At 45.4% G+C, this 57,671-nt stretch carries 60 protein-coding genes (1 of these 60 running past the window's edge); 25 read left to right on the top strand and 35 right to left on the bottom strand.

Annotation, left to right across the window (positions count from 1 at the left end; translation table 11 throughout):
• The 7 genes from leuB to QFZ80_RS01530 form a co-directional block, all read right to left on the bottom strand.
• A protein-coding gene (gene leuB, locus QFZ80_RS01560; RefSeq protein WP_307549475.1) for a 3-isopropylmalate dehydrogenase crosses the window boundary here: on the bottom strand, window positions 1-1,019 show its 5' portion. The gene continues 61 nt to the left of window position 1, outside the view; 1,019 of the gene's 1,080 nt are visible here — the first part of the coding sequence; it begins with the start codon at window positions 1,017-1,019; its stop codon lies off the left edge, out of view.
• 151 nt (window positions 1,020-1,170) lie between these two features.
• On the bottom strand, window positions 1,171-2,289 hold the full coding sequence (locus tag QFZ80_RS01555; RefSeq protein WP_307549476.1) for a Ger(x)C family spore germination protein: 1,119 nt from the start codon (window positions 2,287-2,289) through the stop codon (window positions 1,171-1,173).
• Entirely contained in the window at window positions 2,286-3,386 is a 1,101-nt protein-coding gene (locus QFZ80_RS01550; protein WP_307549478.1) for a GerAB/ArcD/ProY family transporter, read from the bottom strand. The genes QFZ80_RS01555 and QFZ80_RS01550 overlap by 4 nt, the downstream gene beginning before the upstream one ends.
• 32 nt (window positions 3,387-3,418) lie before the next feature.
• Window positions 3,419-4,537, bottom strand: a complete 1,119-nt coding sequence (locus QFZ80_RS01545; RefSeq protein ID WP_307556876.1) for a Ger(x)C family spore germination protein — start codon at window positions 4,535-4,537, stop codon at window positions 3,419-3,421.
• Complete coding sequence (locus QFZ80_RS01540; RefSeq protein WP_307556874.1) at window positions 4,534-5,634, bottom strand: GerAB/ArcD/ProY family transporter; 1,101 nt, start codon at window positions 5,632-5,634, stop codon at window positions 4,534-4,536. The genes QFZ80_RS01545 and QFZ80_RS01540 overlap by 4 nt, the downstream gene beginning before the upstream one ends.
• Window positions 5,631-7,166, bottom strand: coding sequence for a spore germination protein (locus QFZ80_RS01535; RefSeq protein WP_307549482.1), 1,536 nt, complete (start codon window positions 7,164-7,166; stop codon window positions 5,631-5,633). Before QFZ80_RS01535 ends, QFZ80_RS01540 begins: the two co-directional genes overlap by 4 nt.
• Window positions 7,167-7,314: 148 nt before the next feature.
• Window positions 7,315-8,139, bottom strand: a complete 825-nt coding sequence (locus QFZ80_RS01530; protein WP_307556872.1) for a VanW family protein — start codon at window positions 8,137-8,139, stop codon at window positions 7,315-7,317.
• Window positions 8,140-8,665: 526 nt separating this feature from the next.
• Between QFZ80_RS01530 and QFZ80_RS01525 the strand changes: the two genes are divergently transcribed.
• From QFZ80_RS01525 to QFZ80_RS01500, 6 genes are all read left to right on the top strand, one after another.
• Window positions 8,666-9,997 (top strand): extracellular solute-binding protein, encoded by a 1,332-nt coding sequence (locus tag QFZ80_RS01525; protein ID WP_307549486.1) that lies wholly within the window; start codon window positions 8,666-8,668, stop codon window positions 9,995-9,997.
• 80 nt (window positions 9,998-10,077) lie between these two features.
• A complete protein-coding gene (locus QFZ80_RS01520; RefSeq protein WP_307549487.1) occupies window positions 10,078-10,953 on the top strand; it encodes a carbohydrate ABC transporter permease in 876 nt (291 codons plus the stop codon).
• 18 nt (window positions 10,954-10,971) lie between these two features.
• Window positions 10,972-11,850 (top strand): carbohydrate ABC transporter permease, encoded by an 879-nt coding sequence (locus tag QFZ80_RS01515; protein WP_307549489.1) that lies wholly within the window; start codon window positions 10,972-10,974, stop codon window positions 11,848-11,850.
• Window positions 11,851-11,888: 38 nt separating this feature from the next.
• Window positions 11,889-13,655, top strand: coding sequence for a sensor histidine kinase (locus QFZ80_RS01510; protein ID WP_307556869.1), 1,767 nt, complete (start codon window positions 11,889-11,891; stop codon window positions 13,653-13,655).
• On the top strand, window positions 13,636-15,216 hold the full coding sequence (locus tag QFZ80_RS01505) for a response regulator (RefSeq protein WP_307549492.1): 1,581 nt from the start codon (window positions 13,636-13,638) through the stop codon (window positions 15,214-15,216). The genes QFZ80_RS01510 and QFZ80_RS01505 overlap by 20 nt, the downstream gene beginning before the upstream one ends.
• A 28-nt stretch (window positions 15,217-15,244) precedes the next feature.
• On the top strand, window positions 15,245-17,767 hold the full coding sequence (locus QFZ80_RS01500) for a beta-mannosidase (protein WP_307556867.1): 2,523 nt from the start codon (window positions 15,245-15,247) through the stop codon (window positions 17,765-17,767).
• Window positions 17,768-18,097: 330 nt separating this feature from the next.
• Here QFZ80_RS01500 and QFZ80_RS01495 read toward each other — a convergent pair whose 3' ends face one another.
• The 5 genes from QFZ80_RS01495 to ilvB form a co-directional block, all read right to left on the bottom strand.
• On the bottom strand, window positions 18,098-19,294 hold the full coding sequence (locus QFZ80_RS01495) for an aminotransferase-like domain-containing protein (protein WP_307549496.1): 1,197 nt from the start codon (window positions 19,292-19,294) through the stop codon (window positions 18,098-18,100).
• A gap of 96 nt (window positions 19,295-19,390) precedes the next feature.
• Window positions 19,391-20,938, bottom strand: coding sequence for a 2-isopropylmalate synthase (locus tag QFZ80_RS01490; RefSeq protein WP_307555759.1), 1,548 nt, complete (start codon window positions 20,936-20,938; stop codon window positions 19,391-19,393).
• Between the two features lie 324 nt (window positions 20,939-21,262).
• Window positions 21,263-22,255: a ketol-acid reductoisomerase gene (gene ilvC, locus QFZ80_RS01485; protein WP_307549497.1), complete on the bottom strand. Its 993-nt coding sequence runs from the start codon at window positions 22,253-22,255 to the stop codon at window positions 21,263-21,265.
• A 151-nt stretch (window positions 22,256-22,406) separates the two neighbouring features.
• Window positions 22,407-22,895, bottom strand: coding sequence for an acetolactate synthase small subunit (gene ilvN, locus QFZ80_RS01480; protein ID WP_057305082.1), 489 nt, complete (start codon window positions 22,893-22,895; stop codon window positions 22,407-22,409).
• On the bottom strand, window positions 22,892-24,637 hold the full coding sequence (ilvB, locus tag QFZ80_RS01475) for a biosynthetic-type acetolactate synthase large subunit (protein WP_307549498.1): 1,746 nt from the start codon (window positions 24,635-24,637) through the stop codon (window positions 22,892-22,894). Before ilvB ends, ilvN begins: the two co-directional genes overlap by 4 nt.
• A gap of 542 nt (window positions 24,638-25,179) precedes the next feature.
• Between ilvB and QFZ80_RS01470 the strand changes: the two genes are divergently transcribed.
• Complete coding sequence (locus QFZ80_RS01470) at window positions 25,180-25,674, top strand: spore germination protein (RefSeq protein ID WP_373459991.1); 495 nt, start codon at window positions 25,180-25,182, stop codon at window positions 25,672-25,674.
• Entirely contained in the window at window positions 25,659-25,847 is a 189-nt protein-coding gene (locus QFZ80_RS38780) for a spore germination protein (RefSeq protein WP_373460355.1), read from the top strand. Before QFZ80_RS01470 ends, QFZ80_RS38780 begins: the two co-directional genes overlap by 16 nt.
• Before the next feature lie 261 nt (window positions 25,848-26,108).
• Here the strand turns inward: QFZ80_RS38780 and rplT are convergent, their stop codons facing one another.
• From rplT to QFZ80_RS01445, 5 genes are all read right to left on the bottom strand, one after another.
• A complete protein-coding gene (gene rplT / locus QFZ80_RS01465) occupies window positions 26,109-26,468 on the bottom strand; it encodes a 50S ribosomal protein L20 (protein ID WP_028553998.1) in 360 nt (119 codons plus the stop codon).
• Window positions 26,469-26,508: 40 nt separating this feature from the next.
• Entirely contained in the window at window positions 26,509-26,712 is a 204-nt protein-coding gene (gene rpmI, locus QFZ80_RS01460; protein ID WP_029199203.1) for a 50S ribosomal protein L35, read from the bottom strand.
• Between the two features lie 32 nt (window positions 26,713-26,744).
• Window positions 26,745-27,245, bottom strand: coding sequence for a translation initiation factor IF-3 (gene infC / locus QFZ80_RS01455; protein ID WP_047681158.1), 501 nt, complete (start codon window positions 27,243-27,245; stop codon window positions 26,745-26,747).
• 226 nt (window positions 27,246-27,471) lie between these two features.
• On the bottom strand, window positions 27,472-28,707 hold the full coding sequence (locus tag QFZ80_RS01450; protein ID WP_307549501.1) for a glycosyltransferase family 2 protein: 1,236 nt from the start codon (window positions 28,705-28,707) through the stop codon (window positions 27,472-27,474).
• 355 nt (window positions 28,708-29,062) lie between these two features.
• Window positions 29,063-30,241: a glycosyltransferase family 4 protein gene (locus QFZ80_RS01445; protein WP_307549503.1), complete on the bottom strand. Its 1,179-nt coding sequence runs from the start codon at window positions 30,239-30,241 to the stop codon at window positions 29,063-29,065.
• A 197-nt stretch (window positions 30,242-30,438) separates the two neighbouring features.
• Between QFZ80_RS01445 and QFZ80_RS01440 the strand changes: the two genes are divergently transcribed.
• Together QFZ80_RS01440 and QFZ80_RS01435 are read left to right on the top strand one after the other, a co-directional pair.
• Window positions 30,439-30,966 (top strand): phosphatase PAP2 family protein, encoded by a 528-nt coding sequence (locus QFZ80_RS01440; RefSeq protein WP_307556863.1) that lies wholly within the window; start codon window positions 30,439-30,441, stop codon window positions 30,964-30,966.
• Window positions 30,967-30,970: 4 nt separating this feature from the next.
• On the top strand, window positions 30,971-32,101 hold the full coding sequence (locus QFZ80_RS01435; RefSeq protein ID WP_307549505.1) for an MGDG synthase family glycosyltransferase: 1,131 nt from the start codon (window positions 30,971-30,973) through the stop codon (window positions 32,099-32,101).
• Window positions 32,102-32,171: 70 nt separating this feature from the next.
• Here the strand turns inward: QFZ80_RS01435 and trmB are convergent, their stop codons facing one another.
• The 3 genes from trmB to QFZ80_RS01420 all read right to left on the bottom strand — a co-directional run bounded on the left by trmB (window position 32,172) and on the right by QFZ80_RS01420 (window position 33,766).
• A complete protein-coding gene (gene trmB, locus QFZ80_RS01430; protein WP_307549507.1) occupies window positions 32,172-32,903 on the bottom strand; it encodes a tRNA (guanosine(46)-N7)-methyltransferase TrmB in 732 nt (243 codons plus the stop codon).
• 75 nt (window positions 32,904-32,978) lie between these two features.
• Window positions 32,979-33,179 carry a hypothetical protein gene (locus QFZ80_RS01425; RefSeq protein ID WP_373459990.1) on the bottom strand — a complete coding sequence of 67 codons (201 nt, stop codon included), beginning with the start codon at window positions 33,177-33,179 and terminating at the stop codon, window positions 32,979-32,981.
• Window positions 33,180-33,313: 134 nt separating this feature from the next.
• Window positions 33,314-33,766 carry a WGxxGxxG family protein gene (locus QFZ80_RS01420; protein ID WP_307549509.1) on the bottom strand — a complete coding sequence of 151 codons (453 nt, stop codon included), beginning with the start codon at window positions 33,764-33,766 and terminating at the stop codon, window positions 33,314-33,316.
• A 149-nt stretch (window positions 33,767-33,915) separates the two neighbouring features.
• Between QFZ80_RS01420 and mnmL the strand changes: the two genes are divergently transcribed.
• From mnmL to QFZ80_RS01400, 4 genes are all read left to right on the top strand, one after another.
• Complete coding sequence (gene mnmL, locus QFZ80_RS01415; protein WP_307556861.1) at window positions 33,916-34,881, top strand: tRNA modification radical SAM protein MnmL/YtqA; 966 nt, start codon at window positions 33,916-33,918, stop codon at window positions 34,879-34,881.
• Between the two features lie 105 nt (window positions 34,882-34,986).
• Window positions 34,987-35,568 (top strand): c-type cytochrome, encoded by a 582-nt coding sequence (locus tag QFZ80_RS01410; RefSeq protein ID WP_307556859.1) that lies wholly within the window; start codon window positions 34,987-34,989, stop codon window positions 35,566-35,568.
• A gap of 31 nt (window positions 35,569-35,599) precedes the next feature.
• Complete coding sequence (gene mnmM, locus QFZ80_RS01405; RefSeq protein WP_307556856.1) at window positions 35,600-36,178, top strand: tRNA 5-(aminomethyl)-2-thiouridylate-methyltransferase MnmM; 579 nt, start codon at window positions 35,600-35,602, stop codon at window positions 36,176-36,178.
• A 75-nt stretch (window positions 36,179-36,253) separates the two neighbouring features.
• On the top strand, window positions 36,254-37,219 hold the full coding sequence (locus QFZ80_RS01400) for a type I phosphomannose isomerase catalytic subunit (protein WP_307549517.1): 966 nt from the start codon (window positions 36,254-36,256) through the stop codon (window positions 37,217-37,219).
• A gap of 718 nt (window positions 37,220-37,937) precedes the next feature.
• On the opposite strand, the gene QFZ80_RS01395 is transcribed toward QFZ80_RS01400, so the two are convergent.
• The 5 genes from QFZ80_RS01395 to QFZ80_RS01375 all read right to left on the bottom strand — a co-directional run bounded on the left by QFZ80_RS01395 (window position 37,938) and on the right by QFZ80_RS01375 (window position 43,739).
• Window positions 37,938-39,440, bottom strand: a complete 1,503-nt coding sequence (locus QFZ80_RS01395; RefSeq protein ID WP_307549519.1) for an IMP dehydrogenase — start codon at window positions 39,438-39,440, stop codon at window positions 37,938-37,940.
• 157 nt (window positions 39,441-39,597) lie between these two features.
• Window positions 39,598-40,023, bottom strand: a complete 426-nt coding sequence (locus QFZ80_RS01390) for a pyridoxamine 5'-phosphate oxidase family protein (RefSeq protein ID WP_307556854.1) — start codon at window positions 40,021-40,023, stop codon at window positions 39,598-39,600.
• Window positions 40,024-40,161: 138 nt separating this feature from the next.
• Entirely contained in the window at window positions 40,162-41,925 is a 1,764-nt protein-coding gene (locus QFZ80_RS01385) for a B12-binding domain-containing radical SAM protein (protein ID WP_307556852.1), read from the bottom strand.
• A gap of 91 nt (window positions 41,926-42,016) precedes the next feature.
• Window positions 42,017-42,241 carry a hypothetical protein gene (locus QFZ80_RS01380; protein WP_307549526.1) on the bottom strand — a complete coding sequence of 75 codons (225 nt, stop codon included), beginning with the start codon at window positions 42,239-42,241 and terminating at the stop codon, window positions 42,017-42,019.
• 154 nt (window positions 42,242-42,395) lie between these two features.
• Window positions 42,396-43,739 carry an FAD-dependent oxidoreductase gene (locus QFZ80_RS01375; protein ID WP_307556850.1) on the bottom strand — a complete coding sequence of 448 codons (1,344 nt, stop codon included), beginning with the start codon at window positions 43,737-43,739 and terminating at the stop codon, window positions 42,396-42,398.
• Between the two features lie 141 nt (window positions 43,740-43,880).
• On the opposite strand from QFZ80_RS01375, the gene QFZ80_RS01370 reads away from it, so the two are divergent.
• The 3 genes from QFZ80_RS01370 (at window position 43,881) to QFZ80_RS01360 (ending at window position 47,058) form a co-directional block, all read left to right on the top strand.
• Window positions 43,881-44,927, top strand: coding sequence for a LacI family DNA-binding transcriptional regulator (locus QFZ80_RS01370; protein ID WP_307556848.1), 1,047 nt, complete (start codon window positions 43,881-43,883; stop codon window positions 44,925-44,927).
• A 141-nt stretch (window positions 44,928-45,068) separates the two neighbouring features.
• Window positions 45,069-46,079 carry an RluA family pseudouridine synthase gene (locus QFZ80_RS01365; protein ID WP_373459989.1) on the top strand — a complete coding sequence of 337 codons (1,011 nt, stop codon included), beginning with the start codon at window positions 45,069-45,071 and terminating at the stop codon, window positions 46,077-46,079.
• A 22-nt stretch (window positions 46,080-46,101) separates the two neighbouring features.
• Window positions 46,102-47,058, top strand: coding sequence for a D-2-hydroxyacid dehydrogenase (locus tag QFZ80_RS01360; RefSeq protein WP_307549532.1), 957 nt, complete (start codon window positions 46,102-46,104; stop codon window positions 47,056-47,058).
• A gap of 221 nt (window positions 47,059-47,279) precedes the next feature.
• Here the strand turns inward: QFZ80_RS01360 and QFZ80_RS01355 are convergent, their stop codons facing one another.
• Both QFZ80_RS01355 and QFZ80_RS01350 read right to left on the bottom strand, forming a co-directional pair.
• On the bottom strand, window positions 47,280-48,155 hold the full coding sequence (locus QFZ80_RS01355) for a 1,4-dihydroxy-6-naphtoate synthase (RefSeq protein WP_307549533.1): 876 nt from the start codon (window positions 48,153-48,155) through the stop codon (window positions 47,280-47,282).
• A gap of 1 nt (window position 48,156) precedes the next feature.
• The gene (locus tag QFZ80_RS01350; protein WP_307549535.1) at window positions 48,157-48,795 is read right to left on the bottom strand and encodes a futalosine hydrolase; all 639 of its coding nucleotides are present in this window, start codon (window positions 48,793-48,795) and stop codon (window positions 48,157-48,159) included.
• A gap of 199 nt (window positions 48,796-48,994) precedes the next feature.
• Here QFZ80_RS01350 and QFZ80_RS01345 point away from each other — a divergent pair, with 199 nt between their 5' ends.
• Window positions 48,995-49,600, top strand: a complete 606-nt coding sequence (locus QFZ80_RS01345) for a DUF2087 domain-containing protein (protein WP_307549537.1) — start codon at window positions 48,995-48,997, stop codon at window positions 49,598-49,600.
• Window positions 49,601-49,677: 77 nt separating this feature from the next.
• On the opposite strand, the gene QFZ80_RS01340 is transcribed toward QFZ80_RS01345, so the two are convergent.
• The 3 genes from QFZ80_RS01340 to QFZ80_RS01330 all read right to left on the bottom strand — a co-directional run bounded on the left by QFZ80_RS01340 (window position 49,678) and on the right by QFZ80_RS01330 (window position 51,597).
• Window positions 49,678-50,040: a VOC family protein gene (locus QFZ80_RS01340; protein WP_307549539.1), complete on the bottom strand. Its 363-nt coding sequence runs from the start codon at window positions 50,038-50,040 to the stop codon at window positions 49,678-49,680.
• A gap of 71 nt (window positions 50,041-50,111) precedes the next feature.
• Window positions 50,112-50,342: a helix-turn-helix domain-containing protein gene (locus QFZ80_RS01335; RefSeq protein ID WP_307549542.1), complete on the bottom strand. Its 231-nt coding sequence runs from the start codon at window positions 50,340-50,342 to the stop codon at window positions 50,112-50,114.
• On the bottom strand, window positions 50,332-51,597 hold the full coding sequence (locus QFZ80_RS01330; RefSeq protein WP_307549543.1) for a mannosyltransferase family protein: 1,266 nt from the start codon (window positions 51,595-51,597) through the stop codon (window positions 50,332-50,334). Before QFZ80_RS01330 ends, QFZ80_RS01335 begins: the two co-directional genes overlap by 11 nt.
• 205 nt (window positions 51,598-51,802) lie before the next feature.
• Here QFZ80_RS01330 and QFZ80_RS01325 point away from each other — a divergent pair, with 205 nt between their 5' ends.
• The 7 genes from QFZ80_RS01325 (at window position 51,803) to QFZ80_RS01295 (ending at window position 55,518) form a co-directional block, all read left to right on the top strand.
• Window positions 51,803-52,825: a glycosyltransferase family 2 protein gene (locus tag QFZ80_RS01325; RefSeq protein WP_307549545.1), complete on the top strand. Its 1,023-nt coding sequence runs from the start codon at window positions 51,803-51,805 to the stop codon at window positions 52,823-52,825.
• 7 nt (window positions 52,826-52,832) lie between these two features.
• Complete coding sequence (locus QFZ80_RS01320) at window positions 52,833-53,279, top strand: GtrA family protein (protein WP_307556846.1); 447 nt, start codon at window positions 52,833-52,835, stop codon at window positions 53,277-53,279.
• Between the two features lie 20 nt (window positions 53,280-53,299).
• The gene (locus QFZ80_RS01315) at window positions 53,300-53,593 is read left to right on the top strand and encodes an alpha/beta-type small acid-soluble spore protein (RefSeq protein ID WP_029199178.1); all 294 of its coding nucleotides are present in this window, start codon (window positions 53,300-53,302) and stop codon (window positions 53,591-53,593) included.
• A gap of 100 nt (window positions 53,594-53,693) precedes the next feature.
• Entirely contained in the window at window positions 53,694-54,137 is a 444-nt protein-coding gene (locus tag QFZ80_RS01310; RefSeq protein WP_307549549.1) for an Hsp20/alpha crystallin family protein, read from the top strand.
• 246 nt (window positions 54,138-54,383) lie between these two features.
• A complete protein-coding gene (locus QFZ80_RS01305) occupies window positions 54,384-54,602 on the top strand; it encodes a hypothetical protein (protein ID WP_307549550.1) in 219 nt (72 codons plus the stop codon).
• A gap of 8 nt (window positions 54,603-54,610) precedes the next feature.
• Window positions 54,611-55,156, top strand: a complete 546-nt coding sequence (locus tag QFZ80_RS01300; protein WP_307549551.1) for a hypothetical protein — start codon at window positions 54,611-54,613, stop codon at window positions 55,154-55,156.
• Window positions 55,157-55,182: 26 nt separating this feature from the next.
• Window positions 55,183-55,518, top strand: coding sequence for a hypothetical protein (locus QFZ80_RS01295; protein WP_307549552.1), 336 nt, complete (start codon window positions 55,183-55,185; stop codon window positions 55,516-55,518).
• 22 nt (window positions 55,519-55,540) lie between these two features.
• On the opposite strand, the gene QFZ80_RS01290 is transcribed toward QFZ80_RS01295, so the two are convergent.
• From QFZ80_RS01290 to QFZ80_RS01270, 5 genes are all read right to left on the bottom strand, one after another.
• Entirely contained in the window at window positions 55,541-55,801 is a 261-nt protein-coding gene (locus QFZ80_RS01290) for a hypothetical protein (protein WP_307549554.1), read from the bottom strand.
• A gap of 20 nt (window positions 55,802-55,821) precedes the next feature.
• Window positions 55,822-56,064 carry a spore germination protein gene (locus QFZ80_RS01285; RefSeq protein ID WP_307549555.1) on the bottom strand — a complete coding sequence of 81 codons (243 nt, stop codon included), beginning with the start codon at window positions 56,062-56,064 and terminating at the stop codon, window positions 55,822-55,824.
• Window positions 56,065-56,215: 151 nt separating this feature from the next.
• Window positions 56,216-56,530: a hypothetical protein gene (locus tag QFZ80_RS01280; protein ID WP_307549556.1), complete on the bottom strand. Its 315-nt coding sequence runs from the start codon at window positions 56,528-56,530 to the stop codon at window positions 56,216-56,218.
• A 191-nt stretch (window positions 56,531-56,721) separates the two neighbouring features.
• Window positions 56,722-56,946, bottom strand: a complete 225-nt coding sequence (locus QFZ80_RS01275) for a DUF1128 domain-containing protein (protein WP_307549558.1) — start codon at window positions 56,944-56,946, stop codon at window positions 56,722-56,724.
• A gap of 130 nt (window positions 56,947-57,076) precedes the next feature.
• A partial coding sequence (locus QFZ80_RS01270; protein ID WP_307556844.1) for a TetR/AcrR family transcriptional regulator occupies window positions 57,077-57,671 on the bottom strand: 595 nt, incomplete at its 5' end.

Here is a 57,671-nt window from a genome sequence, read left to right as displayed (position 1 = left end):
TTATCAACCGCGATGTCGCCTGTACGGTGACCCGCATCCAGCACTTCTTTCACAGCACGCTCGATGGAATCCGCTGCTTCGTGGTAACCGAATGTCAAACGGAACATCAACGCTACCGAAAGAATGGTTGCGATTGGGTTGGAGATACCTTGTCCTGCAATATCCGGAGCGGAGCCATGTACCGGCTCGTACAAGCCGAAGGCACCTTCGCCAAGAGAAGCGGATGCCAACATACCGATGGAACCTGTCAGCATGGCTGCTTCATCACTCAGGATGTCGCCAAACATGTTTTCAGTCACGATGACGTCGAAGCTGGATGGGCGGCGCAGCAATTGCATCGCACAGTTATCAACAAGCACGTGCTCTAGCTCAACATCCGGATAATCAACCGCAATACGGTTCACGGTTTCACGCCATAGACGGGAAGTTTCTAGAACGTTAGCTTTGTCTACAGAAGCAAGCTTCTTGCGACGCGTCTGTGCGATTTCAAACGCTTGACGAGCAATACGCTCGATTTCTGTTACGTTATATGCACAAGTATCAACAGCTTCTTGACCGTTAGGTGTTTCGCGACGGAATTTCTCACCAAAGTAGATCCCGCCAGTCAATTCACGAACAACGATCAAATCCGTTCCTTCCAGCACTTCAGGCTTCAACGTGGAAGCTTCTTTCAAGCAGTCGAAGATGAAAGCTGGACGAATGTTCGAGAAAAGTCCAAGCGCTTTACGAATACCGAGCAAGCCCGTTTCAGGACGAAGCTCTTTGGAGTTGTTATCCCATTTCGGCCCGCCAACAGCTCCAAGAAGGACAGCGTCTGCCGATTGGCAAACTTTCAACGTTTCTTCCGGAAGCGGCGTTCCTTTCTCATCAATCGCAATCCCGCCGAATAAGGCGTGCTCTGTTTCAAATTGATAACCGAATAATTCTTCGGTACGTTTCAATACTTTTTCCGCTTCTGCAACGACTTCTGGACCAATTCCGTCTCCAGCGATTACAGCGATTTTCTTCACATCTGCCATGACTGCCATTCACTCCTTAGATTAGTAAACCTGCTATTGAAAGCATTTACTATCGTTATATACTGCTAACATTGTATCATAAGTAGCCCCTCTTCTTTAGATATAAAAGCTATCGCATTTATAGGTATCACCTATCAATACTTCTCAACGACTATTCAGAAACCCCAATACTTTGGATGAGAACTTTAGAAGAAACATTTACAGTTGCTTCAGATAGCGCTTTTCCCCAGTTATCCTGTACCTTCTTCCAGTCTTTATAATTGTGTGCCCGCACATGAACACCAAACTGAAAGGGATCTACTTGATTTTTTTGAGCCTTCTTGATTAAAGCCTCGCATTCTTTTTTCAACTCATTTTCAACTGCTTTTTCCAGCTGTTTTTTTTGCTCTTCCAAGTCTAAGGTAAACATGAGCTCCCTTAATTCGATCTGAACATTCATCTCGATATTGATTGTTAAATGGTCATCTTCGAACTTCGACTTGATCTTCCGATTTGCTTTTCTTATATTGATACTCAGAAAGGACATGTCTTCATCCGTATGGAACATTTCAGGAGGAAAGTGAAACATTAACGGTATCTTATTTTCCGTATCGCCCTGCAATAAGACGAGCAGAGAACTTTCTTGATGATTCAAAGAAGCCGCGTAGGTACCGTCTTTATGTAAAAGAGCAATACCCGAAATGAAGAGTTCATTTTTTTCGGGTCTCATTTCAGTTAATGCAGGCGTCATACCTTTATCCTTCATTTGCTGATGAAATTCTTGTAGTGTAGTTTGCACGGTAACCCTGGTCTTATAAGTGCTTTCTGCTAGTTGTTTGATCACACTGGCAATTCGGCCTTTATCACTCATATTCGTATACATCACATCTTTAACGCTCCCATCAATCACAATCACGTTCGCATTAATCTCATTTCGGGAATCGCGGAATAGAACATCCAAATAAGGAAATGAGTTTCTTTGCTGCAGCAGTTTTTTTCCTATGAGAATATTTTGCGATTTTCCGTAAGCTAAGTTGCCGCTCGTCTTACTATTAATTTCCCCTTTTGATTCACGCATCGTTTTAGCCCTTGAGAATGTGATTTTATATTTATCTCTGGCTACTTTATTGAATACTGGACCTGACGTGTACACGATAAACTTATTATTCTCATCAAAATCAATACCCTCTGTAAGTACAAACTGTTGATCCTCTATATATTCGGCTTTACCGCACCCAGTTACGAACATGAGAGCTGCCAATATGAAAGAAATCGTATTGAATTTCTTCATTGTTTCGGTTCCTTTCTAGCGAAATGAAAAATCCATCCGTATATCCAAAGAAAAATAGGAAATACGAAAGCACTATATAGGCCTGCTTTCCCCCACGAATTAGCCATTTGAGTTATTTGGAAAGTAGTAGGGATAAAAAAGAATGACAACAGGATCCATAAGACTAAGATTATTCGTAAAGCATTTCGATGATCCTGCTTGCCTATTAATTGACTTGTTCCTAATACGGCTGCGTAGAGGTAAGGAATAATCGTCATAAATATGATAAACAAATAAAAGGTCAGGCAGATGATCTCCAGCCGTTCCAAAAAAGGCAATTGGATAACCTTCAACAAGTTAAGCACGGGGTAAACGACTTCTGTGACCTCAGTTGGAGAGAATCTAATAAAACAAATGATTGTCGTCGTTAAATAGATAATCATCGATAATAAATTTGCAATCACAATTCCCTTTGATGCTGATTTCTTGTCCTTTAGAAAAGGATACAGAATAAAGGCCAGCTCAAATCCAAGAAGAGAATATATCGTTGATTTTACGGCAGACAGAATGGGAAGCACTCCACTTTTTCCAACAGGAAGAAGATACATCCATTGGGCATCCTTTAGTGCTAAAAACAATAAGACTGGCATCCACAAAGTGACAATAAAAACAAGCTCAGCGAAGAGACCGATCACCCTTATTCCCTGCTTGGTAATCATATAGATGGGAATGGTAAACAGGATCATTAAAATGAAGTTCCGTATATCCTGAATGATCCATATTTTTATGATATGAATCGTTGAAAACATAGCTGTACTTGCGGCATAGACCGCGAGCAGAATCCACGCTGCCGCTAAAGCCTTACCCACCCACTTGCCAAAATATTTGGATAAAAGTTCGAACAACGTGTATTCTGGGTTTTTTTCCATAATTCGTATAATGACTAAGCTTAGCAGTGTAGTACCAATCGCCCCCAATATAATGGATATCCATCCGTCGCTACCTGCAGCATTAGCTACATCACGGGGAAGGGAAAGGACACCGATTCCCACTTGGGTTTCAAATATAATAAAGATATATTGTATCAAGGAGATTTGATTAAACGAATATTTGTTCATGGTTAATCCTCCCCCATTCTGTTTACTTAGCTTTATTCAGAAACTCCCATACTTTTGATGACAACCTTAGGAGAAACATTTACAGTGGCTTCAGATAGAGCTTTCTCCCAGTTACCCTCTACCTTCTTCCAATTTTTGTGATCGTGAGCTCTCACGTATAACCCAAAACCAAAGGGGCTGACATGATGCTTTTGAGCTTTCTTGATCAAATCCTGGCATTCTTTTTTCAGTTCTTGTTCAATCGCTTGTTCCAACTGTTTGCTCTGTTTCTCCATGTCTAAGGTAAACATGCGTTCCGTTAAATCGATCTGAACCTTCATTTGGATGTCAATTATAAAATGATTTTCTTCGAACTTTGACTTGAATTTAACTTTTACCTTATTAATACTGAAACTCACATAAGATACTTCTTTATCCGTTTGAAACATCTCAGGAGGAAGGGGAAGTGTTAACGGTATCGGCTTGTTCGTATTGCGCTGCAGTAATAGCAGTAGAGAACTTTCTTGATTATTCAAAGAAGTAGCATAAGTACCATCTCTATGTAAAAGCGCTGTCCCTGAAATAACAAGATCATCCTGCTCTACTCTCATTTCGGTTATGCTTGGCGTTAATGCACTATCCATCATTTGTTGATGGAATTTCTGCAGTGTAGTTTGCACTGTAATTCTGCTTTTATATGTGCTTTCTACCAATTGTTTGATCACCGGACCCAAATGGCCTTTATCACTCATATTTGTGTACATAACCTCTTTCAAAGGTCCATCAACTACAATCAAATTTGCATTAATTTCATTTTTAGGATCTCGAAAGAAGACATCCAAGTAGGGTAATACATTGGTTTGCTTCAGCATTTTTTTTCCTATAAGCATACTTTGCAATTTTCCAGTCCCAAAACTACCGTTTAGTTGCGCTTCGATTTTTTTCTTGCCTTCACGCATCGTATCCGCAGTTGTGGTTGTGATTTTAAATTTATCCTTAGCTTCTCTACTGAAGACAGGACTTGATGAGTAGATGACCAACTTCTTTTCTTCATCAAAATCAACACCCTCAGCAATAATAAATCGTTGATCTTCTATATAAATGGCCTTGCCGCACCCGGTTATCAATAGTAAAGCTGCACATGCTAAGAAAATGCTCTTCCATTTCTTCATTGCCTTTGTTCCTTTCTAGCGTGATGAAAGAGCTGTCCGTAGAGCCAAAGTAACATGGGAATCACATAAGCGAAATATGTACCTGCCATCCCCCACGATTTGCCCATTTGATTGATTTGAGTAGCAGAAGGGAGGAAAAAGAATGACGATAGGAACCATAGGCACATCCATATACGTAAAATAGGTCGATGATCCTGCTTACCGCATAATTGACTTGCTCCGAGCACAGCTGCATACAGGTAGGGAACGATCGTCATAAATAGCATAAGCAAATAAAAGGAAAGAAAAATGATTTCTAATCGTTCTAAGAACGGCAATTTGATGAGCTTCAGTAAGTTGAGCGTGGGATAGGTGTAATCTTTGATCTCATCTGGAGAAAACCTAACAAAACTAATTATCGTCACCATGAGAAAAATAATCAAAGATAAAGAGTTTGCAATAATAATTCCTTTAGTTGCGGTTTTCTTGTCCTTTAGAAACGGATATAGAATGAAAGCCAGTTCAAACCCAAGGAAAGAAAGGATGGTTGATTTTACGGTAGATAGAATGGGGAACAAGCCTTCTTTACCGATTGGAAGAAGGAATGGCCAATGGGTATCTTTTAATGCAAACAACAATAAGATAGGCATCCACATGGAAATAAGAAAAACGAATTCAGCAAAAAGTCCGATTACCCTTATTCCATGCTTGGTAACTATATAGATGGGAATGATAAACAGAATCATCAAAATGAAGTTCGACATTTCCGGCAAGATCCATATTTGTATGATATGGATCGTTGAAAACATGACCACACTTGCTGCAAAAACCGCGTACAGTATCCAAAGAACATATAAACCTTTACCTACCCATTTACCAAAGTATTTAGATAATAGCTCAAATAACGTTTTTTCGGGGTTTTTCTCCATAATCTTTATAATGACTAAGCTAAGAAGAATAGATACAATCCAACCTAATAATAGAGATATCCATCCATCGGTCCCCCCCGTTTGAGCTAAATCTCGGGGAAGGGATAGTACACCGATCCCCACTTGAGTTTTATAGATAATTAAAATGTATTGTTTCAAAGAAATTTGATTAAACGTATATTTTATCATACTTGATCTTCACCTTCTCTGTTTGCTCCCTGTCTTTTCAGTTGAGTTGGATCGGTTGAAAGTGGACGTTTCTTCATTTTCCACATTGGGAGTCGAACCCATACGTCCTTCCAATCAGACAGGCGGATGGGAGCAACAGGACTTCCATAGGATATTCCAAACGATTCCATGGATATCATGTGAGCTCCAATAATCATCAGCCCAATCACAATGCCTACCATACCGAACACAGCAGCGAGAAGCATCATTGGAAAGCGAAGCAACCGCAGCGAGGAGGACATATCATAATCAGGGATAATAAAAGAGGAAATTGCCGTGATGGCAACGATAATAACCATAATGTTACTCACAATTCCTGCTTGCACGGCCGCCTGGCCGATGACAATACCCCCTACGACACCTATTGTTTGTCCAATAGGACCGGGAAGACGTAAACCGGCTTCCCTTAACATCTCTAGGGCTATCTCCATTAGAAATGCCTCTACGATCGGGGGAAACGGTACCTTTTCTCTGGATTCCCCAATCGATACCAATAAATCCAAAGGAAGTACTTCATAATGAAACGAAACAATAGCTATATATACAGCCGATAAAGAGATCGTCGTAATTAAGGCTAGATAGCGTAATAATCGTAGAAAAGTGGCTATGATCCAGCGATTGCTGTAATCATCCACACTCTGAAAGAATGCCGAAAAGGTTACAGGTGCAACAATCACACTGGGAGAATGGTCGACAACGACGACGATTCTCCCTTGCAATATATGGGCTGCAGCAGAATCCGGACGTTCCGTCATGATTAACTGTGGAAACAGACTTATTGGATGATCTTCAATAAACTCTGCCAATTCTCCCGTGTTTAAAATGGCATCCACATTAATTTGCAGCAGTCGGTCTTCCATTTCTTTCACGAAATCTGGATTTATAACGTCATCGAGATACATGATAGAAACCCTCGTATTTCCCCGAGAGCCGACGTTAAATTCTTTTATTTTCAGTTCACGATTAGGAAGATAGCGCCTGATCAAGGCAATATTTTGCCCCGATGTCTCGACAAATCCTTGATGTGATCCCTTTAGCGTCGATTCGATTTGCGGCTCTTTAATCGCCCTCTGAGGCCAGCCTTGCGTACATAAAACAAGCGAACGATCTTGCCCATCAATAAACAGGATGCTTTGGCCTTGGAAAATTGCTTTTTCAATATGGGACCATAAGGTTACAACTTCTGTTTTTGCAATCGTCGTAGAAGAGTCCCAAAAATCGTTAACCGAATTGATTTCATACATGAGCGGTTTTAAGATGTTATTATTAATCGCTGATTTATCAATGAGCCCTTCCAAATACACAAGTACAGCATTGTCCCCTGTTCTTAATTGAAAATGACGAATAACAAGATCTGGAGCGTGGCTGAATATTGAGTTTAGAGTAATTAAGTTATTATTCAGGGTCCTTGAAATCGGTTGATTAAGTTCATCAGATAAATCCTTGATTGGCGCTGATCTTATGCCATTTAACCATCTCCGGATCGTCCCCATCCCTGCACCACCGTTCCTAAATCATGTAATCAAAAGTTTCCCACATTTAGGTAAAATTATTCGCAAAGCAACGTCATTCAATCAAATGAAAAAAAGCCATCTGGATCTATCATCCAGATGGCTACATAGGGCCTACTCCAAGTTCTCATCAAATTTTTCCTTCTACAGTAGTTCCTTCTGTCAACAATGGCTCATACATCATAATCGCATGATTCTCTGTCACCCATTCATCACGCAATACTTCCCGTTCCGCGTTCAGCACCCTTCGGTAAATTTCATTATGTCTGACATAGCCGCCCCAGTATTCACGCGTAATCCAATGCTTCTTTTCATAGATCTCAAAGGTGTGGATTGCTGGCCTCACGGATCGCCATTCCCCTACCAGATGAGTATCCGTGACGCGAATAATGAGCTGATATTCCTCGTTGTTCTCATTAAGAATTTGCAAGTCTAAATAATTGTAGAAACAAGTTGCACCGCTTCCAAAAGGCTGACTTCTACCTGCATCCGGAAATACGTCATAGCTGTGGCGATATCTTTCCGTTACGGAAAGTGGTGTATGCAGTGTCATCCAGTAGATTAAATTCGAAAGCTGACATAACCCGCCTCCGACGCCCGCCTGTACTTGCCCATGAAAAAGCACCATGCCGTCCAGATAGCCCTTACGCCGTGTCGTGCTGCCAATTAACCGCCAATAGGAGAAAGTTTCTCCTGGTTTCACAATGACACCGTTTAACTGTTTGGCTGCGATCCTTAGATTAATCACTTTATTATGCTGAAGCCACATATCTACATCCTTCAGCTGTCTAAGGAGTGGGGTTTTATGTGAAAATAAGAGGTAAGGGAGAGGCTCCGCTTGCTTCGCCGTGGCATATGTCTTAGCATCCAAATACCACTGAAGATACCTTTTAAGTCGATACACTTTTTTACCAAGGAATATTCTTGCTCGGCTTCGGTGGATTGGTTTAAGCAAAGAAAAGCCTCCTTCAACAACAGACAGTTTCTTCGATCATTTTAAGCAATAAGCCGCCAATGCCAGTAGTAGCTCACTGACTTGGCGGCTTTTTATAATCTTAGAGCTTTGAAATAACCATGGAAATGATAATACCAGAAACTGAAATCCAAAAGAAATAAGACTTTACGATCCTGCCAATCAATGAATCTTGAAATTGAAAATGCTTCTTTTGATTATGTTCCATATTCAAATCAGTGACTGATCCGCTATTGCCACCCAAACCAGTTACACTAGTAAATCCCTGGCTCAATGCACCTTTTGCAATACAAGTTACAATATAATAAAGAACCCATGAACAAATAATTGGAAATCTGTATCAACATGAAGTCACCAATCCTTTCATTGTCCTCCTTTTATCATAATTTGAAATATATTCCACGTCAATGATCCGATGATTTTCTACCCTGTTCCTTATCCTGTTCACCTTACTAAATCAATCAAAATCCGTAAAATATATAATAGATACACAATCAGGAGGTCTATCATGAAAAAATTCACTCAAATTTCTACTGTATTATTAGCAAGTACAGTGCTGCTAGCCGGATGTGGCGGTGGTGAAAAACCAGCAGATAAGCCAGATGCAACAGCAGCAAACGGCTCCAAGGAAAAAGTTAAGCTCGCTATCTGGCACAACTGGTCAGGACAAGACGCTAAAGCACTAGCTATGCGTAAAATTCTCGATGATTTCAAAGCACAAAACGCTGATATCGAGCTTGAAATTGAAGGGCTTCCAACAGACGGCCTCAAAACACGGTTGAAGACCGTAGCCGCGGCCAATGAAATGCCGGATTTGTTCGTCATGTGGCCAGATGCGATGACGAAGGAATTTGTTAGCGGCGACCTTTTGCAACCGATCAATGAATTTCTAGACAGCAAGCCTGAGTGGAAAGGCAATTTCATTCCGAACGCGCTCGATGGCTATACAGTTGACGGAAAAATCTATTCCGTACCTATGAACTTATCGCCGACTTCCTTCATTTATTACAACAAGGCTCTTTTTGATCAACATAACGTACAAGTTCCCAAAACGTGGGACGAGCTGAACGCGGCGATCAAAACGTTTAACGATAATAAAATCATCCCCATTGCTCTCGGTAATAAAGCAAACTGGGCTGTACAGTCCACCATGTTCAGTGCGATTGCTGATCGGACAACAGGGAGCGAATGGTTCCTCAAGGCTGCGAGTCAAAATGGAGCGAAGTTCACAGATCCTGAATTTATTCAATCTTTGAAAACATTAAAGGCTCTTGGTGATGCCAAAGCTTTCCAAGATGGATTTAACAGCATTGATCAAAACCAAATGAGACAGCTCTATTTCCAAGGTAAAGCAGCGATGTTTATTGACGGCGGTTGGGCGATGGCTGACGTTGTTCAAAATACACCAAAAGACGTCTTGGCTAACACGCACGTAACGCTGCTGCCTCCCGTTGCAGGCGGTAAAGGCGAAGCTCAATCCACATCCGGCGTTGTTGGAACCGGCCTTGGCGTTAGCAAAAAAGTAACAGGTGCGAAGAAAGAAGCTGCACTCAAATTATTGTACGCTTTATCCGGACCTGAAGGTCAACAAGCAACGCTTAACAGTTCTACATTAGTTAGTTACAAAATTGATCTCGATCCAAGCAAAGCGCATCCGCTCTTCGTTGAATTGAATGATTTGATGAAGAAAACGAAAATCACGCCAGTGTACGATGCCAAATTAAGCTCCGCAGCTGTAGAGGTTATTAACAACGGCCTGCAAGAACTGCTCATGGGCGGAAATCCAGAGGCTATTGCCAAAAAGCTTCAAGATGCACAAGCAGCCTCACTCGGCAAATAAGACATCCTACAATACCTGTATCCAGCCCTCCACATGTGTGGCAGGGCTAGATACTTTCACTAGTAAAGGAAGTGAGAATAATGAATGCATCTTATGTCCGCAGGTTCGTTGTACTAAGTCTTCTGCCTGCTATTCTGGTCTATGCTTTATTTGTTTTTGTACCTGTCATCTGGTCTACGTACTACAGTTTCTTTGATTGGAAAGGGATCGGCGCAGCAAAATATATTGGTCTGAAAAATTATGTGGAGATTATCCATGACACCATCTTTTGGAGAGCCATGAAGAACAACCTTATTTTCTTGGTTGTTTCCGTATTCGGTCAACTACCAATCGCTCTCGTGCTCGCCATCCTGCTTCATAAAAGTAATGCGCTTCAACGATTCATCCGCTCAGCCGTGTTTGTTCCTATGGTGCTGTCTTCCGTCGTCATCGGGATGATCTGGCAATATATTTATCATCCGCAGATCGGGATTCTTAATTTCCTACTCGATAAGCTTGGTCTAGAAAGCTGGAAACTGCAATGGTTATCCGATACGAAAATTGCCATCTTCGCACTTGCGCCTCCACTGATCTGGAGCTTCGTAGGTCTGTATCTCATTATTTTCATTTCAGCCTTTCAAAATATTCCCGGCGAGATTCACGATGCCGCCCAGATTGATGGCGCAGAAGGTACGCGTAAGCTCATCTCCATTACACTTCCGATGATCTGGACGACGGTGCAAATCGCGATCATTTTATGTATTTCCGGCAGCTTGAAATCCTTTGATTTGGTCTATGTCATGACGAAAGGCGGCCCGGCGCATGGAACCGAATTACTCGCTACGTATATGTATAACTCGACCTTCTCCTCTTACCGTTACGGATTCGGGAGTGCCATTTCGACTTCCATCGTCCTGATCAGTCTCATCTTTATTGGTTTAAGCCAGTGGATCACCAGTCGTAAAACGAAAGCATAAGAAGGGAGGAATGTGAGCATGCAACCCCTTGCTGCACAACCGACACAAGCAAGATCATCTAGACGAAACTTTTCATTTGGAGCATGGAAACAAGGCGTACTTTGGACGTTCTTGACACTTTATGCTATTTTAACGTTATATCCGCTGTTCTGGTTGGTGTTATCCTCATTCAAAACGAACGCTGAATTCTTCAACAGCCCGTTCGGACTGCCAGCTTCTTGGCAATTCTCAAACTACGTTACCGCTTGGAAATCTTCCAAAATGGGGACTGCCTTCCTTAACTCTGTTATCGTTTCCTTGGTTTCACTCGCTCTTACGCTATTCGTTAGCTCACTAGCCGCCTATGTGCTGGCCAGAATTAAGTTTCGTTTCAAAGCTATTATATTAACGTTCTTCGTCATCGGCATGCTGATCCCTATCCACAGCACTTTGGTTCCCCTATTCATACTTATGAAGCAAGTGGGCCTACTGAACTCGTATTGGGCACTCATTCTGCCTTACACAGCCTTTGCTTTGCCGACGGCCATTTTCGTACTGACAGCCTACTTGGCTTCTGTACCCAAAGAAATTGAGGAAGCTGCTTATATAGATGGTACACGGCTTTGGGGTGTGTTTTGGCGTATTATGCTGCCAATTTCCTTACCCGCCTTATCGACCGTCATTATTCTAAGCTTTCTGCACTTCTGGAACGATTTCTCGTTCGCCCTTGTTTTTATTAGCAAAAGCAGCTTAAAAACATTGCCTCTCAGTATCGCGAACTTTGCTGACGGCTATCAAACGGATTACGGTTTAACCTTAGCTGCCATGACCATTGCCGTTATCCCTACCATTGCTGTGTACTTGGCCTTCCAAGAACAAGTTATGAAGGGCATGACAGCCGGAGCTGTGAAAGGTTAATTTACGACTAAGAAGACAACGAAGGGGGAGATCTTGAGATGATCAAATGGTTTGGCTACTCATTAAGGCGCAAGCTATCTGTGATTATGCTCGTTACGACATTAATCCCCTTGTTGTTTCTTGGTACGTTCGCCTTCACCATTTCTTCCAACATTACGGAAGAGAAAGCCCAACAGGCAGGTCTGGACACACTCGCTCAGATGGATGCCAAATTCCGTTTTATTTTGAGAGACGTTGAGAATATCTCCCTCTTTTTAATTGGGCAAAGTGATGTTCAAGCTTATATGAAGAAACCCGATGAGACACGAGCCCAAATTCTCGGCCTCATGACCAATCTTGTTTACTCCAAAGATTACATTTCCAATATTACGATATTTCCAAAAAATGCGAGTGCCAGCGAACCTCTGGCCACATCAACCATCTATAAAACGGATTTCAGCCAGCAAATAGATATTGAACAGATTACGGATAAAATGTGGACAAACCTCTATCACATCGAAACTTATTTGGGTGATCGGCAAGTCTTTTCCTTCATACGCCCTTTGCGAAGCTACAATAACTATCAGACACTCGGCTGGCTTTCGATTACATTAGATGAACAAGTACTTTCCCGAATATGGTCCGAACCGCAGCTAGCCGAGGGACATGGACAAGTTGCCCTGTTGAATAGTCGGAATGAGATTATGTCAGCCACGGATAAAAGCTGGCTCAATGGGCCTATTGAAACGTTGTTTCCAAGCGTGAATGAGCACATCAAAACCGGAACTTCTGGCGAATGGACCTTTGGTAAGGGGAACGATAAGCAGAATATTCTTTACTATCGGGAGCCTTCGACCGGCTGGACCTTAATCGGTGTTATCCCCTCGGAATTATATAGTGCTCAGAATCGGTACATTCTGCAATTAACTGGCGTAGCTGTTGTACTAGCTGTGCTAACTAACATTGTACTTACCTTGTTTGTGATCCAAAGGGTTACCAATCCGCTTCGTGCTTTAGCCCGTCTGCTAACCAAAATCAATCCAAGTGAGCCCTTGCCGCAATATCCGGCTGATTCTAGGGATGAAATTGGTCGACTGGCTCAAAGCTACAACATGTTGGGCACGCATATCGAGGCACTCAAAACACAGCTCATTCATGATGAAACACGTAAGAAAGAAGCCGACATGCGGGCGCTGCAAGCTCAAATTAATCCACATTTCCTGTACAACACACTTTCATCCATTCATTGGATTGCACTTCTGACCGAAGAAAATCGCATCGCCGAAATGGTCGGTGCCCTGAGTGATTTCCTTCGTTTCAGTTTAAACAAAGGCAAGGAATATTGCACCGTCTCTCAAGAACTCGCGCATATCCGTAACTATGTGCAGGTCCAAGCCATTCGTTTCCCCGATGAATTCGAAGTCGACTTTACGATCGATGAAAGGTTGAATGACACGTATATGCTGAAGCTATTACTCCAACCCCTTGTTGAGAATGCGATGATTCATGGCATACAGAAAAAAGAAGCGAAAGGCATCATCTCTATCTATGCCGAGCAAAAAGGCAGTTTAATGAGCTTCAAGGTCATGGATGATGGAATCGGCATGTCCGAGGATCAACTAAAAACGGTGAGGGAAAGTTTAAATCCTCAGAAGGGCCTACCTGCCTCCGATGCCAGCTACGGCATGCGCAATGTACATGAACGGCTGCAGCTGCATTACGGACCGGAATCTGGGCTTATCATCGAGAGCCGGTTATATGCTGGCACTTGTGTTTCTTTTTCCATTCCAATATTGGAGGATTTCCATGAGAATCATGATCGTTGACGATGAAGTCATTATTCGTACGGGTTTGGCGAAAGTCATCAAGTGGAAAGAAATTGGCATCGAACTTCTTCAACCGGCAGCTTCTGCGGAAGAAGCACTTCGGCGTTTACCGGAAGAGCATCCTCATATTTTGTTGACGGACATTCGCATGAAGCATATGAACGGCCTGCAGCTTGCGGAGAAGGCCAAAGAAATCATACCTGAAATCGAAACCATCATTCTCTCGGGATATGATGATTTCGTCTTTATGCAGCAGGCGATCCGACAAGGGGTCCGTGATTATTTGTTGAAAACAAGCCGTCCCGAAGAAATTATGAAGACAGTCCTGCAGGTCAAGCAAAGAATCGAAGAAAAGTGGAAACATCACAATCAAGATCAGTACAAAAATAAAGAGATTCGCAACCGTCTATTTGAACAATGGATTATTGAAGGTGAAACCACCGCCGTTGATTCTGCCTTACTGACCGAGTACTTGCCTCTCTTGTTTCCTCCAAAGAATGCTGGTGAAATTAAGCTTCAAATTTACGTTATCGCCGCTGAAGGTTGGGGTGAATCAACTTCTACGACGTCTCTTCTTTTATTCGCTGTGGATAACATGCTTCATGAACTCCTAAAGTGTGAGACATTGATTTATAAACAACGAATTGTCGTTGCTACACGCAAAGAACAAGGTGCCGAGCTCGACATATATCCTTCCACAGCTCTAAACAAAATTGAACAATTACTGAAATGCAAAGTTTGGTTGTCCCTCGGAGAGCTTGTTCATCAGGGAGAAGACTTGCATAAATCGTATGCCACAGCTGATTATGCCTTTAGCTATAAACCTATATTGGAGCAATCGATACTTCATTACTCGGATATCGCCCTACGCAAAGGCGGCAAAACGGTTTGTACGCATGAAGAAGAACGAGAGCTCTCTGCTATCTTACTCGAGGATGATTCTATTGCGTTGAAAGGCTGGGTTCAAAGATATATGCAGCCTGAGCTCGATGATCCCCAGATGACGATTGAATCGTTGGAGTCAATGATTCGCTCGGCCGCGCTCTCTGCCCATCGATGGCTGGAACGCGTGTTAACCGCTACAGGCCGTGCCGGAAATATCGACGAACAGCTCAGTCCGCTGGTCATCAACCGCGGCGCTGTACTTAAGGATGTGTTGTTTCAGCATTTGCTTGCCCTCATGGAACTTTACCACCATCGCCTTGCGGGAGGCCAAGCTACACATACCCAGAAAGCCATGGCTTATATTCAGCAAAATCTAGGCAATGACGTGGGCTTGCAGCAAGTGGCGAAATTCGTCCACCTGCATCCTAATCATTTAAGTGAAGTATTTAAAAAAGAAGCCGGTATGACATTCGGTGATTATGTGACGAGACAGAAAATAGGCCGTGCCATGGAAATCCTCACCGTTTCCCCTGCCAAAATTGCTGAAATCGCAGGTGTAGTCGGTTTTGAGGATATTAAATATTTCAGTCAAGTATTCAAGAAATTCACAGGAAAAACACCAAGCGAGTTCAGAGAAGAAGCTGCCCAGCATCTGGGACAGATACCGAAACCGTAAGGTGCATGAAGCCAAGGGAGAGAATTAAATGGAACTATCAGGTTTATGGAGACTTCAACAATTCGAGGTTGGGCAGGCCAGACCGCTGGAAGTAGCGGCTGCTGGACTTGACGACCGATTCTGGATTACTGCACAAGTGCCTGGTGACGTGCATTCAGCTTTAATAGAGCGAGGCCTCATCGATAATCCCTATTTCGGTCATAATGACGCGAAAAGCCGCTGGATCGAGCAGAAGGAATGGTGGTATCGCTACGCGTTCAATTATGCTCTGGATGAAGAACCTGAAGTGAAGCATGAGTTGACCTTTGATGGCCTCGATACATTCGCCACCATCTATGTCAATGGTAAGGAAATTGGCACCACCAACAATATGCTAATGGGCCACACGTTCGATATCACCCGAGTCCTTGTCGATGGGAAAAATACGATAGCGGTCAAATTTGATCCGCTTTATTTGCACAATCGGGATAAAGAGCTGTTCCAATGGTCTTCCTATACCAAGGAGCGCCCTTGGTTGCGTAAAGCCGCAATGAATTTTGGCTGGGACTGGGGCCCACGGATGGTTACGGTTGGCATCTGGGGAAAGGTTTATATTGAGCGTAAGCGCCTCGCTAAGCTGGATAGTGTCTTTGCAAGGACGGCAGCTGTTAATGAGACTGCTGCTTCCATTAAGCTCGATGTCGATGTCATTGCTTTCCGAAAAAATGTAGAGCTTGGGTGCGAAGTACGTTTAAAAGCGGAAGATGGCCTTGTCGTTACTTCCTTACATGGGATGGTAAATGAGCAAACAGGCAGATCGACAACAAGCATATTTACAATGGATGTAGCGAACCCTCAACTATGGTGGACGCATGACTTGGGCAAGCCTTATTTGTACGAATTAGAAGTGCTTCTGTATGCGGATGGAGAGCTTGTCGATCTCTATAAGAAGCCATTTGGCATAAGGACGATTGAGCTCGAACTCAAAGATGAACACGGTCAACATGCGTTTGCTTTTATTCTAAATGGCGTCAAAATATTTGCCAAAGGTGCCAACTGGATTCCGGCCGATCACTTCATCGGAAGCATTCCTGATCAGCGATATCGCGATCTGATTGATCTCTCCGTCAACTCGAATATGAACATGCTGCGCATTTGGGCTGGCGGTATTTATGAGAAAGATGTGTTTTTCGAGGAATGCGACAAGCGCGGTGTGCTCGTCTGGCAGGACTTTGCCTTCGCCAATGCACTCTTCCCTGATTTTAACCGAGATTTTATGGATAATGTTCGCAAGGAAGTCATTTATAACATTAAGCGTTTACGGAATTATACATCCCTTTCCTTGTGGTGCGGAAACAACGAAATCGACTGGCTGTATGATATGAAATCCGCCGGTGGCGATATTACATGCCCGTTCTACGGTGAAGTCATCTACCATGAACTCATTCCAGAAGCACTTGAGCTCCTCGACGACAGTCGAGCTTACTGGCCTTCTTCCCCCTTCGGCGGCAGTGACGCGAACGATCCGGATGTCGGTGACCGCCATAACTGGCAGGTGTGGCACGGCTCCGTGTACCCTCGCCAATTCGGCGATAAGCCTTTGTTAGATTACAGCATCGAAGGCGTCACATTCAAAAATTACAAAAAAGACTTCACCCTGTTCAGCAGCGAATTCGGTATGCATGCTTCGGCCAATCGCTATACACTCGAGAAAAATATCCCTGACGGCCAATTTTACTGGAATAGTGTAGAGATGGCATACCGCAATAAGGATACGAACCATCAGAAGGGCATCCTGCTCATGGAAGGCTATACCGGCATTCCGGCCAACATTGAAGAGTACATGAACTTCTCTATGCTGACCCAAGCCGAGGGCTTGAAGTATGGTATTGAGCATTATCGCCGCAATAAGCACCGCACAAGCGGATCGCTCGTTTGGCAGCTCAATGATAGCTGGCCAGGAACCAGTTGGTCACTGATCGACTATGAACTGCTTCCGAAAGCATCCTTTTACTATGCGAAAAAGTTCTATCATCCGCTGCTGCTTTCCATCGATCATGAACCGGGCCAGCCGCTGCATGTCTGGGCAGTGAACGATACGCTGAGCTCTCTGCAAGGGCAAGTATTGCTGTCTGTGTTTAACTTCTCAGGTGAGCTGCTGTTCAGCCATGCTTTCGATGCTCAGGTGAGGCCGAATGCAGCATTGCTTCTTGGAAGCTTGGATGAAACGAATATTTTGCAGGGCGCTTCGCCGAATCAGGTCGTTGTGAAGCTTAGCACAACCGACTGGGGGGCACCGGATAACCTAATCTACCTGCGCGACCAAAAGGATCTCAAGCTCCCTACTACCACGTTAAGTGTGAATGTGGATGAAGCTGCTCAAACCGTTCAAATCACTGCAAACGGTGCCCACGCGCGAATGGTGAAGATCGATCTACCACAAGGAAATATCCGCTTCAGCGATAATTTCTTCGACTTGCTGGCTGGTGAACAAGTCACCGTGCACATTAGTGATTCCGCTGGAAGTAAAGTATCATTGAAAGAGCTGAACGTGAGTGCAATGAACTTGTAGGCTGGTAGGTGCCACTTCTATGGAACTCTACTCTGTGCTACTACTTCTATGGAACTCCTGTGGTGCCACTCTAAGAAGCTCTATCCTGTGGCGTGTGATGTGATACAACATTTAACAAATTATAGGAAAAACCTAAATAAAATCTTGCATTTTATACAACAACATTACCTTCCATACTTGTTAAACAAATAAGATAAGCCGCCAAATACCAGTTGAAGATCCTGGGGTTAGGCGGCTCTTTCTATTCTGTATTTCCAATATGGCACTCAAAAAAAGCACCCTCATGCTGATGGTCTTGGACGACCAATTTGCATGAGGGTGCGCTATCTTCTATGCATTTTGTAGATATGATTCCATAGCCTTAGCTAATTTCTGCATACCGAGAATCGTGTTCGCACGATCCGTATGTGTGTAATTCAGGCGCATCGTGTTGTATTGTGGATTTTCGGCGTAAAATGTGGATCCTGGAACAAAGGCTACGCCTTCTTTTACCGCGATTTTCAGCAGATCCTCTGCACGAATATGCGCTGGCAGCTCCACCCAGATGAACATGCCGCCCTTCGGTTCTTCCCACTTCAGTCCAGGCCAGTTTAAATCTTTCAATAGGCCTGACATGAATTTCATCCGATCCAGATATTGCTCACGAATTAAGGAGATATGTGCGTCGAGATCAAAGTGCTCAAGCAAATGATACAGCGTTTGCTGATCAATCGTGCTGGAGTGCAGATCCGCAGATTGCTTAAAACGGGCAATTTGGCGAATAATGGTTTCGTCGCCCATTACCCATCCTGCTCGGAAGGCAGGCGCGACGGTTTTGGAGAAGGTGCTGGTGTAAACAACATTCCCTCCTTCGGCTTTCCCTCCCAAAGAGAAGATGGATGGGTAGGTTTCGCTTTCGTCAAATTGGATTTCTCCATACGGATCATCTTCCAGAATAAGCACTTCCGCGCCGCGGCAAATATCCAGTAAGCCTTGACGGCGTTCCAAGCTCCATGCACGGCCTGCCGGGTTGGAGAAGGTCGGAATGACATAAACCATCTTCGGATTGTGCTTCGCAATTTTGGCCGATAGATCTTCAAGAATCATACCGTTATTATCGCTATCAACCGAATAAATCTTAGCGCCTTTGGCTTGAAATACTTGAATCGCCGCCAAATACGTTGGGCTTTCAACAAGAATGACATCGCCTTCATCAATATAAACACGCGTAAGAAGATCAATCGCTTGCTGAGAACCCGTCGTCAGCAGCATCTCATCAGGTGTTACTTGCATATTCTTAGCAGCCATCCGTTTGCATAAGGATTCACGAAGTGGCTTGTAGCCCTCGGTCAAACCATATTGCAGCGCTGACTTCCCGCCGCCGATCACTCTTTGAAACGCATCAGCAACCGCGTCCAAAGGAAAAAACTCTTCAGCAGGCAATCCGCCGGCAAAAGAAATAATCGAACTGCCTTGTGTCAGCTTGAGAATTTCTCTTACCGCCGAGGATGAGAAACCTTCAAGCGATTTAGAAAATCGATATTTCATAAATGGACGCATCCTTTCGCATTTGTAGAAAGCACCCCTCCTCGCGATGCTTGGAGGTGAGGTGCTTATCTGGGTGGTGCCGTGGACTCAAGGTTCTTAAATCAACGTGACGTTGCTTCTGTTGCTTGTTGGGGTTTTGCGTTTTTCAATGAGCCTGTTCACAGCGTCCAAATACGCTTTGGCGCTTGCTTCCAGAATATCCGTAGAAATACCGCGGCCTTGAACGGATACATCGTTCTGTTTAAGAACAACGTGAACTTCGCCTAATGCATCTTTTCCGTGGGATACGGATTTGATGGAGTAGTCGTCAAGTTCGACATCTTCCTTCGTTGCTTTATCAATCGCATTATATATCGCATCAACCGAGCCGTTCCCGACTGCGCTTTCCGCCACTTCGGTGCCGTCCTGGAAGCGAACATGAACCGTTGCCGTTGGTGTCATCTGGTTGCCATAAGCAACCTGAAGCGTGCCTAGCGCAAAAATTTCCGGCGTCTCGATCAGTTTCTCTTCGATCAGTGCACGGATATCTTCGTCTTCAACCTGCTTCTTGCGATCTGCCAAATCTTTGAACTTGGCGAAAGCCGTATTCACTTGCTCGTCTCCGAGGTCATACCCAAGATCAATGAGCTTCTCACGGAACGCATGGCGTCCGGAGTGTTTACCCATCACGAGCTTACTTTCCTTGACCCCGATGGTCTCAGGGGAAATAATCTCGTACGTCGTTTTTTCTTTGAGCATCCCATCCTGATGGATGCCGGACTCATGGGCGAACGCGTTAGCCCCGACGATCGCCTTATTGCCTGGCACCACCATGCCGGTCAGCTTGCTGACCAAACGGCTGGTGCGATAAATCTCTTTCAGCACAAGCGAAGTTTTCGCTTGGTAGAAGTCCTGGCGCGTCTCGAGCGCCATCACAACTTCCTCGATCGAGGTGTTGCCTGCTCGCTCGCCGATCCCGTTGATGGTGCCTTCGATTTGATCAGCACCATTTAGTACAGCAGCTAGCGCGTTAGCCGTAGCCATTCCGAGGTCGTCATGGCAGTGCGCGCTCAGTTGAATCTTCTCAATGCCTGGCACGGTCTCCTTCAGCATTTTGAAAATATTGCCGTAGTCGTACGGTGTCATAAAGCCGACTGTATCCGGAATATTCACGACGGAAGCGCCAGCGCGAATAGCCATTGCTGTTACTTCCGCGATGAAATCCAGCTCAGTACGCCCTGCATCTTCGAGTGAAAACTCGATTTTGCTGAAATACTTCTTCGCATATTTAATCGCTGCTTCGGCTGTTTCCAGCACTTGATGCTTCTCCATCCGCAGCTTATGCTGCCGATGAATCGGGGACGTCGCTAGGAATAGATGAATACACGGGTCCTGAGCGCCCTGGAGCGCTTCACGGACAGCCTCGATATCATTCTCCCTCGAACGGGACAAACCGATGACAGAGGCATTCTTGACGGCTCTAGCTACGGCATTCACGCCGGCTAAGTCACCAGGCGATGCAGCTGGGAAACCAGCCTCCATACGATCAACGCCAAGCTTCTCTAGCTGCAGCGCGATCTCGACTTTCTCCTGCGTGTTCAGGTTCACACCTGGTGATTGCTCTCCGTCTCTAAGCGTTGTATCAAAGATGTAGATTTTGCGCACCATGTCACCTCCTAAGAGATTTCTATTAAATTGATTAAACCTAATTCTAACTGCTGACCGTTCCGTTCTTCAGCATTTGTCTCCGATCGTTTCTTGAAAAACGTGTCCCCCTCATCTGAATAAACAAAAGGTAGGGACACGTTTTTAAATACGAACGCTACGCTTCTCCGACAAACACTGAGCCCTCCACTGGGCATTTCGAAGAAGGATTTAAAGATTTAGATATAAATTTTTACTCGTCTTTATAGTATTCACAGGGAGTGATTGGGAAATTCTCCTCAATCACTCCCTGTGGAAGGTATTGCTATAAATTAGTACTTATAATTACTTTTTGATCCAGTGCATCATTTCGCGCAGTTCTTTACCAACCACTTCAATTGGGTGCTGTGCTTCATTGCGGCGAGTTGCGTTCATGAAAGCAAAGTTGGATTGGTTTTCCAAGATGAAGTCGCGAGCGAATTTACCTTGTTGAATATCAGTAAGAACAGCTTTCATTGCTTTTTTCGTTTCAGCTGTGATAATACGAGGTCCAGTTACATAGTCACCGTATTCAGCTGTGTTGGAGATGGAGCTGCGCATGGAAGCAAGTCCGCCTTCATACATCATATCAACGATCAACTTCAGCTCGTGCAGACACTCGAAGTAAGCCATTTCTGGTGCATAACCAGCTTCAACCAATGTTTCGAAACCTGCTTTAACCAATTCAGAAGCACCGCCACAAAGAACAGCTTGCTCACCGAACAAATCAGTTTCTGTTTCTTCACGGAAAGAAGTTTCGATAACGCCCGCACGTGTACAGCCGATACCTTTTGCATAAGCAAGACCGATTGCTTTTGCGTTGCCAGTAGCGTCCTTCTCGATTGCGATCAAGCCAGGAACGCCAAAGCCTTCAACATAAGTACGACGTACCATGTGGCCTGGGGATTTAGGAGCTACTAAGAATACATCTGTACCTTCAGGAGCTACGATTTGTCCGAAATGGATGTTGAAACCATGGGAGAACATGATTGCTGCGCCTTTTTTCATGTTCGGTTGAATGGACTCACGGTAAACGCGAGCTTGTGTTTCATCCGGCATCAAGATTTGGATCACGTCAGCGCGTCTTGCTGCTTCTTCAACGGATACAACTTCGAAACCATCATTTTTTGCAGAGTTCCATGAACGACCTTCACGAAGTCCGATAATAACGTTCAATCCGCTGTCACGCAAGTTTTGTGCTTGTGCGTGCCCTTGGGAACCATAACCAACAACTGCAATCGTTTTACCTTTAAGTACCGCTAAGTCTGCATCTTTTTCATAGTAAGTAGTAACTGCCATTCGAATAAATCCTCCTTTGATATGATGAATCCGTATTGTCTACCCCTTGAGTGGGTGTTTCAACGATTTACCCTTTTCAAGCGCTAAAGAGTACACCGCTGAAAGCCCCACTCAAGGAGGCTTTACCTCTTTACCCAAACTGCCTTATTACTTATTTAACTGAACCGCGAATCATCGCTGTGACTCCCGTGCGGGAAAGCTCACGGATGCCATAAGGACGAAGTAATTCGACCATAGCATCTATTTTATCTGAATCTCCAACAACTTGCACGATAATTGAGGCTGGCCCAATATCTACAACTGCGGCGCGGAATGTCTCTACAATACCGAGTATTTCCGGACGCATAATCGGTTCTGCATTTACTTTAATGAGTGCCAGTTCTCTGGCAACCATTGGATTCGAGCTTAGGTCGATGACTTTAATAACATCAATCAACTTGTACAATTGCTTGGAAATTTGCTCAAGCGTGTTGTCGTCCCCTGTGGTAACGATAACCATTCGGGAAAGTCCGAGTTCTTCGGACTCCCCTACGGTGATGCTTTCAATATTGAAGCCTCTGCGTCCGAACAAACCGGATACACGCTGCAGGACACCAGGCTGATTGTTTACGAGTACGGAAACTGTATGTTTTGTTGTCATTCCGAATCCCCCATTAACATGTCACTAATTGTATCGCCTGCTTTAACCATTGGGAACACATTCTCTCCTTTTGGCACGACGAAATCAATAACGACAGGACCCGGTGTATCGAGTGCTTCCTGCCATGCTCTTCTTGCTTCTTCTTTCGTCGTGGCACGCAAGCCTTTTACGCCGTAAGCTTCTGCCAGTTTCACGAAATCAGGGCTGCCAGCCAGGTCAATGTGGCTATAGCGGTTATCATAAATGATCTCCTGCCATTGACGAACCATGCCAAGCACTTGGTTGTTAATAATAACAACCTTCACCGGAATGTTGTTAATCGCACAGATCGCAAGCTCTTGCGCACACATTTGAACGCCGCCGTCACCATTAATGGATACAACGAGTTTATCCGGGTTACCCATTTGAGCACCAATCGCTGATGGGAATCCGAAGCCCATCGTGCCAAGACCACCGGATGTAACCAAGGAACGCGGGTTTTTGAAGCGATAGAATTGAGCAGCCCACATCTGATGCTGTCCAACGTCTGTCGTTATGATCGCTTCGCCTTTCGTCGTCTCACTAATCATTTCGATAACGAATTGTGGTTTCAATTCCGTCTCGGTATTGCCGTATTTCAGAGGGAACTTCTCTTTGCTTTCCTGAAGCTCAGCAATCCACGCTCCGCTCTTCGCAGGCTTTGCTTTGGTGTTCGCATATTCCAGAACAGCTTTCACATCGCCAACACATGGGATATCGGTCTTCACGTTCTTGCCGATTTCTGCAGGATCAACGTCAATGTGAGCGATTTTCTTCACTTTTGGAGCAAAACCGTTCAAATTCATCGTTACGCGGTCATCGAATCGGGAACCGATAGAAATCAAAAGATCCGCATTCTGAATGGCTGTGTTCGCTGTAAACGTCCCGTGCATCCCAGGCATTCCGAGCCATAGCTCATGCGCGCTTGGGAAGCCGCTTAATCCGAGCAAGGTCGTTGCAACCGGAATCTGTGTTTTATTAACAAACTCGATTAATTCATTGGATGCGTCTGCGTATACAACACCGCCGCCTGCAATAATGACTGGACGTTCTGCTTCTTCGATAGCTTTGATCAGCTTATCCACTTGCAGTTTGTTCGGTTGCACCGTTGGGTTATAACCGCGGATGCTTACATCCGACACGGGTTTAAATATCGCTTTATGAGCGGAGACATCCTTTGGTATGTCAATGAGAACCGGACCTTTACGACCTGAGTTCGCAATATGGAACGCTTCATGAATGATGCGTGGTAGATCGTTTACGTCTCTAACCAAGTAGCTGTGCTTCGTAATCGGCATTGTAATACCGGTAATATCAGCCTCTTGGAAAGCATCCGTACCAATGAAGTTTGTAGCCACGTTTCCTGTAATGACGACTAACGGAACGGAATCCATATATGCTGTAGCAATTCCTGTGACGAGGTTCGTTGCCCCCGGTCCGGAAGTTGCGATACATACGCCAACTTTACCTGTGGAACGTGCGTATCCATCAGCTGCGTGAATGGCGCCTTGCTCATGTCTAGTCAATAAGTGGTTAAAATCATCAAAACCATGCATCGCATCGTAGATGTACAAAACAGCGCCGCCCGGATATCCAAAGACGCAGTCCACACCCTCCAGCAATAAGCTTCTTAGCAGAATTTCGGAGCCTGTAATCAGGTCCGGCTTCATAAGCTTCTCAATTAATTCTTCTTTTGACCTCTTTGGTTCAGTTTGAACATTCATTGTGATCCTCCTCTCAAAAAGTAAGTTCATTTGAATCATCGAGCTTTCTTAGACAATAAGAAAAACCCCTATTCATCCCATACACGCACGTAACGTGTAAACGGGACGAAAGGGGTTCAAGCTTCCGTGGTACCACCCAAGTTTGCTACGCGCCTCACAGCACATAGCCTTAGCAGGTATGCTCATGAAGAACAATACCCTCAGCACGATAACGTGTGCTCTTCCGATTTCCCCTATTGCCTACGGCTGTGCCGCAAGTTTCAGGAAAACAGCTCCGAGGTGACTTCGTACGTAAGGGATTAAGGCGATGGTTTCAGCAAGTCCAACGCTCTCTGCGCATAAGTGCCCTTATTACTTCTTCCTCTTCATAGCCGATTCGTTAGTGTAGATCACCATATATAATATGATTTAGAGATTATTATATGCATCCCCTGAAGAATAGTCAATAGTCAAACTGAATAAAACAAAATCAAGCGAGAGAAGATAATACCAATCCAGGAAATTTAGGGGGCTAGTAATGAAATCGTCCCTGCCGAGCTCTCTTGGACGGTAACACTGCCATTCTTGCTAACGGCTACCATGAAGCATTAATTGCCGGTACAACATGGTGGGACAAGCGTGCCATAGAGGAGCCTCAAACACAAACGGTTGTAAGAGGTCCGAAAGAAAGCTTTACAGAAGACTTGCGAACGAATACCTCCCTGCTGCGGAGGAAAATTAAATCACCCGATCTTCGGTTTATTAGCCTGCGAATAGGTCGATATACGCAAACCGAAGTCGTCATCACCTATTTGGATGGGATTGCTGAGGATCACGTCGTTCAAGAAGTCAAGAGTCGCCTAGACAGGATTGACGTCGACAGCATCCTAGAGAGCGGGTACATTGAAGAATTCATCGAAGATAGAACCTATACCCCATTTCCTACCATTATGAACTCAGAGAGGCCAGATGCCGTAGCAGCCGGCCTTCTTGAAGGACAAGTTGGCATAATCGTCGATGGAACGATGGAACTCCTTTCGCACTGCTTGCTCCAGTAACCTTTTTTAGATTTCTACAATCGAGTGAAGATTATTATCAACGCTTTGATATTGCTACTTTCGTCCGACGTGATGGTCACCTTGCTTTTATTTCTGGGTTTATTTGTGAAAATGACTGCTTTCTTCTGGGGAGCCGTCTATGCATGTACCCAATTATCGCGTGCAACAAGTAGACACCTGTGGATTTTCTATGTGGGTTTTATTATATTCACGACATCTTTTATAGAACCGAACTATACCTATCACGTGTGGCTTGGCTTGAATGTAGTTTGAAGTTTTTCCCAATCTTTCAAGTCGTTATTCCCCTGTTGATGTACTTGGTTGTACTTTTTCGAAACCATCATCGATCAGAAACACCATCCAACGTTTAAACTTCGTCCATTTTATGCAAAAAAAGCCTGCTCCCTTAAGGGAACAGGCTTCTAAGAACGCTATTACGCGTTTACTTTTGCTTTTGCAGCTGTTGCCAAATCGTTGAACGCTTTGGAATCATTCACAGCTAGATCAGCCAAGATTTTACGGTTAACTTCGATACCAGCCAATTTCAGGCCATGCATCAATTTGCTGTAGCTAAGGCCGTTTTGACGAGCGCCTGCATTGATACGTGTAATCCACAGTCTGCGGAAGTTACGTTTCGTTTGACGACGGTCACGGTATGCATACACTAAAGATTTCATTACTTGTTCTTTAGCTGTTTTAAATAAGCGATGTTTGGAACCGAAATAACCTTTTGCTAGTTTCAAAATTTTCTTACGACGGTGAGCGCGAATAAATCCGCCCTTGACTCTTGCCATTGTTAACTACCTCCTGGGATGTATAAATAATGTTCGAATATTAACCTTTAATGTTAGAAAGTTGTTGTTTCAGACGACGTACATCGCCTGGAGCCATAACTGGGTTTGTTGCAAGAACACGTTTAGTACGTGAAGATTTACCGGAAAGCAAGTGATTTTTACCTTGTTTGTATCTCATCACTTTGCCTGTGCCAGTAATTTTGAAACGGCCTTTCAAGCTGCTGTGTGTTTTCATTTTCGGCATGGTGTTTTGTTCCTCCTAATTTAGTATAACGCCTAGGTAGTGACTTTCGGCGTTAAGATCATGATCATGCTTCTTCCCTCAAGCTTAGGAGCGCGCTCCTGTGAGGAAATGTCAGCTGTTTCAGTAGCTAAACGTTCAAGTACTCTACGGCCAATCTCCGAGTGCGCTATTTCACGACCACGGAATCGGACGCTGGCTTTCACTTTATCGCCTTCGCCAAGAAACTTAACGGCATTGCGAAGCTTTGTTTGGAAGTCGTGTTCATCGATTGTCGCGCTTAAGCGAATTTCTTTGATGTCCACAATCTTCTGGTTCTTACGAGCTTCTTTTTCTTTCTTCTGTGTTTCATAACGGAATTTACCGTAATCCATAATGCGGCATACTGGCGGCTTAGCCGTCGGTGCCACATTTACCAAATCCAAATTCGCGTCAAGTGCGATTTGAAGAGCTTCGCGAATCGGCGTGATGCCGAGTTGTTCTCCGTCCGCCCCAATCAGGCGTACTTCCTTCACACGAATCTCGTCATTAATCATATGGTCTTTGCTAATAGTATTCCACCTCCAAAAAGTATGTAACGCTCTCTCTAACAATATAAAAAAGATGCGGGCGCAGTGGCCCACATCTTCATCAATAACAGGTTCATGCAAACCTATTGTACATTCATGACGATTCATTCAAACCAGCCAACTGTGTCGGTCAGGTGAGAAGCGGGCGCTTCTGCTTTTACTTGAAATATAATATCATCTCAGTCAGAGAAAGTCAACTCACTTGTTTACTTTTCATTTCGTCTAGACGAATAACACGTGTATGCTCCGTATGGCTCCATTGTTTGTTGTTTTGCGTGAAGAACGCATAGAACGTAATCGGCCACCAAGAAAGCATAAATATCGGATATAGAATTAAATATTTATATACTTTGCCAGGAGCCTTCTCAATGAACATGGAGATTGGCAGAAGCACGTAAATGGCTAAGCTGACTGAGTTAAAGAATACGGGATTGATATCAGCAAGCATTGGCGCGTCCGACCAACCCGGAGTGAAGGATTTAATCCATAGCAATACGGTGATAATCGCGCCGAAAAAGAAGTTATATACGTTAGCCGAGTAGATAGCCGCGTCAATCTTCGTCCAGCTGCCCTCTTTGATACCTTGCCACAATAGGGGGAAGAAATAACGCTTGGCCACATCAAAGTGTCCTTGCATCCAGCGCAAGCGCTGTTTGGCGGATACTTTAAACGTCAGTGGCTTCTCATCATAAACAATCGCCTCGTAGTTGTAAGTAGGTCGAATACCGAGCTTAATGCAGCGCATGGAGAACTCCAAATCTTCAACAAGGCTGGTTGCTCCCCATCCGATCTGTTTAAGCAGCTTGGATTCAAAGCACATTCCTGTACCTCCCAAGTAGTTAGCAAGCCCTAAGTTTGTACGGGGCATTTGCCAGAAGCGGTTTGCAAAGTAATACGAGATTGCGTAGGAGCCAGTAACCCAGGAATCGTTTGGGTTCTTGCTGTCTAGGTAGGCTTGAATAACTCTGGAACCGGAGCAAAGATCATTGTTCATGTGTATTAAGTAATCCGGACTGGAAAGATTGTCGGCATCAAACATGACAACGGCGTCGTACTGACGCTCCCGCTTCCAAAGCTCTTTCAGCATCCATTCGATCGCGTAACCTTTCCCTCTCAGGTTCGGGTTATGGCGTTCCATGGCGTTAACACCATGACTGCGTGCAATATCCGCTGTATTGTCTGTACAGTTATCACAAATCACGAAGATGTCATAGAGCTCTTTGGGGTAATCCAAGGCCTTCAGATTCTCGATCAATGCGCCAACGACTTGCTCCTCATTATGAGCAGCAACCAAAACAGCAAACGATTTCTGCGGAGCAAATTTCTGTTTGTTTCTGGGACGGTACCATCCGAAGAAAGTTAAAAATAACTGATACGCACCGACCAAGGCTAAGCCAATTTGAAAGGTAAGCATAATCTTGTCTAGCATGAAGCAAAGTCCCCCTTTTTTTGTTTATGCACACAAGCTATCTTTTTATACGCGTATGCGCAGTTTTATGTACCATGTGAATAACCGTTCTTGATTTTCCTCTCTTTCCACTCATTTGTCAAAGTTCACAATGACGTATATAAGCCATTTCTCTGAGATTTGAGCGGAACGCGCACAGTCTATGCAGCATGTGCTTGAAATCAGATCGTTAAAGTCCTGTTTTCAACGTTTTTCATTTTATTGTGTACCAAAAGTTCACCATTTAGACGAACACGATCAAGCCGCCCCCATGTGATACGGGGTTTATTATAATTCACCTAAGCTCTCCCTGACAACTTTTGCTTGGCTGCCCCTATTATTGAATCATACGTTTTGAATGTAAGTGGGACTGATTTACAGCTGTCCTATAGGCCACTTCCTCATAGCTGGCCAACAATTGGTTAAAGATGTGATCCCAAGATTGGCGCAGGGCAAACTCCCTACCCGCAATGGCAAGTCTGTGACGAGTCTCTTGTGATTCATACAATCTTATGATTGCTTGTGTGAAAGCAGCAACCTCGCCAGATGGACAGAGTAAACCCGTTACTTCATGCTCAATATTATCCTGTACCCCGCCAGCAGCAGCTCCAATCACCGTTGTCCCAGAAGCCATGGACTCCAGAACAACATTGCCGAAAGTCTCTGTAGCTGAAGGAAAAAGAAACACATCTGCAGCTGCATAAAGCTCAGCGAGCTGTGTCCCCTGAACGAATCCGGTAAAAGTAACTCCTGGAGCCCCTCCATAACATTCGCGCAACACTGCGGCAGACGGTCCGTCACCAGCAATAATTAGATGACTATCATCTCTGATCGCAGCAGGCAGTGCAGTAAAACTGTCTAGTGCGACCTCTACACTTTTCTCAGGGGCTAAACGCCCGACATAAAGCATAACGAACTTTGCAGGATCTACGCCATATGTCCCGAGTACTGACTTTCGGTCGACAATCGGCTGGAAACGTTCCGCATCGACACCGCGGCTCCAAATCTCTAAATGACTTAACCCTTTGGCTTGCAGATGCTGCAAGGTAGACATCGAAGGCACATACACCTTCTGACAGCTTTGGTGAAACCATTGCATGTATTTCCACAGCGTAGTCTCCACCCAAGGTATTTTATAATGACTCAAGTATTGGTCGAAGTGAGTATGGTAGGACGCAACTAATGGCGTTTTGTGTTTGCGAGCATGGTGCAAGCCAAAAAGTCCCAAATTGAAAGGGGTTGCACAATGAATGAGTGTAGGCTGAAAGGCATGGAGGGATTTGCGAACATTGAGAGGATTTGGGATAGCTAAGCGACATTCGGGGTACAATAAAAAGGGAATACTGTAAAAACGTTCTACACGGAACGGATCGTTGTCACCTTCTGTCATACTAGTAGGAGCAAACACTTTGCAAGCCACATCTTTGGATTCCAAAAACCGCGTCCATCTGCCAAGTGTCTTGGCAACTCCATTTACATCTGGCAGGAATGTATCTGTAAATAAGGCAACTCTCAACCTCATCAGCCCCTTTTTACTATTTACCTTCAATCCCCTTATTTCACATCATGCTAGCACAGGATTGTTTTCGGGAGATCAGATGAACGTTAAATTGAATTTCTTAAAATTTATTACTGCGTTAATCTTCCTTTAATAAATGTTCTTTACAATAAGACTTAAGAAAGTAACCCCAGCAGCGAAGGAGGCTACTACTCATGAGCAGGGTCGTACACTGGCTTCAGCATCATGAAACACGCATATTCCACTTTGTGAATCAACGTATCCAGCACTTCTTCCTTGATCATTTCTTTAATAAAATCACACATTTAGGCGGGGCCACAGCCTCCATTGCGATATCCTTATGCTTTGCATTGTTCGGTCAAGGCCCACTGCGTACAGCAGGCATTCAAGCTCTTCTTGCCTTAACCATCAGTCATATCCCAGTTGCTTTTATCAAAAAGAAATACCCAAGACTTAGACCTTACCTGGTACACCCTCAAACCATTACTTATAAAAACCCGCTGACGGATCATTCCTTTCCTTCCGGGCATACAACCGCTATCTTCTCAATCATTTTCCCTTTTGTTACAGCCGTGCCTATACTTGGACTTATTCTCATACCGCTCGCATTAATCGTTGGTCTATCACGTATCTACCTAGGGCTGCACTATCCTTCCGATTGTATCGTTGGATGTTTAATTGGAACGACGGCTTCTCTAGTGACAGTAGCTTTCTGGGGGTAAACGAATGGATGTCTTGCATGGTAAAAAACGGGTTCTCATTCTTTCTGAAGGCTTCGGAGCCGGACATACGCAAGCGGCTTATGCACTTGCCGTAAACTTAGAACAGCGTTGTTCTACAATCGAGACACGTGTATTAGAATTAGGCTCATTCCTGCACCCGACCTTAGCACCTTGGATCATCCATGCTTACAAAAAGACACTAACCTCTCAGCCCAAGCTGTACGGCCGATTGTACCGCTCTCAATACAAGAAATCGCTCAACCGCTTGACGCAATTAGCCTTACATCGCATTTTTTATGCACAGACAGCGGCGATTATCCAGCAGTGGGCTCCTCAAGCTATTGTCTGCACACACCCTTTTCCCAGTGTTGTCGTATCTAGACTGAAAAGAGCTGGATTAGACATCCCGCTATGTACGGTCATTACAGACTACGATGTCCATGGGACTTGGGTCAGTAGAGAAGTAAATAAATATATGGTTTCGACAGAAGACGTCAAAAATAAACTGCTGGGCCGCGGTATCACGGCAGCCCAAGTCGAAATCACAGGAATTCCCGTTCATCCAAGCTTTCGTGTTGCCCACGATAAAGCCCTGATTCGACAGCAATTCCAGCTGGCATCTCTGCCTACCGTACTAGTTATGGGAGGTGGCTGGGGATTAATCGGCGGCGATTCACTCAGTGAGCACTTGATAACATGGAGAGATCGAATCCAATTCATATTTTGCTTAGGCAATAATGAGAAAGCATTAGCAAAGCTGGCGATGGACGCCCGATATCAGCATCCCAATATCCATTTGCTTGGGTTTACCCAAGAAATCGGCAAGTTAATGGAAGCTTCCGATTTGCTTGTAACGAAGCCCGGGGGTATGACCTGCTCAGAAGGGCTTGCAAAGTCGATCCCCATGCTTTTTTATGATCCGATACCGGGTCAGGAAGAAGAGAATGTCCACTATTTTACACAGCTTGGCTTTGGCGAACCGATCCGATCTGCAGATACAATTGCGAACTGGTTATCGATGTTGGCTAGCAGGTATACGGATGTAGAGGCTAAGCGCGCTTCTAATTATCATAAAAAGAAGATGTATCTTCCCTCAACTGATTGTTCAGAGGTCATTATGCAATTGCTTGGGTGATTCAAGTAAAAAAAGCTAATCTCTTACCGCAGTTTATGCAGTAGAAGATTAGCTTTTTTTGTGTATAAACCTATTCCGATTTGGCTTTGTTCAACTGCTCCAGATGAGAAGCAAGCACTTTTTCGCCAATAACCACTTCACAGCGATGAATGTTCATACCTTGCCCGGCGAACTTCGTTTCGTATTCAGTCATAACATGGTTAGGATGAATCCCATCCACATGCAGGTTTAAGGAAATATTTCGCATTCTCAGTCCCATATCTGCAAAAGAATTGAGGGAGAATTCGAACAATGATTGCGAATCGGTTTTCAAGTGAATCTCGCCGTTCGCATTTAATATTTGCTGATATTTCTCAACAAAGCCCGGATGCGTTAAACGTCTACGAGCATGCTTTTTCTTCGGCCATGGATCACTGAAATTCAAATAAACCCGCTCTAATTCACCTTCAGCAAAAGCTTCCTCAATATGTTCGATATTGAAAAGCATTAGCTTCAAGTTCGGTATGCTTAGCGCAGACTCCGCCTCATCATCCGTCTTGATTTCATGAGCATTCTTTGCTTTCTCACTTGCTTTGCGAATCAATTCGTCATACATATCAACACCAATGAAATTAATGTTCGGATATTTCTTACTCATTTCACTAATGAAGCGCCCTTTGCCCATCCCAAGCTCGGCATGAATCGGGTTGTTGTTACCGAATAACTCGGCCCATTTGCCTTTATATTCCTTGGCATTTAAAACAACGAGTTCCTTTTGACGTTCTATATCTTCTCGAATTCCTTTTCTTCCCCGTAAACGCATCTACTTTTTGCCTCCTACACGTACAAGCTATCGAATACAAATCATAGACGATTCGAGGAAAAAAATCAAAGGGAATTACACTTCCAGGGCATGATAATCAATGGTATTCGATGTGGCTGGAAACAGTTTTTGATCCAAAGACCGCAGTATTTTTCGTCTTGCGTCCTTCGATATGCTCGGGTCTGCAGCGTATTTCACGCCACTGCTCAAAGCGAATGCTTCTTTAATGGTCAACTCGACGGATAACGTATCGATAGCTGGGGGCATCTTAACCAACTCATTCACCTGCTTTCCTTTTGTTTCATTAATGATAGCTTTCGTTATGATGATGTTCTTTATGAATGGCAGATCATTCTAACGACATAGAAAAACGCCCTCCAATTGGAGGGCGCATTCTAGATAGTATCTATTTACCTAATTTCATCTCTTCGTTTATCTCTTCCTCTAAGACCAACTAAGCCCAACAAACCTACCAGACCAAGCCATCCCCAGTCCATATCATCGTCTGCCCCAGTAGTCGCAGTGGCACGATAGGACGAAGTGTCATAATTATTGTTCATACCTGTAGTATTCATTCGGTCCATCATATTTGTGCCGTAACCATTGATTTGACCCATAACGTCGGTGCCAGTACCACCAGTAGTAGTACCTGTAGTACCTGTAGTTGTAGTACCTGTAGTACCAGTACCTACAGTAGCGTCATAATTACTTCCTGTATATCCCGATGTTGTCGTAGTTCCTGTCCCCGTTGTTCCAGTAGTTCCAGTAGTTCCTGTAGTTCCAGTAGCCAGTGCACCAGTTGCCCCAAAACTTAATGCCGTTGTCAAAGCTACCGCCAAAGTAATTGTACGAAACTTTTTCACTTGTTCAAATCCCCTTTCGGCATGTAATAGTTATGCAAAGTTAGCATGCTCCGTATCGCTCCTTTTTAACGGGGAACATCTTGGAAAGGCAGGGGTCGCTTTCATGCTTCAATTTCGCTACAATAGGTTGGAAAGAAAGGAGCAACCATATGTCTATAATTACTCAGGAGTCGCCTCAACTATGGGGGGACAAACGTTTCCATACATGGAATTATGAAATGCGTGAAGCTTTCGGCGGGAAGGTTTTTAAAGTCATGCTGGATGCAGGTTTTACTTGTCCCAATCGTGATGGCAATATTGCAACTGGCGGCTGCACATTTTGCAGCGCACGGGGATCAGGTGATTTTGCGGGAAGCCGCCGCGATGATCTGGTTACCCAATTTAATAAGATTCGTGATCTCCAACATCAGAAATGGCCGGATGCCCAATACATCGGCTACTTTCAGGCCTATACGAATACGTATGCACCCGTTGAGGAGCTGCGGGAATATTATGAAGTTATTTTAAAGCAGCCAGGCGTCGTTGGTTTATCCATTGCGACCAGACCGGATTGTTTACCAGATGATGTGATCGAATACTTGGCGGAGTTGAATGAACGAACCTACCTATGGGTCGAAATGGGTCTTCAAACCGTACACGAATCAACCTCTGAACTCATCAATCGTGCTCACGACACACAATGCTATTTGGATGCGGTTGCCAAGCTTCGAAAGCATAATATCCGTACCTGTGCACACATTATTTATGGATTACCTGGGGAGACCCACGAAATGATGCTGGACACCGGACGAGCCGTCGCTCAGATGGATGTTCAGGGCATTAAAATCCATTTACTTCATTTAATGCGTAAAACGCCTATGGTGAAACAATACGAAGCTGGCTTGCTTCAGTTCCTGGAAAAAGACGAGTATGTGAAGCTTATCGTAGATACGCTCGAATTTCTGCCACCGGAAATGATAGTCCATCGCCTTACTGGAGATGCGCCCCGCGATCTACTGATTGGCCCGATGTGGAGCCTTAAAAAGTGGGAAGTGCTGAATGCTTTTGATACCCTTTTAAAAGAAAGAAATACTTGGCAGGGTAAACTTTGGAAGGGTAAAGTCGACCAAGGATAAATCTAACGAAAACATAAACACATAAACATATAAACACATAAAACCAAAATAGATTATTATCCGTTTCCTTTATATAGGTAGAATGACTAAAGGAGATGGATAATCATGATGATGAAACGGGCTCAAGCAGCCATTGTTGGGATGATGCTAGTTGTCGCTGGATGTGGAAGTGAGCCGGCGACACCAGTGAGTACCGTGGCGCCGTCAACGTCACCGACGGCGGTAGTAAGTGCGTCGCCGGTTGCTGTAGCGACGGCAGCACCCGCAGCCGCTACGGTGCAGCCAGCGGCAAGCAGTACTCCGCAGCCGAGCGCAGCAGCGACAGCGAAGCCGACTGCTGCGGCCGCGACGCCAGCAGTGAAAGAAGCGGCTGCGGCTAAGCCGACGCCGACTGCAACGCCAGCGCCTGCAAGCGCGGCGCCATCCCCATCCGCAAAGCCTGCGGATGGCGGCACGAGTACCGCAGCGCAGGCGCAGGTGCTGTACAAGGACAACTGCATGTCCTGCCACGGGGCAGGGCTTGCAGGCGACTTCGGTCCGAACCTGACGAAGGTCGGTTCGCACAAAACCAAGGATGAGATCGCTGCGCAAATCCTCGGAGGTAAAGGCGATATGCCACCTTTCAAAAGCGCACTGAAATCCGAAGAAATCGAAGTGCTAGCCGCATGGCTAGCAGACAAAAAATAATCGTATAAGCAGCATGGAGGGCTTTCATCGCATGGGTTTTGTTTCGGTACTTAGTTTTGCTCATCAACTAATTAATCAGCGGGCTCAGCCGGGCGATACCGTCATCGACGGGACCCTTGGCAATGGCGTGGATGCTGTGTTCTTAGCGAAGCTGGTTGGCACCCGCGGCAGCGTTTATGGCTTCGATATCCAGCAGCAAGCGCTGGATCAAACAAAGATGCGTCTGGAGAAAGAACTTCCAGACGCATCTTCATGTGTACACATGAGCCTATGCAGCCATGCGCTCATGGAGGCGGCTGTGCCGCAGGACCGCCACGGCAAGGTCGCTGCGGTCACGTTCAATCTCGGCTACCTGCCCGGCGCCGATCCGGCAACGATTACGAAGCAGGAATCCACGATTCCTGCTCTCGAGGCTGCCCTCCGCCTTCTCCGCAAAGGCGGTATCGTGACCATCGTGCTCTATAGCGGGCACGATGGAGGCTCGGAAGAAGCTGCAGCCGTCGAAAGCTGGGCCCAGCGCCTTCCGCTCGCAGCCTTTCAGGTGCTGCGTTACCAATTCATGAATACCAGCCCGCATGCTCCCTATCTCCTAGCTCTAGAAAAAAGATAGACGCATGATATAATGCTAGAGAGTGCAATAGCATTCTTTTGTAGGAGAAATTAGAGAAGAAAGTAGGGATAGCTTGTGAAATCATACCCGCTTCAATTTCAACCTGAAATGAAAGAACGTGTCTGGGGTGGAAGAGCCCTAGAAAAGTTTGGTTTTCAGCTTCCAGAAGGCGCCATTGGCGAAGGCTGGATGATTGGCGATCACCCGAATGGAACGACGAAGGTTATTAATGGCGAATTAGCAGGCCTTGGTCTAGACGAAATTCGCGAGAATTACGGCAAAACATTATTCGGCACCAAAGGATTTTCCGAGAAAAACGGCCGTTTCCCACTACTCATCAAGTTATTGGATTGCGAAGACGACCTTTCCGTACAAGTACATCCGAACGATCATTACAAGAATTTGGCTGCCGGCGAGCTCGGCAAAACAGAGATGTGGTACATCCTTGATGCCAAGCCCGGCGCCAAAATTATATATGGCATGCAAGAAGGCGTTACACGTGAAAGCTTAGCTCAAGCCATAGCAGAGAACCGCATTTTGGACTGCTTGCAGGAAGTGCCTGTTGAAGCCGGTGATTCCTTCTACATCCCAGCAGGAACGGTCCATGCCCTTGGTGCTGGCGTTCTAGTTGCCGAGATTCAGCAAAATTCCGATACGACCTATCGTTTGTACGATTATAATCGTCCTGGATTGGATGGTAAACCACGTGATCTTCATATAGAAGATTCTCTCAACGTTATCGCGTATGAAGGCTCCGGTTCCACTCGGATGAAAACAGATTTGAATGAAGCCGGTACTTGGTTAACGCTTGCCGAGTCCCCTTTCTTCACCGTAGAAAAAGGCCTAGTAGGACCGAAATGGGAGCTAAGCACTTCTCCTGAAAGCTTCGTCATCCTCGTTATTGCAGACGGGAACGGAACCCTCCAGTGGGCAGATGGCAGCATCTCCACGAAGCCAGGCGACTGCTTCCTGCTTCCTGCCAATCTTGGCAGCTATGCACTAGAAGGCAGCATGACGGTTATTCGCAGCTACTTGCCTTAATTGTAATTATTGCGATAATCACTATTGCTCATAAGCAATGCACTTTTGAGTTTGATTTTGAGTTTGCCTTTTTTACCTTTACCTACTTTTACTTTTACTTTTACTTTTACTTTTACTTTTACTTTTACTTTTACTTTTACTTTTTACTTTTACTTTTACTTTGACTTTGCTCTGACTCTGCTTTGCTTTTGCTTTGACTTTAACTTTGCTTTGACTCTGACTCCGCTTTAACTTTGCCCCTCCCTTGCCCTTGCCCTCGCCCCTTTAGCTCCAATTGTTGTAAAAAATACAACAATTGGAGCTAAATATTTACTTGTGAGTAGGGAGTGTTGTAAAAAGTACAACAATTCCTCTTAAATATGTTGATTTCCAAGGAAATCAGTCGAAACTGTTGTACAAAATGCAACTTTACTGCGATTTTATCGGTTTAGGACGGGATAATGTTGTAAAATGTACAACTCAGAATTCGAAATAAATACTAAGTCTCTTTCAGTAAGTTGAGTTACTATGAATTATCTCTCAGTAAAGTTGAGCTATAGTGAAGTTTTTCTTAGCTCAGTTAAGTCACAATAGTCTCGCATAGCAAAGATAAGTTAATTAAGCATTTCTTAGCAAAGCTGAAAACCATGCTCGAAATGAAAATAAGCCTCCAAAACCACTTTCACCGTGGTTTTGGAGGCTTATTTCATTTAGAAGCACTGTCTAGTTCTATTCCCAGCTAAGATTCTTCCGATAAGCTGCTTTCTTTTAAAATAACGTCGTGCGCTCCGCCTTCAACAAGGCTGGTTGCGGAAACGAGCGCAATTCTCGCTTTGCTTTTCAGCTCGTCCAAGCTTAATGATCCACAGTTGCACATCGTGGACTTTATTTTACCAAGCGTCTTGTCCAGGTTCTCCTGAAGGCCTCCAGCATATGGAACATACGAATCGACGCCTTCCTCAAACAAGAGCTTGTTTTTGCCACCCGTATCATAACGCTGCCAGTTGCGGGCACGATTGGAGCCTTCTCCCCAGTATTCTTTCACGAAGTTGTTGCCAACTTTCAGCTTTCTGGTCGGGCTCTCATCGAAACGCGCGAAATATCGACCCAACATAACAAAATCAGCACCCATGGCTAAGGCTAATGTAATATGGTAGTCATGTACGATACCACCATCGGAACAGATTGGAATGTAGGTACCTGTTTCTTTGAAGTATTGATCTCTGGCTTCAACAACTTCCATGATGGAAGAGGCTTGTCCGCGACCAATCCCTTTTTGCTCCCGAGTGATACAGATAGACCCGCCACCGATGCCGACTTTAATGAAATCCGCTCCTGATTCCACCAGATAAAGGAACCCTTCACGGTCTACAACGTTACCTGCACCGATCTTCACATTGAAATTCTCTTTCACATACTGAACCGTTTCCCGCTGCCATTCACTGTAACCATCTGAAGAATCGATGACTAGAATGTCTACTCCCGCTTCAACAAGCGCAGGCACTCTCTCTTTGTAATCCTTCGTATTAATCCCCGCACCAACAATATAGCTTTTGTTAGCGTCCAACAGCTCCATCGGATTTTCTTTATGCTCATCATAATCCTTACGGAAAACGAGGGTATCGAGTTTCTGATGCTCATCCACAATCGGTAAACAATTCAGCTTGTGATCCCAAATTAAATTGTTTGCTTCCGATAAAGTAATTCCTGATTTGCCGTAAATCAATTTATCGAAAGGCGTCATAAAATGCTGGATTTGGCGATCCAGAGGGTCACGACTTGTCCGGTAATCACGCCCCGTTACAATACCAAGCAATTTGCCATTCGCTGTACCATCGTCGGTAATGGCAACCGTAGAATGACCTGTTTCTTCTTTCAACGCCAATACATCACTTAGTGTATGCTGGGGAGTTAAGTTGGAACGGCTAACTACAAATCCTGCCTTGTACCCTTTTACTTTACGCACCATCAAAGCTTCTTCTTCAATGGATTGCGAGCCAAAAATAAACGAAATCCCGCCACTCCGCGCCAAAGCAATCGCCATTCCATGATCGGATACGGCCTGCATGACAGCAGATGAAAACGGGATATTGAGCGAGATCGCAGGCTCCTCGCCTTTATTGAATTTAACTAACGGTGTCTTAAGCTTCACATTCGCCGGTGTACATTCCTTCGTTGTAAGATTAGGAATCAACAAAAACTCACTAAACGTACGGGATGGTTCTAAGTAATACGTAGCCACTTTACGATTTCCTCCTAATATAGGGATCTTTGAGCGTAGCTCAAAGTCTCTCATTTGATCCATAGGTAAATTTTTTCAATCTTATCACTTAACCTTACCTGTGGTCAATGGGTTTTTCAGGGAAATCCTTTTATGGGATGTAAAAAGGTTTATGAAGCTATTTCGTCCAAACCTGAGGTTCGGAATTTCCATTCATATATTCGATATAGGTAGGTGTAATTTCGAGCACCACGTAGTTCGGATCATGTGGTCCATTGAACCATTGCTTCATGGAGTCGTTCCATAACTTCTCACGAAGCGCATTATTTGCAGTAATAGTAGCCGTTGCTTGGATCTGCAAAATTTCGGAGGAAGTCTTGCCGTCATAGCCTACCAGAATGTGTACATGGGGATTGTCCTTTAGCTCGTCTACTTTATCCGTCTTTTTGTTCGCCGCAAGGTTAATGGTCAATCCATCATGGAACAAGGCCATGTAACGCACTTTGGGCTTGCCGTTGTCTACTGTAGCAAAAGAGCAGACCTGGTTAGCATGCAGTACCTTCACGATCTGTTCTTCCAGCTGCTTATTCTTGGTTTCAATCATGAGTTGCTCTCCTCTCAAGTATCATTTGGTAGGTGTTTCAACTACCATAGATTACCCTTAAAAGGCCCGATTAAATCATATTGTCTGGGCCAATATAAAAAGCCCCACTCCCAATTCGCATGGGGAGCGAGGCTTCGATTATACGGCTGCCACTTGCTGCAGCGGCATGGTGTAGTAGCTAGCCGGCTGCTGCGCATCCGGCGGGAAGTGCACAACAAGCAGCTCTTTGCTGCTTTCGTCGATCTCTCCGCTCTGCAGATACGTCTGCAAAGCGAAAGGGAGCACCTCAAGCATCGCGTGCTTGTGGAGATCTTTTTCATTGATGCGGAGGCTCCGGAAGTCCCCGCTGACGAGCTCAGGCTGCTCAGCCAGGAGCCTCAGGTACGCGTTCTGCTCGGACTTCTCCAAGGTGAAGTCCCACCAGATTTTACGCGGCTTATATTTATGGCCCAGGAAATAATCCAACTTCATCAAGCCTTCAATGACGTGCATGTTTTTCGTTTCACGATGTATCAGGAAGTCGCGCAAACGGGTAAACAGATCCTCGAGCTGATGCCCAATTTTCTGCCAACCACGGCCTTCCCAGAAATCGCCGAACTCTTGAAAGAAATCAAACGCAGAGGCGAATTCTTTGGCGATTAAATATTTGACCGTATGATCCATACGGTGCGCGTTCCAATATTTCTCCAACACATCCTCCACCCGTTTGATGCGAATCAAATCAGTGAACGGCAGAATGTCATTGCCGAGAATCTCATATGGCGCATGATCCATGTAGATGTAGCCGTATTTATGCGCGTCATTGCGCATACCTGTACCGCGCAGCATTTTCAGGAATCCGAGCTGCAGCTCTTCCGGACCTAGTTCAAAGACATCGTTAAACGTTTTGCGGAACGAGTTATAATCCTCTTCTGGCAAGCCGGCAATAAGATCGAGATGCTGATCGATTTTCAAGCTATTTTTCACCTTAGATACGGTACGACTCAGCTTGAAGAAGTTCTGCCTGCGCTGCACCAAATCATTCGTTGTGTCATTCGTAGATTGAACCCCGATCTCGAAGCGGAATGTACCCGGAGGGGCATTCTCTGCTAGGTAATCGAGTACCTCTGGACGCATGATATCCGCAGTAATCTCAAATTGGAACACGGTGCCGCGATGGTTCGCAATGAGGAATTCAAAGATCTCCATCGCATAATCACGCTTAATATTAAATGTCCGATCCACGAACTTGATTAGCTTCGCGCCGGAGTCGATTAAGTACAGCAGGTCTGACTTGGTACGTTCCATATCAAAATACCGCACACCGACCTCAATACTCGACAAGCAGAATTGGCAAGAGAAGGGGCAGCCACGGCTCGTCTCAAAATACACAACACGATTAGCCAGACTCGGCACATCTTCTGCAAAACGGTGCGGTGACGGGATATCATCCAGCTTCAGCTTAGGTCTGCCCGGCATGAGTACGATTTCCTCACCTTTGCGATAAGCCAGTCCATAAACAAAATGATATTTGCGAGTCGTTGAAATTTCCGTCAGCAGTTGGTGAAAGGTCTCTTCCCCTTCGCCCATCACAATGAAATCGACCTCAGGAATGCGATTCATCCAGTACTCGGTATCATAGGAGACTTCAGGGCCGCCAAGCATGATCAGGAGATCTGGCCGAATCTTTTTGATCATTTTAATAATTGTTATCGTTTCTTCAATGTTCCAAATATAACAAGAAAAACCCAATACATCCGGGGCCTTTTGGTAAATGTCCGAAACGACGTTCATGACGGGGTCTTTAATCGTATATTCTGTAATTTCAACGTCAAAATCCTTCTCGCAGAACGCTTTCAGATAGCGTAAAGCCAAGGAGGTATGAATGAATTTAGCATTAAGTGTGGATACAAGTACTTTCATTATCAAAAAACCTCGTTCTGTTCTCGTTTATCGTACAATCTAATTCTACACGAAAACCGAGGAAATACAAAGGTAAGCCCTCCCAAAGAAGCTAAAGAACCATATCGTCATCCAACTGAGGATTCTCATAAGGGAACTGCAAATAGGAGGCTTCCTGAATCGCATTTTTCCAGCGTTCGGCATGGGAATACAGCTGATCTTCGACTTCTTGCATTCTTTGTTGCAATTCACCGGTATTTTCAGCGGGGCCACTGTACAAAGCCTTTTGCAGGGTGGTGCGCTCTTCGAACCATTGCGTTAACTGATATAAAAGCATAAGGAATTCCCACCTTTTCTCATACTTAGTGTTGCAGCATGTAAGTAGAAGTGTTCCCTTATTTGGAGGTGGGCATACAGATGTTGGCTTTTAAGCGCCCTTTCCGCCCCTATTCGGCGGGGAGGCTACTGGGCTTTCGCTGAGAAGCATTTTGCTACTTCAACACTGCTCCATCTCGTACAAGGACAGCTTGAAGCTCCGCAATATCAATTTTCGCAGGTTGAATTCCATGCTTAACTGCAAGTCCTGCTGCTGATCCGGCTGCTTGCCCTGTTGCCATACAGCTTGGAGTGAGACGCGTTGTCGCGAGTGCTTCGTGCGTCGTTGAGATACAGCGCCCTGCGGTCAGCAGGTTCTCGATTTTTTGCGGCAGCAGGCAGCGGTATGGGATGTCGTAAGCTCCGTCACCTTCGACCCAAGCAGCGGTCACACCTTTGCCGGATGGATCGTGAATGTCGATCGGGTAACCGCTGCGTGCGATAACATCTTCAAAATGGCGTCCTTGCACGACATCGGCAACCTGCAGCGCATACTGGCCATCAATACGGCGCGTTTCGCGGATACCGATTTGAGCGCCTACCGATGAAATCGAGGCTTTTTCAAAGCCTGGAAGATTATTTTTCATGAACTCTGCTACCATCAGCACCTGCTTACGACCTAGCTCCTCGGCCTCCGTCAAATCTTCTACATCGGTACCATCAAGCCCTTGTACACGCGTAGTGTTGACCAGTACTTCGTCGGCTTCAGGACCTGTGAAGAAGAGCACTTGATCTCGATTAATCGGCAGGTTCGCTTCCTTCCAGTGCTTGTAATAACCCAAAACACCAGACAAAGGCAGATCAGCAAGCTCATCAATCGGTGTCTTTTTATAAAATTCATCTGGATTGTCAATCATGTACTGTTTGACAACGGCCAAATCCACACCGCGCATCCGGAACTTCATCGTCATTGGTTGTGTGAGTTTATCTCCGTCACGCCCCTGCAAGCAAGGCGCCCCAGATAAATAAGCAAGATCCGCATCTCCTGTTGTATCGATAAATACTTTGCCCTTCACATCAATTCTACCCGACTTGGACGTTAGTTGTACGGACTGGATTCGGTTGTCCACGGTCTCTACATGATCAACAAAGCTATGGAATAGCAGCTTAACACCCGCTTCTTTCAACATATCAACAGCAAGCACTTTATAAATCTCAGGGTGGTATGGCGTAATTGTATTCACAAAGCCTACGGTGTCCCGAAGATGGCCGGGGGATGCATTCATTGCCATGAGGCGGTCGATAATCTCTTGCGCAAGTCCTTTAATGACTTGCTTGCCATCAGTAGTATGAAAGGTCATCCATGGATAAACAAGCGCAGCGGTTGACATCCCGCCAATAAAACCGTATTTCTCTATTAAAACCGTCTTGGCCCCACTTCGTCCTGCCGCAATGGCCGCGTTCACACCAGCTGGACCACCCCCTACAACGACGATATCTGCTTCTATGATTTTGTTCATCTGTACTCGCTCCCTTTTTTTATGTTATCTTACTTACTTGCTTTCTTCTTAGTGTAGTTTAAATTTAACCTTCTTTTTAGTTTAAATTTAGTTTAAAATTACAGTTCATTCATTTCATTGAAAAGGGGAATTCACCGACATATGCGCAAACGAATTACGCTTCACGATTTGGCCGCTGAGCTCGGTCTTACGATACAAACGGTGTCTAAAGCGCTGCGTGGACTCCCCGGCATGTCCGAACAAACACGAAGTGAAGTGTTCCGGCTGGCACGCGAGCTTGGCTATATGACCAAAGATCAGAAACAAACGCTGCAGCTGGATCATATTTCACCCTACCCTGTTGTAAAGCGCCGGTTTGTGCTGGTCCAAAATAAACAGTCTTTAAACTTCAATCGACTATTACTGCAAGGACTGCACGAAAGATTCATGGAATTCGGCCACACGGTACAGCCTCTCCTCATCCCTCCACAGCTAAAGCCCTCACAATTTGAAGCATGGGCGGATGAGCAAGAGCTGATGTATGCGGAAGGTGTGTTCATAGCACCGCGGATGAATTTGGATCTTCTGGAGCTGAAATTGTTGGAGCTTCCGCTCCCTCGCATTCTGCTGAACTTCCCACCACCGGAAACTAAGGTGGACAGTGTGATCTGGGATGTATACGAGGCTGTTTTCCAAGCGGTTCGAAGACTTGTGCGAATGGGGCATCGGAAGATTATGTACGTCGGAGATGCGTTGGATCAACGTGGCTTCGTTATCCGGTGGCAGGCCTTTCGCGAGGCGATGAAAGAAGCCGGGTTTTCGGTGGATCCGCAAGAACATGCAACGGAGCGAGACGGCACAGATCGATGGCTGCAGAATTTCGGAGTGCTCTATAGGATGCATAAGCCCACGGCCGTTATTTGCGGTATCGATGAGGAAGCTGCGCCTGTGTATCACACGCTGCGCCGCCTAGGGGTTGCTGTTCCGCAGCAATGCTCGTTAGTCGCACTGCTCAATGAACAAAGTGACACGCTTCCCCTGTGCTCACGCCCGCAGCTGCCGATTCGAGAAACCGGCTATCGCGCAGCGGATCGGATGCTTTGGCGAATTGCGAATCCTCATTTACCGTTTGAACATGTGCGGTTACAGGGAGACTTTTTCGCGGGAAGCACGATTCAGAAGCTGGCGGGACAGGTAGCAGATAAGTAAATTCCCGTGACATGTACCATGTAAGTCGCGCGCTATATAGGATCTTCCCTCATAGCGTTTCTTTTGCTTTTGCGAACGTGGTATATTGTAAGGTGAATGATCTGACCGGAAGGTAAGCGATCGCAATAGGAGGTCTTTTGTATGCAAAAGAAGCAAGGTAAGTTTCAAAGTCCAAACAAAAACCAGAACCAGAATCCCAAATTCAAGCAAAATAAGAGTCAGAGCCAGAATCCTACTCCGTCTAAAGGTAACCAAGAGATGAGCACTCGCCAGTACACCGTCAAGGAGTCCTCTGAGCTTCTGCCTTTTTTAATAGAAAAGCTTTCGAGCTTGGGCCGAAATTCGGTTAAAGCCATACTTGCCCGTGGACAAGTCGCCGTAAATGGAAAAGCCGTAACAGCTTACAATTATCCATTGCAGCCAGAGCAAACGGTGACCATTAACAAGGATAAAATCGTCGAAGATATCCCGCTTGCTGGCATGACGATTTTGCATGAAGATGAAGATGTGATTGTCATTCAAAAGGATGCCGGGCTATTATCGATCGCTACAAATACGAAAGAAAATGAGATTACAGCCTATCGGCAGCTCACGGCACATGTTCGGAACCACGATCCGAAGGCTCGGATTTTCGTTGTACATAGACTGGATCGAGATACATCCGGCGTGATGATGTTTGCCAAAAACGAGGAGGCTCAGCAGCACCTACAGAACACTTGGCAGGAGAGTGTCAAAGAACGCACGTACGTTGCCCTGGTTGAAGGTATGGTGAAGAAGCCTGAAGGGACCATTTCCTCATGGCTCAAAGAGCATACGAAGTCGCTTAAAATGTTTTCGACACCGTATCCAAATGATGGACAGCACGCAGTTACTCATTTTAAAACGTTACAAGCGAACCGGAGCTTTTCACTGTTAGAGGTAAATCTCGAAACCGGCCGCAAAAATCAAATCCGCGTTCATATGCAGGACATCGGCCACCCCGTTGTTGGCGATAAGAAATACGGTTCAAAAACGAAGGAAATCGGCCGCCTTGGACTGCATGCGCGTGTGCTTGCATTTTTGCATCCGACAACGGGTCAGCTACTGCGATTTGAGACGCATATTCCGAAGCTGTTTTTGAATCCGTTTAAAGAGTTACCTGCGAAGAAATAAATGGCTTGGGGAGCGATAAGAGATGCAAATCGTTGTGCTTGATGGCTACACACTAAATCCTGGTGATCTGAACTGGAGCGGATTAGATTCCCTTGGTGAGCTTGTTGTCTATGATCGAACTGCTGAATCGCAGATCGTTGAGCGCGCTGCTCACGCGGAGATTGTGCTGACGAATAAAACGCCGCTTTCCGCTCAAATGCTTCAGCAGCTGCCCAAGCTTCGCTATATCGGCGTACTTGCGACCGGGTACAATATCGTTGATATTCAAGCTGCAAAGGAGAATGGCATTATTGTCACTAACGTTCCTGCTTACAGCTCGCATTCTGTTGCTCAACTGGTCTTTGCTTTGTTATTGGAGTTTTGCCATCGGGTGCAGCAGCATAGTGACAGCGTGCTTAATGGGGATTGGTCTGGGTCTATTGATTTCTGCTACAGCCGATCTACGCTCGTGGAGTTAAGCGGTCAAACCATGGGACTGATTGGCTTAGGGCAAATCGGCAAACAAACCGCGTTGATCGCACAGGCGATGGGGATGAAAGTTATCGCGACTGGCAGCGGAAGAAATGTCCCTCAACCTGTTGAGGGTATCGAGTGGGTGCTGCTCGACGAGCTGCTGCAGCGCTCTGATGTCATTAGTCTCCACTGTCCGTTGACACCGGCAACGAATCAACTGATAGATGCTAAACGGATAGCTCAGATGAAACCGACGGCTATTTTAATTAATACAGCACGAGGCAGCCTTCTCAATGAGGAGGATGTCGCTCATGCGCTCAACGAAGGCAGATTGGCAGGAGCCGGTCTCGATGTGCTGACCGTAGAACCGCCTCGGCCAGACAATCCCTTGCTGCATGCGAAAAATGTGATCATTACCCCGCATATCGCGTGGGCAACAAGAGAAGCACGAGCTAGACTGATGAACACGGCGATTGGTAATGTACGTGCTTATCTAGATGGGCGTCCGGTGAATGTGGTTGGGTAGCTACGAAGACTTGAATAGGTAATCCAACCAGCTGATCTAGCCTGCTCTCTTGCCCCGCAGACATGAACGAAATCAGCCATAGGGACGAAAAAACCACCATGATAGGGTTCGCTCCCTAAACGGTGGTCTTCTCTATGTACAAAACCATGCGGGCTGCGGGTATGCATAGCCTCGTTATTTAGACCGCTTAAGTGTTCGCGCACTTAAGCGGTTTTTTGTTGTTATTTCAACAATGCTGCATAATCCATCTGCGGCACAAGCCCTTCCTCTGCTGCCCGCTGGAGCAAGGTCAAGACGGCGCCATAGCCGCTCTCACCCAGATCAGCGGTAAACTCATTCACATACAGGTCGATGTGCGCCCCTGCGACCTGAGGGTCCATCTCCTGCGCGTGCTCCATGACGTAGTCGCGCGATGCTTCCGGATGCGCCCACGCGTATTCGACCGAGGCGCGGGCCCAGCCCGCAAGCGCCTCAAGATCCATGGAGCGCCGCGCAATGATGGCGCCCAGCGGGATCGGCAGGTTGGTGTCCGACTCCCACCAACTGCCCAGATCTGTGAGAAGCGCTAACCCGTACGACGGGTAAGTGAAGCGCGCTTCATGAATGACAAGGCCGGCATCGATGAGGCCGTCCCGCACGGCGGGCATGATCTCGTGGAACGGCATGACCACGATTTCGCCAACGCCGCCCGGAACGTTCTGTGCCGCCCAGAGGCGGAACAGTAAGTACGCGGTCGAGCGCTCGCTCGGCACAGCGACCCGGCGGCCGCTGAGCATGGCCGGGTCTGGCACTGTTCCCGCTGTTCCCGTTTTCCCCGCTGCTCCAGCTATGCCGCTGTGCTTCATCAGCACCAGCGGTCCGCAACCTCTGCCCAAGGCGCCGCCGCAAGGCAGCAGAGCATAGTCCTTCAGCACCCAAGGCAGTGCTGCGTAAGAAATCTTGAGGACATCCGGCCCGCTGCCTTCAGCAGCTAGCTTGTTCGTAATGTCGATGTCAGCATATAAGACATCCAGCTCGGGGGCACCTGGGATTAACCCATGCGCCCAAGCATGGAAAACAAATGTATCATTTGGACAAGGTGAATACGCAATCTTCATATTAAAGCACCTCCGCTAGGACTGAACTTGCTGCTTCTAAAGCCTTAAAGGCATCACCGATACGCCAAGCGTCTCGGTCACGAGGACCAACCGCATTGGAGATCGCGCGGATCTCCAGCACAGGCACGCCGCGCTGCTGCGCAGCTGTCGCAATGCCGAAGCCTTCCATGGCTTCGGCAGCGGCTCCAGGCACGCGCGCAGCCAGCGCAGCTGCTGTTGCTGCCGTCCCGGTGGCTGTTGCCACCGTGAGTACTGGCGCCATTTGCGCCTGCAGACCAGCGGCTAACAACGCCGCTGTCAATCGCTCGGCCACATCCGCGGGAACACCAACGCGCGTCGAGCCGAAGCCAAGTTCATCCAAGCTGCTGAAGCCATCCAGCAGCTCCACACCAAGGTCCGCGGCGATGATCTCGCTCGCCACAACAAGCGAGCCTATCTCCGCTTGACCTACAAATCCGCCGGCAATACCGGCGATTACAACCAAGTCATATTCAGCTTTCGCAAGCTCTATCGCTCCGTTCACTGCTGCCGCAGCAAGTCCAACGCCAGCTAGTGCAAATTCAAACCTGCTGTCATGGCCAAGGCCGCGCTGGACTGCATCTCTTTCAGGAGCTACAGCTGTCATTACAAGTACACGCATCGTTGTTCCAATCCCCTTTTATGATCAATAACCATTCTTATATACGATTATTTTACATGACCATGATCAAATAGGAAACTTTTCGAGGAATGCCCAACTTCTCGATCGATTCCATTGTGTTGACAATTTCATCTAATTTAATTATTATCTAATTAGATACTAGTCAAATTAGATACTCGTTTAAGGAGGTGCAACCGCCATGCAATTAGATAAAATCATTACCTATCACAAGGCTCTAGCCGATGCAACTCGAATTCGCATGCTCATTTTACTAGCCGATGGAGAGCTGAATGGTCAAGTACTTGCCGAGAAATTGGGTGTTACCCCAGCAACTATTACCCATCACGCAGCCAAGCTTCGCGAGGCCAGCCTCATCAATGAGCGTAGAGACAAGAACACCATTTACTTCACTTTAAATGAATATTTCATTCACAGTAATGCCGCCGCGACGGCTGATCTCATTTTCAAAAATAAGAAAGGAGGTACAGAATCTATGAAGGATGAAGATCGTAATCAGAATCTCAAGCAATCTGTCATTCGAAACTTTATAACCTTAGATGGCAAACTCAAGCATATCCCTGCTCAGCTCAAAAAAAAGCTTATCGTCCTAGAACATCTTGTAGAACAGCTTGAAAAAGGACGCACCTACACAGAGAAGGAACTGAATGCATTTATTAAGAACTACCACCCTGATTTCGCAACGATTCGACGAGAATTCATTATGCACCAGTTCATGTTTCGCGAGAACGAGATCTATGAACTCAATCCCGTGGAGATGTGGGCCAAATGGGAGAATTTATCCTAATTCAGATTGGATTCATAAAAAAAGGACGGTTCCCAGTCGATTACACGACCTAAGAACTCGTCCTTGCCTTCATATCCTTACCCTTTTAAAAGAAACGTATTACCATCCTCATCCTTAAATGTGGCAAAAGTTCCCCACTGCATCTTGGATAGTTCCCCTTCGAATTCAACGCCTTTGGACTTCATGTTCGCGTAGGTCGTCTGAATATCATCCGTAACAAAGACCACAGAAGGCTTAAGTTCGGCATAATTTGGCATCATGCTTTTCGGATAAATGACTAGTGCGGACTCCGCTCCTTGCGGCGCTACCTCTAACCAGAAAGAATTAGGACCCATTGGCGTTTCACGAACGACTTCAAATCCAACTTTTTCGGTCCAAAACGTTTTGGCCTTTTGCTGATCTTCCACATAAATGCCAACTGTTGCTATTTTCTGAATCATGAATGATTCCTCCCTGTTTGTGTTCGTTGATTTAACGCTTGTCTCAGTTGGAATCATAGCATTAATGTTTCTTATTCGTCTTGTAAAAATACGACATTCTTCGATTGCTTCCTTTGCTCGAAAGCACGCAGTATCCACTTTTTGTATTCAGCTGGTGTTATGCCTAGAGATTTCTTGAAATCTTTGGAGAAGTGCGCATAATCATAGTAGCCATATTCCGTCATACAGGTATGCATAAGCGGCTGGGGCAATGATTCATGTTCCGGCCGCTTTTCGTCATTCAACCCTGTTTTAGATAACAAAATAATACCCATTAAAAAAGCCAATCGTCACGAAAACCTGTAGAATCATAAACAGCATCATATAGAAAATCCGGGCATTTTCCCACTTTTCGGTTAACCTCACTAAGTAGAAATAAAGCGGTATACTCACCATCATATAGCGTACGACGCTTACGAGAAATAAGGGTTGACTTGAAAATGGGATGACGATTAACAGCAAGCCATAAACGAAAAATAGCAGCTCGTGCTTATTTATCAGCAGCTTTTTTACATGGACTATCAAATAACTTAAGAAAACAAGTAACACAGCCGTCGATACGGTAAAAGCAATGAAGCCGTTATCCCAGCCATCAGGCGTGGAGAAGTAAGGCTTTTTCAAATAACCAAAATAATTGACAAACGGGGCGGTAGTATACCGGAACCAGTGCAAGCTCTGTTCATGGAAAGGTGCCAAGAAATCACCGGTGACGATTTTCATATGTAGGAGATAAATACCCATTGGGATAAGGGATAAAATGCTGTACAACGACCATTTCAGGTAACGCCAGGTCCATTTGAACCCTTCGTCCATAAACACGGTACCCATGACAAAAGCAAGGTTGATAAACCCAGGCACCCTTGTTACAGTGGATAAGCTAGCAGCTATAAAAGCGAGTGCATACTTTTTGCTGCCTGCATAATAGATGGAGGCTGCCGAGAGCAGCAGAAATAGACTCTCTGTATACGGTAGGGTATAGTAAAGCGACGATGGGTATATCACAATTAGTAATAGTACGGTTCCCGCCTGACGTTCACTGAGTCCCCGCTGCAAGGCAATAAAATAGATATAAATAAGAGCTCCAAGCAAACATAGATTCGAAACGATCATACCGACTATCGCAGGCTCGAACCAAAATATTTTACCAAGTAAGAAAATCAGCAGCGGGAATAATGGAAAGAAAACCCAATTTGCTGCTGTATGTGGTTCGTCCATCCGAAATTTATCATAACCTTGTGTCGCTATTTTTAAATAGGAATACGTGTCAAACTTGATAAAATCCTCTAATTTCAGCTTTTCCGTAGAAGCTAGTTCTCCAGGAAGCTTCAGCGTCCACTTGGACAAGGTACCTGGTACATTCTGCATATAAACCGGTACCTGAGAAGATTTACTGAACAAATTCATCCCGATATATCCAGTAAATAACAGGAGTGCACGAGAAATAATCACAAGCAAGACAATCGACAGTATCACATTGGCCTTCCCTCTTTTTGGCACTTTCTCTATCCGTTGTTCCATCCTCCATCTCTCCTATCCAAGCATCATTTATCTTTTCTGTAAATTTACCTGATTCCTCCTCTTTTACCAAGTTAAGGATTCGTAAAGAGCCTATTAATAAGGACGTTCATTTGTTAAAAATGTTTAATTTTCGTTAAAAATTAATATTTTACATACATTACGATATAATGAAAGCCATATATCATCCTTTAATCCCCTTTTCAGAATGGAGACGAGAATTGTGGTTTATCCCGTTTTGACCATTGTGGTCCCCTGCTATAACGAAGAAGAAGTACTTCCTGAAACGGTATTCCAACTTACTAATGTGTTACAAACTCTCATCTCTGATAAGCTAATTGCCACAACAAGCTCAGTACTGTTTGTCGATGATGGCAGCAAGGATGCAACTTGGACGCTTATTGAACGCTTCCACGCTTCCAGTCCCTTTATGACTGGGCTTAAGCTTGCGAAAAATGCCGGCCATCAAAGCGCTTTGCTTGCCGGGCTTATGAAAGCCAAGACCTATTCGGACTGCGTCGTTTCCATCGATGCTGATCTGCAAGATGATACGAATGTCATTCGCGAATTTATCGTCAAATTTCACGAAGGATACGATATCGTTTACGGGATCCGACAGGATCGCTCAGCGGATACGTTCTTCAAGAGAGCCACGGCCCAAGGCTTTTATAAGCTAATGACATCGCTTGGTGTGAAAATTCATTATAATCACGCAGATTTCCGCTTAATGAGCAAGCGTACTCTCGAAAATTTGGAGAAGTTTCAAGAGGTCAATTTATTTCTTCGCGGCATGGTGCCTTTGCTCGGCTTCCCATCCACTCAGGTCTATTACGACCGTAAAGAACGCTTTGCCGGAGAATCCAAATATCCGCTTCGCAAAATGCTCGCATTCGCCTTGGATGGCATCACGTCGTTCAGTGTAACTCCTATTCGCTTCGTCACCTTGATGGGTTTCCTCTTATTCGCGTTGAGTGTCGTTGCCGGTTTATACGCAATTGTAGGCAAAATCCTCGGAGCGAACGTTACCGGTTGGACATCGCTTATTCTTTCGGTTTGGTTTATTGGGGGCGTTCAGCTTCTCGCTCTCGGCTTAATTGGTGAATACATAGGTAAAATATATAAAGAAGTGAAGCAGCGACCGCTTTTCGTCATTGAGAAAGATTTGACAGCCACTGGACAAGAACAGGAAACGGTCCATCCTCCATCCACTCAAGTAAGTTCCACACGGTGATCCTACGATGAACCGGATAAAAGCTTTGTTGACTAGCAGCTTCGCTCGCTTCTTACTTGTCGGACTGTTTAATACGTTGGTTGGCCTGTCAGCCAGCTTTGCTTTCTTTAATCTGCTGCACCTGAATTATTGGATATCCACTTTCGCAGGAAATACCCTAGGCGCTATAGTTAGCTACACGTTGAATCGTACATTTACGTTTCGTTCCAATGTCAGCGTCGGCAGCAGTTGGTGGAAATTTGCTGTTGTTATTTTGAGCTGTTATGGCGTCTCTTATGGCTTAAGTTGGCTTCTTGCAGAAGCAGCAAGCTCGGTCATGCCATCCGTACGGACAGATTGGCTGCACAATGCTGCCATTTTGATTGGGAATGGCTTGTATACGATTGGAAATTATTTGGGACATAAATATTTTACATTCCGTACTCATGGTATGGACAACCCCAGGGCATCCTAATCACCAAGAGGTGATGCCTAATGGCACGAAGAAGAAGCAACCGGGCCATCGTGCCCGGATCGGAACACGGCTTGGGACTTCTCAAGGCGCAGGTCATGAAGAATCAGGGGTATAATGTCAACCCAGAACGACCTGATCTCGTAAAATATGAAGTAGCCCGAACGCTTGGCGTCCCCCTTCAACAGGGCTACAACGGGCAGCTTAGCTCGGAAGACGCGGGCAAGGTCGGCGGTCCGATTGGTGGGGCCATGGTGCGTGAGCTTGTGCGCATGGCGCAGCAGCAGCTCGCGAATCAGCGGCCACCGCAGCGATAGGTTCATGACAGACAGCCATATTCCGCCGCTGGTGAACATAAACTAGTAGCAAGCTGCTCGCAGCGCTACTTTCTATGTAGAAGTCAGGTGATGATGGCCGATGAATCCCCCAGGCAACCGAACGCCTAAGCCCGATTGGAAAGGGCTGTCGGCGCAAGCTGGCGATGTGCTGGGCCCCGAATTCTGGCAGGACATTGCCAGTATCATCCCGCTAACCGGGCCAAGAGTCGATATGTATGAGACACCACAGGAACTCGTTGTTGTGGCTGAAGTTCCCGGATTGTCTTCGCCCGAGCAGATTCAGCTTTCTTTCCGTGACCAATCGCTGCTTATGCGTGGGATGCTCGTTCGGCCCTACCAAGTACTCGATGAGCAAATGCGGTTGTCCGAGCGATTTTTTGGTGCATTCGAGAGAGTTTTCCGCCTACCCGGTAACGCTATGACCGACCAAATGCGGGCGCAGTATCACAACGGTTTACTCATCATTCGAATCCCGCTTGCTCCTCCGGATGGAGAGAAGGTTATCCCTATACAGTTCACGTAATGAACCAACTCTGGAGTAGCCGTTTGATAAATGACTCCGCAATCCTTCAAAGTTAAGCCACATTCATCAAGGTTGATGGTGAACGAACCAAATAAAGATTACCTTCTAACCGGCCTTTTTGGCCGATTGGTTGGTAATCTTTTTCATATCCAAAAATGAATCTTTACCAAAAAGAGAAATGAATCTCCCTTTGTCCCCATATAAATAAAAGAGATCGTTCGGAAATGCAGGATTGGAGGGATTATTATGGTACGCATACAATTTCAATCTATTCATATTGATGGAATCGCAGAAACATCCAGTGTGAATAAGGGCTCGAATCGGATCATCGGAAGGCGCCATTCCTTGAAGGTTAATCAGGGGCTAGGGGAGATAAGCGGGGAGCAAAATGTTATTATGGGTGGCAAGCATGTTGTCCAAGATGGCGACACCTTTGATGTTAAACCATCTATACGAAAGAGCTGAGATTGCCCATGTGGTTTCAAAAAAAGAAGAAATCGTCCCCACTCAAAACGCAGCCAACGACAACAACATCAACGGCTAAAGCTAAAGTGTCACCCCCAGCTAGTTCTGGAATTCGTTCTGAAGCTAGATCGGAATTTAAAACTGGAGCCATGTCTCCCATTCACGACCAACATGTTCAGCAATTAGAACGGCGTCTACGTAAATTGGAAGAAGAATTAGCTGATCTTACTGCCAAACACCCGAAGATACATATAGATACCCTGCATATCCACCAACCTGTCTTAGAAAACTTAACCTTTCGGCTGGATCAACTCGATATCAAGGAACTGAGCGGTTCTTTGAATTTAGGTAACAATTTCGGTGCCAAGCCAAGTGAGAAAAGTGTACCCGTTGATGAAGCTTTTAAACGTGCTCATGTGTCAAAAGAAAGCAAGGCCGCCGGCTCTCGTACAACTGGTGAAGGTGTAGACGTTGATTCTCAAGCTGCTGCCGCATCCAAAACAGAGCGAACCTCTACCGGTTATAAATACACACCACCACATTCCAAATCGTAAAGAGGTGATATAAGGTGTCCTCCTTCATGTCCCCAACGTTTATTATCGGCTCAATCCGCATCGGATCGGTAGAAAGCGCATCCTGCATCAATATGGGCAACAATTGGCCGACCGATTTTCAAAGCAATCAGAAAACGGTCCAAGGCTTTGGCGCTGTTGAAGGCGACAACAATCAGCTAGTTGGAACTCGTTCGATGCTCAACGACTCTGATTTCCTTGATATGCTCAATATCGGCGATAACGAAACGCCCGAATGGCTGCATGACATGATTGCCAATCAGGCTCAGACTTCCGGCTTTACCCCTGCTCCCACCAACTCACAGGCTGAACAAACAACAAATGCTCCGCAAACTGCTGATTGAAGCAGCTGCGGAGCATGCTTTTTTATACACGGCCAATGATCAAGTCCCCTTTGGTATAAGGCGCATCGATGATGTCATTATCGTAAACCGTATTGATATTATAAAGCACGTAATTATGGTCACCGTTTATTTCTCCAAGGCCATTGTTCCCTTTCCCACTTGTAGACCAATTCACTTGTGTATTGGTGCCAATAAAAATACCGGATCCATCGGTTATGGAATTCACATGGATAGCATCAAATTCAATGAGCGGCGGCTCTTGTGGACACGGTAATTTCAGCATGGCTTTCACCCACCATTCAACTAGGCTTGGTTATTGACAGCTGGTTTAAAATCCTGATCATTAATCGGCGAGTCGATAAAGTCGTTGTCATAGATGAAATTAACGATATTGGCGGAGACGGAATTGCCGATAAATTCACCGGTTCCGTAATTGTTTTTGCTGTGAGAATCCCAGCTGGATTGCGCATTCTCACCGATCCCGATGGTTGCATTCGTATTCTGATTATTAATATTAATCATGTTAAAAACGATGGAACTCGGCACACTGCTCACTCCCTATACTTGGCTAACTTCCAGCTTCTTCTGCCCAGCTTGAGGGACTTTGGCCGGAGACTTGTATGTTAGCCTATTCATCCAGAGCCGAAATGGTACCAAAAAAAAAAGGCCCTTTCCCTAATTGGGAAAGAGTCCTCCTTTACCAGAAGAATCCTGGACCACCGAAGCCGCCGCCATAGAAGTTACCGCCATATGGGTAACCACCAAAGCCACCGCCATAGCCAAATCCACCACCATAAGCATAAGGTGCTGTACCAATCGCTAACAGATCAAACAAAACCAAAGGAATAATGGCTTTTACTTGAACCTTTTTGCCGTTTTGTGGAGCAACAATCAACGTGTTACCGCTGATCCGCACCAATTTACCAGTTACTTGAGTTCCGTCTTTCTTAAGAGCCACGATATTTTTCCCGACCAATTTCCGAACGTCGTCTTTACGAATTTTGGATGCCACGAACGTCCACCTCCTTCAGCTACCAGAGATACATTGCTCTACAGTGTACGGCTGTGTAGGTAACATCGCTTGGATAGCTGTCCATTCTTCGGTAAAAATACGCGGTTGTCCCCGCTCCGTTCAACGCAAAAAAATGCCGTATCTCCAGCCTTAAGGCCAAGAATACGACAATTTTTTTGATAAAAAAATGCTTATGCTTTACGAATCTTACCGAGCTCTGTGGTAATCGCATCGATTTCGCTAATGCTGAAATTATTTTTGCTGACGACCAAATCGTATAAGTCCTTCAAGTCCTCGTATACTTCCTGCTTGACGTTCGAGGCTTTAATCGACCCACCGGTAGCCATGCGCAGCTTTCTCTTAATTTCTTCAAACATAAATTCCACGTTTTCTTCCGACCAATTGTTCAAATCCATGTGATATGTTCATCCTTCCTTGCTTCTCTTTTCATTATTCTAAAGCACAGGCTGGTTAATGTAAAATACAAGCTTGTCGCTAACAAAAAAAAAGGGAAGAAAGACCCTCGTCTCACTTCCTTGATTCCTTCTATATGACAATCGATTTTGGTAGATTCGGGCTAACCATTTTAACAAGCGGACGCTGCAGTTCATAGGAATCCAAATCCAAGCTAACACAGATGAGACGGATATGCTCTTCAGCCAGTTTTCGCGCATCCTCATAGGATTGTTTGAACTGAATGCAGTAGGAGATGAGGCCATGTAAGGACATAAACAAATTCCACGGAAGTGTAAACTTCCTGCTCTCGGCTCCCGGTTGATCGGCCATTACTTTACGGATAACAATAGCAAACATTTCCAAGGATTGTGCTTGCTCGGTACGCGAATATTGCTGCAGTTCTGGCTCGTTAATCATGAACATCATTTCGTAATGATGCGGATTATTCAAACCAAACCTAACGAACTCCATCATCAGCTTTTGAAGCAGATTCACGCTAAACCCTTGCTCACGAACTATCATTTCCCGCTGACGCTGTACTAATTCGGAGAAATCTTCCTTAATTAACGCATAAAACAGTTCAGCTTTCTCGTTAAAATGGTAATATAGCGCACCATGGCTGTACCCCATTGCTTTAGCGATGCTGCGCATCGTTAAAGCGCGATAGCCGAAAGTAGCGAATAAT

The organism is Paenibacillus sp. V4I7, assembly GCF_030817275.1.
Lineage (GTDB): Bacteria > Bacillota > Bacilli > Paenibacillales > NBRC-103111 > Paenibacillus_E.
The sequence above is the reverse complement of the archived record's forward strand: the minus strand, read 5'-3'. Positions and strand labels throughout refer to the sequence as shown.

Excerpts from the sequence above, each read along its gene's own strand:
- QFZ80_RS01535 (WP_307549482.1), bottom strand. The coding sequence starts at position 7,166 with ATGGGGACGATCCGGAGATGGTTAAATGGCATAAGATCAGCGCCAATC.
- QFZ80_RS01375 (WP_307556850.1), bottom strand. The coding sequence starts at position 43,739 with ATGAACAAAATCATAGAAGCAGATATCGTCGTTGTAGGGGGTGGTCCA.
- QFZ80_RS01450 (WP_307549501.1), bottom strand. The coding sequence starts at position 28,707 with ATGCTAGACAAGATTATGCTTACCTTTCAAATTGGCTTAGCCTTGGTC.
- trmB (WP_307549507.1), bottom strand. The coding sequence starts at position 32,903 with ATGCGTTTACGGGGAAGAAAAGGAATTCGAGAAGATATAGAACGTCAA.
- QFZ80_RS01350 (WP_307549535.1), bottom strand. The coding sequence starts at position 48,795 with ATGCGTGTACTTGTAATGACAGCTGTAGCTCCTGAAAGAGATGCAGTC.
- QFZ80_RS01325 (WP_307549545.1), top strand. The coding sequence starts at position 51,803 with ATGGAGACGAGAATTGTGGTTTATCCCGTTTTGACCATTGTGGTCCCC.
- QFZ80_RS01360 (WP_307549532.1), top strand. The coding sequence starts at position 46,102 with ATGCAAATCGTTGTGCTTGATGGCTACACACTAAATCCTGGTGATCTG.
- QFZ80_RS01550 (WP_307549478.1), bottom strand. The coding sequence starts at position 3,386 with ATGAACAAATATTCGTTTAATCAAATCTCCTTGATACAATATATCTTT.
- QFZ80_RS01540 (WP_307556874.1), bottom strand. The coding sequence starts at position 5,634 with ATGATAAAATATACGTTTAATCAAATTTCTTTGAAACAATACATTTTA.
- QFZ80_RS01515 (WP_307549489.1), top strand. The coding sequence starts at position 10,972 with ATGCAACCCCTTGCTGCACAACCGACACAAGCAAGATCATCTAGACGA.
- QFZ80_RS01440 (WP_307556863.1), top strand. The coding sequence starts at position 30,439 with ATGAGCAGGGTCGTACACTGGCTTCAGCATCATGAAACACGCATATTC.
- mnmL (WP_307556861.1), top strand. The coding sequence starts at position 33,916 with ATGTCTATAATTACTCAGGAGTCGCCTCAACTATGGGGGGACAAACGT.
- QFZ80_RS01410 (WP_307556859.1), top strand. The coding sequence starts at position 34,987 with ATGATGATGAAACGGGCTCAAGCAGCCATTGTTGGGATGATGCTAGTT.
- QFZ80_RS01290 (WP_307549554.1), bottom strand. The coding sequence starts at position 55,801 with ATGCTGAAATTACCGTGTCCACAAGAGCCGCCGCTCATTGAATTTGAT.
- QFZ80_RS01370 (WP_307556848.1), top strand. The coding sequence starts at position 43,881 with ATGCGCAAACGAATTACGCTTCACGATTTGGCCGCTGAGCTCGGTCTT.
- QFZ80_RS01310 (WP_307549549.1), top strand. The coding sequence starts at position 53,694 with ATGAATCCCCCAGGCAACCGAACGCCTAAGCCCGATTGGAAAGGGCTG.
- QFZ80_RS01555 (WP_307549476.1), bottom strand. The coding sequence starts at position 2,289 with ATGAAGAAATTCAATACGATTTCTTTCATATTGGCAGCTCTCATGTTC.
- ilvC (WP_307549497.1), bottom strand. The coding sequence starts at position 22,255 with ATGGCAGTTACTACTTACTATGAAAAAGATGCAGACTTAGCGGTACTT.
- QFZ80_RS01510 (WP_307556869.1), top strand. The coding sequence starts at position 11,889 with ATGATCAAATGGTTTGGCTACTCATTAAGGCGCAAGCTATCTGTGATT.
- QFZ80_RS01315 (WP_029199178.1), top strand. The coding sequence starts at position 53,300 with ATGGCACGAAGAAGAAGCAACCGGGCCATCGTGCCCGGATCGGAACAC.
- QFZ80_RS01345 (WP_307549537.1), top strand. The coding sequence starts at position 48,995 with ATGCAATTAGATAAAATCATTACCTATCACAAGGCTCTAGCCGATGCA.
- infC (WP_047681158.1), bottom strand. The coding sequence starts at position 27,245 with ATGATTAATGACGAGATTCGTGTGAAGGAAGTACGCCTGATTGGGGCG.
- mnmM (WP_307556856.1), top strand. The coding sequence starts at position 35,600 with ATGGGTTTTGTTTCGGTACTTAGTTTTGCTCATCAACTAATTAATCAG.
- QFZ80_RS01500 (WP_307556867.1), top strand. The coding sequence starts at position 15,245 with ATGGAACTATCAGGTTTATGGAGACTTCAACAATTCGAGGTTGGGCAG.
- QFZ80_RS01320 (WP_307556846.1), top strand. The coding sequence starts at position 52,833 with ATGAACCGGATAAAAGCTTTGTTGACTAGCAGCTTCGCTCGCTTCTTA.
- QFZ80_RS01365 (WP_373459989.1), top strand. The coding sequence starts at position 45,069 with ATGCAAAAGAAGCAAGGTAAGTTTCAAAGTCCAAACAAAAACCAGAAC.
- QFZ80_RS01355 (WP_307549533.1), bottom strand. The coding sequence starts at position 48,155 with ATGAAGATTGCGTATTCACCTTGTCCAAATGATACATTTGTTTTCCAT.
- QFZ80_RS01340 (WP_307549539.1), bottom strand. The coding sequence starts at position 50,040 with ATGATTCAGAAAATAGCAACAGTTGGCATTTATGTGGAAGATCAGCAA.
- QFZ80_RS01390 (WP_307556854.1), bottom strand. The coding sequence starts at position 40,023 with ATGATTGAAACCAAGAATAAGCAGCTGGAAGAACAGATCGTGAAGGTA.
- QFZ80_RS01495 (WP_307549496.1), bottom strand. The coding sequence starts at position 19,294 with ATGAAATATCGATTTTCTAAATCGCTTGAAGGTTTCTCATCCTCGGCG.
- QFZ80_RS01435 (WP_307549505.1), top strand. The coding sequence starts at position 30,971 with ATGGATGTCTTGCATGGTAAAAAACGGGTTCTCATTCTTTCTGAAGGC.
- QFZ80_RS01275 (WP_307549558.1), bottom strand. The coding sequence starts at position 56,946 with ATGGATTTGAACAATTGGTCGGAAGAAAACGTGGAATTTATGTTTGAA.
- QFZ80_RS01520 (WP_307549487.1), top strand. The coding sequence starts at position 10,078 with ATGAATGCATCTTATGTCCGCAGGTTCGTTGTACTAAGTCTTCTGCCT.
- QFZ80_RS01525 (WP_307549486.1), top strand. The coding sequence starts at position 8,666 with ATGAAAAAATTCACTCAAATTTCTACTGTATTATTAGCAAGTACAGTG.
- QFZ80_RS01380 (WP_307549526.1), bottom strand. The coding sequence starts at position 42,241 with ATGCTTTTATATCAGTTAACGCAATGGTTCGAAGAGCGCACCACCCTG.
- QFZ80_RS01295 (WP_307549552.1), top strand. The coding sequence starts at position 55,183 with ATGTCCCCAACGTTTATTATCGGCTCAATCCGCATCGGATCGGTAGAA.
- QFZ80_RS01505 (WP_307549492.1), top strand. The coding sequence starts at position 13,636 with ATGAGAATCATGATCGTTGACGATGAAGTCATTATTCGTACGGGTTTG.
- QFZ80_RS01300 (WP_307549551.1), top strand. The coding sequence starts at position 54,611 with ATGTGGTTTCAAAAAAAGAAGAAATCGTCCCCACTCAAAACGCAGCCA.
- ilvN (WP_057305082.1), bottom strand. The coding sequence starts at position 22,895 with ATGACAACAAAACATACAGTTTCCGTACTCGTAAACAATCAGCCTGGT.
- QFZ80_RS01305 (WP_307549550.1), top strand. The coding sequence starts at position 54,384 with ATGGTACGCATACAATTTCAATCTATTCATATTGATGGAATCGCAGAA.
- rpmI (WP_029199203.1), bottom strand. The coding sequence starts at position 26,712 with ATGCCGAAAATGAAAACACACAGCAGCTTGAAAGGCCGTTTCAAAATT.
- ilvB (WP_307549498.1), bottom strand. The coding sequence starts at position 24,637 with ATGAATGTTCAAACTGAACCAAAGAGGTCAAAAGAAGAATTAATTGAG.
- QFZ80_RS01545 (WP_307556876.1), bottom strand. The coding sequence starts at position 4,537 with ATGAAGAAATGGAAGAGCATTTTCTTAGCATGTGCAGCTTTACTATTG.
- rplT (WP_028553998.1), bottom strand. The coding sequence starts at position 26,468 with ATGGCAAGAGTCAAGGGCGGATTTATTCGCGCTCACCGTCGTAAGAAA.
- QFZ80_RS01330 (WP_307549543.1), bottom strand. The coding sequence starts at position 51,597 with ATGGAACAACGGATAGAGAAAGTGCCAAAAAGAGGGAAGGCCAATGTG.
- QFZ80_RS01385 (WP_307556852.1), bottom strand. The coding sequence starts at position 41,925 with ATGAAAGTACTTGTATCCACACTTAATGCTAAATTCATTCATACCTCC.